Source organism: Pseudomonas sp. PSPC2-3 (genome assembly GCF_049898265.1).
GTDB classification, from domain to species: Bacteria; Pseudomonadota; Gammaproteobacteria; order Pseudomonadales; family Pseudomonadaceae; genus Aquipseudomonas; species Aquipseudomonas veronii.
The window spans coordinates 394,718-449,920 of the sequence record NZ_JAFCXJ010000003.1; the positions used below are offsets into that span (position 1 = coordinate 394,718).

At 61.7% G+C, this 55,203-nt stretch carries 56 protein-coding genes and 1 pseudogene (2 of these 57 only partly in view); 34 read left to right on the forward strand and 23 right to left on the reverse strand.

Translation table 11 applies throughout. From position 1 onward, the window contains the following. From ACP7E3_RS09240 to ACP7E3_RS09265, 6 genes are all read right to left on the reverse strand, one after another. A protein-coding gene (locus ACP7E3_RS09240) for a fimbria/pilus outer membrane usher protein (RefSeq protein WP_046384614.1) crosses the window boundary here: on the reverse strand, window positions 1-2,436 show its 5' portion. Its footprint begins 3 nt before the window's first position; 2,436 of the gene's 2,439 nt are visible here — the first part of the coding sequence; the start codon lies at window positions 2,434-2,436; the stop codon falls past the left edge of the window. Window positions 2,437-2,560: 124 nt separating this feature from the next. Then, window positions 2,561-3,283, reverse strand: a complete 723-nt coding sequence (locus ACP7E3_RS09245; RefSeq protein ID WP_177029877.1) for a fimbria/pilus chaperone family protein — start codon at window positions 3,281-3,283, stop codon at window positions 2,561-2,563. Window positions 3,284-3,362: 79 nt separating this feature from the next. Next, on the reverse strand, window positions 3,363-3,989 hold the full coding sequence (locus tag ACP7E3_RS09250; protein ID WP_017848661.1) for a DUF1120 domain-containing protein: 627 nt from the start codon (window positions 3,987-3,989) through the stop codon (window positions 3,363-3,365). 56 nt (window positions 3,990-4,045) lie between these two features. After that, on the reverse strand, window positions 4,046-4,672 hold the full coding sequence (locus tag ACP7E3_RS09255) for a DUF1120 domain-containing protein (RefSeq protein WP_046384612.1): 627 nt from the start codon (window positions 4,670-4,672) through the stop codon (window positions 4,046-4,048). Between the two features lie 64 nt (window positions 4,673-4,736). Then, on the reverse strand, window positions 4,737-5,357 hold the full coding sequence (locus ACP7E3_RS09260) for a DUF1120 domain-containing protein (protein WP_046384611.1): 621 nt from the start codon (window positions 5,355-5,357) through the stop codon (window positions 4,737-4,739). 44 nt (window positions 5,358-5,401) lie between these two features. Further along, window positions 5,402-6,031, reverse strand: coding sequence for a DUF1120 domain-containing protein (locus ACP7E3_RS09265; protein ID WP_017848664.1), 630 nt, complete (start codon window positions 6,029-6,031; stop codon window positions 5,402-5,404). A gap of 414 nt (window positions 6,032-6,445) precedes the next feature. On the opposite strand from ACP7E3_RS09265, the gene ACP7E3_RS09270 reads away from it, so the two are divergent. From ACP7E3_RS09270 to dacB, 8 genes are all read left to right on the forward strand, one after another. After that, a complete protein-coding gene (locus tag ACP7E3_RS09270) occupies window positions 6,446-7,273 on the forward strand; it encodes a response regulator (protein ID WP_186351966.1) in 828 nt (275 codons plus the stop codon). A gap of 181 nt (window positions 7,274-7,454) precedes the next feature. Further along, on the forward strand, window positions 7,455-8,090 hold the full coding sequence (locus ACP7E3_RS09275; RefSeq protein ID WP_026140231.1) for a response regulator transcription factor: 636 nt from the start codon (window positions 7,455-7,457) through the stop codon (window positions 8,088-8,090). Window positions 8,091-8,317: 227 nt separating this feature from the next. Next, window positions 8,318-8,956 (forward strand): DUF1120 domain-containing protein, encoded by a 639-nt coding sequence (locus ACP7E3_RS09280; protein ID WP_046384610.1) that lies wholly within the window; start codon window positions 8,318-8,320, stop codon window positions 8,954-8,956. Between the two features lie 100 nt (window positions 8,957-9,056). After that, window positions 9,057-9,527 carry a nuclear transport factor 2 family protein gene (locus ACP7E3_RS09285; protein WP_079444987.1) on the forward strand — a complete coding sequence of 157 codons (471 nt, stop codon included), beginning with the start codon at window positions 9,057-9,059 and terminating at the stop codon, window positions 9,525-9,527. A gap of 36 nt (window positions 9,528-9,563) precedes the next feature. Next, window positions 9,564-9,839, forward strand: a complete 276-nt coding sequence (locus tag ACP7E3_RS09290; RefSeq protein WP_026140234.1) for a GIY-YIG nuclease family protein — start codon at window positions 9,564-9,566, stop codon at window positions 9,837-9,839. A gap of 76 nt (window positions 9,840-9,915) precedes the next feature. Continuing rightward, a complete protein-coding gene (locus ACP7E3_RS09295) occupies window positions 9,916-10,851 on the forward strand; it encodes a glutathione S-transferase family protein (RefSeq protein WP_017848670.1) in 936 nt (311 codons plus the stop codon). A gap of 111 nt (window positions 10,852-10,962) precedes the next feature. Then, entirely contained in the window at window positions 10,963-13,377 is a 2,415-nt protein-coding gene (locus tag ACP7E3_RS09300; protein WP_426122921.1) for a TonB-dependent siderophore receptor, read from the forward strand. 131 nt (window positions 13,378-13,508) lie between these two features. Continuing rightward, entirely contained in the window at window positions 13,509-14,966 is a 1,458-nt protein-coding gene (dacB, locus tag ACP7E3_RS09305; RefSeq protein ID WP_108525934.1) for a D-alanyl-D-alanine carboxypeptidase/D-alanyl-D-alanine endopeptidase, read from the forward strand. A 1-nt stretch (window position 14,967) separates the two neighbouring features. Here dacB and ACP7E3_RS09310 read toward each other — a convergent pair whose 3' ends face one another. Further along, window positions 14,968-15,747, reverse strand: a complete 780-nt coding sequence (locus ACP7E3_RS09310; RefSeq protein ID WP_046384607.1) for an IclR family transcriptional regulator — start codon at window positions 15,745-15,747, stop codon at window positions 14,968-14,970. Between the two features lie 119 nt (window positions 15,748-15,866). On the opposite strand from ACP7E3_RS09310, the gene hmgA reads away from it, so the two are divergent. From hmgA to maiA, 3 genes are read left to right on the forward strand one after another with little or no spacing between them, the layout of a single operon-like run. Continuing rightward, window positions 15,867-17,150, forward strand: coding sequence for a homogentisate 1,2-dioxygenase (hmgA, locus tag ACP7E3_RS09315; RefSeq protein ID WP_057004293.1), 1,284 nt, complete (start codon window positions 15,867-15,869; stop codon window positions 17,148-17,150). Between the two features lie 3 nt (window positions 17,151-17,153). Continuing rightward, the gene (gene fahA, locus ACP7E3_RS09320) at window positions 17,154-18,440 is read left to right on the forward strand and encodes a fumarylacetoacetase (RefSeq protein WP_126587587.1); all 1,287 of its coding nucleotides are present in this window, start codon (window positions 17,154-17,156) and stop codon (window positions 18,438-18,440) included. Window positions 18,441-18,451: 11 nt separating this feature from the next. Next, window positions 18,452-19,087 carry a maleylacetoacetate isomerase gene (gene maiA, locus ACP7E3_RS09325; RefSeq protein WP_426122924.1) on the forward strand — a complete coding sequence of 212 codons (636 nt, stop codon included), beginning with the start codon at window positions 18,452-18,454 and terminating at the stop codon, window positions 19,085-19,087. Between the two features lie 15 nt (window positions 19,088-19,102). On the opposite strand, the gene ACP7E3_RS09330 is transcribed toward maiA, so the two are convergent. Next, the gene (locus tag ACP7E3_RS09330; RefSeq protein WP_046488617.1) at window positions 19,103-19,906 is read right to left on the reverse strand and encodes a SirB1 family protein; all 804 of its coding nucleotides are present in this window, start codon (window positions 19,904-19,906) and stop codon (window positions 19,103-19,105) included. 185 nt (window positions 19,907-20,091) lie between these two features. On the opposite strand from ACP7E3_RS09330, the gene ACP7E3_RS09335 reads away from it, so the two are divergent. Further along, window positions 20,092-21,111 (forward strand): Leu/Phe/Val dehydrogenase, encoded by a 1,020-nt coding sequence (locus ACP7E3_RS09335; protein ID WP_017848678.1) that lies wholly within the window; start codon window positions 20,092-20,094, stop codon window positions 21,109-21,111. A 55-nt stretch (window positions 21,112-21,166) separates the two neighbouring features. On the opposite strand, the gene ACP7E3_RS09340 is transcribed toward ACP7E3_RS09335, so the two are convergent. Next, window positions 21,167-21,427 carry a YebG family protein gene (locus tag ACP7E3_RS09340; RefSeq protein ID WP_017848679.1) on the reverse strand — a complete coding sequence of 87 codons (261 nt, stop codon included), beginning with the start codon at window positions 21,425-21,427 and terminating at the stop codon, window positions 21,167-21,169. Between the two features lie 248 nt (window positions 21,428-21,675). Between ACP7E3_RS09340 and ACP7E3_RS09345 the strand changes: the two are divergent. Further along, a pseudogene (locus tag ACP7E3_RS09345) lies at window positions 21,676-21,783 on the forward strand (phosphate-starvation-inducible protein PsiE); the annotation flags it as partial. Window positions 21,784-21,972: 189 nt separating this feature from the next. Beyond that, window positions 21,973-22,410 carry a phosphate-starvation-inducible protein PsiE gene (locus tag ACP7E3_RS09350; protein ID WP_057004297.1) on the forward strand — a complete coding sequence of 146 codons (438 nt, stop codon included), beginning with the start codon at window positions 21,973-21,975 and terminating at the stop codon, window positions 22,408-22,410. A 120-nt stretch (window positions 22,411-22,530) separates the two neighbouring features. On the opposite strand, the gene ACP7E3_RS09355 is transcribed toward ACP7E3_RS09350, so the two are convergent. Next, window positions 22,531-23,748, reverse strand: coding sequence for a DNA cytosine methyltransferase (locus tag ACP7E3_RS09355; protein ID WP_082643817.1), 1,218 nt, complete (start codon window positions 23,746-23,748; stop codon window positions 22,531-22,533). A gap of 90 nt (window positions 23,749-23,838) precedes the next feature. Here ACP7E3_RS09355 and ACP7E3_RS09360 point away from each other — a divergent pair, with 90 nt between their 5' ends. Together ACP7E3_RS09360 and ACP7E3_RS09365 are read left to right on the forward strand one after the other, a co-directional pair. Continuing rightward, window positions 23,839-24,090: a helix-turn-helix domain-containing protein gene (locus tag ACP7E3_RS09360; protein ID WP_082643824.1), complete on the forward strand. Its 252-nt coding sequence runs from the start codon at window positions 23,839-23,841 to the stop codon at window positions 24,088-24,090. A 1-nt stretch (window position 24,091) separates the two neighbouring features. Continuing rightward, window positions 24,092-24,850: a hypothetical protein gene (locus tag ACP7E3_RS09365; RefSeq protein WP_079442909.1), complete on the forward strand. Its 759-nt coding sequence runs from the start codon at window positions 24,092-24,094 to the stop codon at window positions 24,848-24,850. Between the two features lie 435 nt (window positions 24,851-25,285). Here ACP7E3_RS09365 and ACP7E3_RS09370 read toward each other — a convergent pair whose 3' ends face one another. Continuing rightward, window positions 25,286-25,603, reverse strand: a complete 318-nt coding sequence (locus ACP7E3_RS09370) for a DUF3509 domain-containing protein (RefSeq protein ID WP_057004300.1) — start codon at window positions 25,601-25,603, stop codon at window positions 25,286-25,288. A gap of 569 nt (window positions 25,604-26,172) precedes the next feature. On the opposite strand from ACP7E3_RS09370, the gene ACP7E3_RS09375 reads away from it, so the two are divergent. After that, window positions 26,173-26,583, forward strand: coding sequence for an HPF/RaiA family ribosome-associated protein (locus ACP7E3_RS09375; protein ID WP_046384600.1), 411 nt, complete (start codon window positions 26,173-26,175; stop codon window positions 26,581-26,583). Window positions 26,584-26,637: 54 nt separating this feature from the next. On the opposite strand, the gene ACP7E3_RS09380 is transcribed toward ACP7E3_RS09375, so the two are convergent. Beyond that, complete coding sequence (locus ACP7E3_RS09380) at window positions 26,638-28,158, reverse strand: MFS transporter (RefSeq protein ID WP_057004301.1); 1,521 nt, start codon at window positions 28,156-28,158, stop codon at window positions 26,638-26,640. Between the two features lie 106 nt (window positions 28,159-28,264). Between ACP7E3_RS09380 and ACP7E3_RS09385 the strand changes: the two genes are divergently transcribed. The 6 genes from ACP7E3_RS09385 (at window position 28,265) to ACP7E3_RS09410 (ending at window position 33,033) form a co-directional block, all read left to right on the forward strand. Continuing rightward, the gene (locus ACP7E3_RS09385; protein ID WP_026139741.1) at window positions 28,265-29,176 is read left to right on the forward strand and encodes a LysR family transcriptional regulator; all 912 of its coding nucleotides are present in this window, start codon (window positions 28,265-28,267) and stop codon (window positions 29,174-29,176) included. A 96-nt stretch (window positions 29,177-29,272) separates the two neighbouring features. Continuing rightward, window positions 29,273-29,575, forward strand: a complete 303-nt coding sequence (locus tag ACP7E3_RS09390) for a DUF3649 domain-containing protein (RefSeq protein ID WP_046384598.1) — start codon at window positions 29,273-29,275, stop codon at window positions 29,573-29,575. Then, window positions 29,572-31,146, forward strand: coding sequence for a PepSY domain-containing protein (locus tag ACP7E3_RS09395; protein ID WP_128191562.1), 1,575 nt, complete (start codon window positions 29,572-29,574; stop codon window positions 31,144-31,146). The genes ACP7E3_RS09390 and ACP7E3_RS09395 overlap by 4 nt, the downstream gene beginning before the upstream one ends. After that, window positions 31,147-31,473 carry a DUF3325 domain-containing protein gene (locus ACP7E3_RS09400; protein ID WP_108525912.1) on the forward strand — a complete coding sequence of 109 codons (327 nt, stop codon included), beginning with the start codon at window positions 31,147-31,149 and terminating at the stop codon, window positions 31,471-31,473. It begins immediately after the preceding gene. Window positions 31,474-31,480: 7 nt separating this feature from the next. Further along, the gene (locus ACP7E3_RS09405; RefSeq protein ID WP_017844530.1) at window positions 31,481-32,059 is read left to right on the forward strand and encodes an RNA polymerase sigma factor; all 579 of its coding nucleotides are present in this window, start codon (window positions 31,481-31,483) and stop codon (window positions 32,057-32,059) included. Further along, the gene (locus tag ACP7E3_RS09410; protein ID WP_426122931.1) at window positions 32,056-33,033 is read left to right on the forward strand and encodes a FecR family protein; all 978 of its coding nucleotides are present in this window, start codon (window positions 32,056-32,058) and stop codon (window positions 33,031-33,033) included. The genes ACP7E3_RS09405 and ACP7E3_RS09410 overlap by 4 nt, the downstream gene beginning before the upstream one ends. Here the strand turns inward: ACP7E3_RS09410 and ACP7E3_RS09415 are convergent, their stop codons facing one another. Both ACP7E3_RS09415 and yejK read right to left on the reverse strand, forming a co-directional pair. Beyond that, window positions 33,034-33,384 carry a glutaredoxin family protein gene (locus ACP7E3_RS09415; RefSeq protein ID WP_017844532.1) on the reverse strand — a complete coding sequence of 117 codons (351 nt, stop codon included), beginning with the start codon at window positions 33,382-33,384 and terminating at the stop codon, window positions 33,034-33,036. After that, window positions 33,384-34,388, reverse strand: a complete 1,005-nt coding sequence (gene yejK, locus ACP7E3_RS09420; protein WP_426122933.1) for a nucleoid-associated protein YejK — start codon at window positions 34,386-34,388, stop codon at window positions 33,384-33,386. Before yejK ends, ACP7E3_RS09415 begins: the two co-directional genes overlap by 1 nt. 397 nt (window positions 34,389-34,785) lie before the next feature. On the opposite strand from yejK, the gene ACP7E3_RS09425 reads away from it, so the two are divergent. Then, entirely contained in the window at window positions 34,786-35,067 is a 282-nt protein-coding gene (locus ACP7E3_RS09425) for an HU family DNA-binding protein (RefSeq protein ID WP_003188840.1), read from the forward strand. Window positions 35,068-35,135: 68 nt separating this feature from the next. On the opposite strand, the gene rlmF is transcribed toward ACP7E3_RS09425, so the two are convergent. From rlmF to ACP7E3_RS09450, 5 genes are all read right to left on the reverse strand, one after another. Beyond that, window positions 35,136-36,158, reverse strand: a complete 1,023-nt coding sequence (gene rlmF, locus ACP7E3_RS09430; RefSeq protein ID WP_079442914.1) for a 23S rRNA (adenine(1618)-N(6))-methyltransferase RlmF — start codon at window positions 36,156-36,158, stop codon at window positions 35,136-35,138. A gap of 156 nt (window positions 36,159-36,314) precedes the next feature. Further along, window positions 36,315-39,161 carry a valine--tRNA ligase gene (locus ACP7E3_RS09435; RefSeq protein WP_079442915.1) on the reverse strand — a complete coding sequence of 949 codons (2,847 nt, stop codon included), beginning with the start codon at window positions 39,159-39,161 and terminating at the stop codon, window positions 36,315-36,317. 175 nt (window positions 39,162-39,336) lie between these two features. Continuing rightward, window positions 39,337-39,741, reverse strand: a complete 405-nt coding sequence (locus ACP7E3_RS09440) for a hypothetical protein (RefSeq protein WP_057004308.1) — start codon at window positions 39,739-39,741, stop codon at window positions 39,337-39,339. A gap of 7 nt (window positions 39,742-39,748) precedes the next feature. Beyond that, window positions 39,749-40,177 (reverse strand): DNA polymerase III subunit chi, encoded by a 429-nt coding sequence (locus tag ACP7E3_RS09445; protein ID WP_057004309.1) that lies wholly within the window; start codon window positions 40,175-40,177, stop codon window positions 39,749-39,751. A gap of 52 nt (window positions 40,178-40,229) precedes the next feature. Further along, a complete protein-coding gene (locus ACP7E3_RS09450) occupies window positions 40,230-41,720 on the reverse strand; it encodes a leucyl aminopeptidase (RefSeq protein WP_017844539.1) in 1,491 nt (496 codons plus the stop codon). Between the two features lie 286 nt (window positions 41,721-42,006). On the opposite strand from ACP7E3_RS09450, the gene lptF reads away from it, so the two are divergent. The 10 genes from lptF to tadA all read left to right on the forward strand — a co-directional run bounded on the left by lptF (window position 42,007) and on the right by tadA (window position 52,484). Beyond that, on the forward strand, window positions 42,007-43,125 hold the full coding sequence (gene lptF, locus ACP7E3_RS09455; RefSeq protein ID WP_046384588.1) for an LPS export ABC transporter permease LptF: 1,119 nt from the start codon (window positions 42,007-42,009) through the stop codon (window positions 43,123-43,125). Continuing rightward, a complete protein-coding gene (lptG, locus tag ACP7E3_RS09460; protein ID WP_057004311.1) occupies window positions 43,118-44,197 on the forward strand; it encodes an LPS export ABC transporter permease LptG in 1,080 nt (359 codons plus the stop codon). The genes lptF and lptG overlap by 8 nt, the downstream gene beginning before the upstream one ends. 151 nt (window positions 44,198-44,348) lie before the next feature. Then, complete coding sequence (lepA, locus tag ACP7E3_RS09465) at window positions 44,349-46,148, forward strand: translation elongation factor 4 (RefSeq protein ID WP_017844542.1); 1,800 nt, start codon at window positions 44,349-44,351, stop codon at window positions 46,146-46,148. A 5-nt stretch (window positions 46,149-46,153) separates the two neighbouring features. After that, entirely contained in the window at window positions 46,154-47,008 is an 855-nt protein-coding gene (lepB, locus tag ACP7E3_RS09470) for a signal peptidase I (RefSeq protein WP_046384586.1), read from the forward strand. 147 nt (window positions 47,009-47,155) lie between these two features. Next, a complete protein-coding gene (rnc, locus tag ACP7E3_RS09475; protein ID WP_046384585.1) occupies window positions 47,156-47,845 on the forward strand; it encodes a ribonuclease III in 690 nt (229 codons plus the stop codon). Further along, on the forward strand, window positions 47,838-48,740 hold the full coding sequence (gene era / locus ACP7E3_RS09480) for a GTPase Era (RefSeq protein WP_426122939.1): 903 nt from the start codon (window positions 47,838-47,840) through the stop codon (window positions 48,738-48,740). The genes rnc and era overlap by 8 nt, the downstream gene beginning before the upstream one ends. 156 nt (window positions 48,741-48,896) lie before the next feature. Next, window positions 48,897-49,586 carry a DNA repair protein RecO gene (gene recO, locus ACP7E3_RS09485; RefSeq protein ID WP_017844545.1) on the forward strand — a complete coding sequence of 230 codons (690 nt, stop codon included), beginning with the start codon at window positions 48,897-48,899 and terminating at the stop codon, window positions 49,584-49,586. 52 nt (window positions 49,587-49,638) lie between these two features. Continuing rightward, the gene (pdxJ, locus tag ACP7E3_RS09490) at window positions 49,639-50,382 is read left to right on the forward strand and encodes a pyridoxine 5'-phosphate synthase (RefSeq protein ID WP_017844546.1); all 744 of its coding nucleotides are present in this window, start codon (window positions 49,639-49,641) and stop codon (window positions 50,380-50,382) included. A 222-nt stretch (window positions 50,383-50,604) separates the two neighbouring features. After that, a complete protein-coding gene (locus tag ACP7E3_RS09495; RefSeq protein WP_108525932.1) occupies window positions 50,605-51,987 on the forward strand; it encodes a multicopper oxidase family protein in 1,383 nt (460 codons plus the stop codon). Beyond that, the gene (gene tadA, locus ACP7E3_RS09500) at window positions 51,987-52,484 is read left to right on the forward strand and encodes a tRNA adenosine(34) deaminase TadA (RefSeq protein ID WP_046488595.1); all 498 of its coding nucleotides are present in this window, start codon (window positions 51,987-51,989) and stop codon (window positions 52,482-52,484) included. The genes ACP7E3_RS09495 and tadA overlap by 1 nt, the downstream gene beginning before the upstream one ends. 140 nt (window positions 52,485-52,624) lie before the next feature. Here the strand turns inward: tadA and cmoB are convergent, their stop codons facing one another. The 4 genes in view from cmoB to ACP7E3_RS09520 are tightly spaced (at most 36 nt apart) and all read right to left on the reverse strand, a layout consistent with a single transcriptional unit that may run on beyond the window. Next, window positions 52,625-53,581 (reverse strand): tRNA 5-methoxyuridine(34)/uridine 5-oxyacetic acid(34) synthase CmoB, encoded by a 957-nt coding sequence (cmoB, locus tag ACP7E3_RS09505; RefSeq protein WP_046384583.1) that lies wholly within the window; start codon window positions 53,579-53,581, stop codon window positions 52,625-52,627. Continuing rightward, window positions 53,578-54,321 carry a carboxy-S-adenosyl-L-methionine synthase CmoA gene (cmoA, locus tag ACP7E3_RS09510; protein ID WP_017844550.1) on the reverse strand — a complete coding sequence of 248 codons (744 nt, stop codon included), beginning with the start codon at window positions 54,319-54,321 and terminating at the stop codon, window positions 53,578-53,580. Before cmoA ends, cmoB begins: the two co-directional genes overlap by 4 nt. Before the next feature lie 36 nt (window positions 54,322-54,357). Next, on the reverse strand, window positions 54,358-55,014 hold the full coding sequence (locus tag ACP7E3_RS09515) for a lysoplasmalogenase (RefSeq protein ID WP_046384582.1): 657 nt from the start codon (window positions 55,012-55,014) through the stop codon (window positions 54,358-54,360). Window position 55,015: 1 nt separating this feature from the next. After that, window positions 55,016-55,203 carry the 3' end of a protease inhibitor I42 family protein gene (locus tag ACP7E3_RS09520; RefSeq protein ID WP_017844552.1) on the reverse strand. It continues 202 nt past the right edge of the window, so 188 of the gene's 390 nt are visible here — the last part of the coding sequence; its start codon lies beyond the right edge, outside the window; its stop codon occupies window positions 55,016-55,018.

Genomic DNA, 55,203 nt, shown 5'->3' on the forward strand with positions numbered 1-55,203 from the left:
AGGTCGCTGGCAGCGGGCCGGTGCGGTTTCGAAATACACGTGGGGGTCGGCCTTGGCCGGCAGTTCAAAGCGCAAGTGGCAGCGCGGCTGGTCAGGGGCCTTGATCCATAGCGGGCGGGTGTCGAGCACGTCGGGCAAGAACACTTGGTTGCCTTCCTGGACCAGGGTGATGAACTCGCCGTCCTCCGTGGTCACGGTCGAGCCGCGTGGCATCGGGGTGTCCAGGGTCAACAGCGCACGCCGGGTGAGCGACACGCCGAACTCGATGCGGTCCACCGCGCCGCGGCCTGCCGATACCACCGCAAGCCCGTTGTGGATGTCGGCATTGCGCGGCAGCGAACGGGTGTGGACTTCCAGCGGGCTGCGCCCATAAGCGCTGAGCTGAGGCGCCACGGCCTGGCCTTGCCAGTCGGTCCACACCGGGCCGCTGGGGGTGTTGACCTTGATCCCGGGCATGTCGCCCACCGCCAGCACGGCAAAGGTGTCGCGCACCGGGTAGGGCGAGAACGTCAACCCGTCGGCGTGCAGCACCATCCCGCCGCGTGCGCCGCCCTGGTAGCTGGAGCGTTCGGCGTCAGCGCGCGTGTAGTTGAAGTCCAACTGGCTGTAGAACGGCAGGGCCGACACGCCCAGGGACGATTCGACTTCGCGGTCGCGGGTGTCATGTTCGACGCCGACGCGATACGCCAAGTGGTCGTTGATCTGCTCGTTGAGCCCCATCCCGGTGCGGTGCTCGCCGCCGGAATTGCGCACCCAGGCGCGGCCACGGCGGCTTTCGCCGAGGGGCAGGCTGACCGTCAGGTACAGGCTGTCGTCGTTGTAACGACGCCCGCCCATGTGCCATTCGGCGGTGGTGGAAATCGACATACCGGCGACCTGCGTACCCCAGGAGGCGAGGGCGCGGCTGCTGCTGTCGCCCTGGAACGAGGACGAACGGGAAACCCCCGCGCTGAAGGCGCCCAGCCATGGGTGCGACCACGAGCTGGTGGCGCTCTGCTGGTCGCGGTAACGCGCGCGTTGCTGCTCGCGGGTGTCGGCGATGTAGGTTGATTCGGTGAGGTCGCGGTAGCCCTGGGTGCGCCAGGAATTGGCTGCCGTGAAGGCCCAGCGCTCACTGAGTTTGTGCGACCACGACAGGTCGGTCTGCACCCCGCGTTCCTGGGTGCGCCGCGAGGCTTCGGAGGCGACCACGGCCACTTGCACCTGACTGTCCGGCAGCGGCAACAGGCCCAGGCTCAGGCCCGCCGAGCGATAATCCGCGGCCGCCAACAGCCCGCTGCCGAAGCTGAGCTGCGGATGCGGCGCGGCGCTCCAGCCGGCGCTCAGCACCCAGGGTTCGGCGCCCGGGCCGTCGCCGATATTGCGCACCCGCCCGGCCGCCACCGAGTAGCCGGGCGCGGGCAGCCCCAGGCCGAGCATGGCGGCGGGCACGGTAAAGCGCCGTTCCTCGCCGGTGCTTTCCTTGACGGTGACTTCGACGTCGGAGCGCCCGTTGAGGCGCGGCACATTGCTCAAGCTGAACGGGCCGGCGGGCACCACTGTGGAGTGAATCAACGCGCCGTTCTGGCGCACTTCCACCTGCGCCGGGCCGTTGGCGATGCCGTTGATGGTCGCGCCCTGGTTCTGATCCTGCAGGGCCTGTTCGGTGAGCACCTGCACGCCGGTGATTGGCGCACCCGCGAGCACCGGGTTGTAGAGGTTGATCTGCCCGGCCTGCAACACCGCCTGGTGGCTGGCGAAGGTGCGCTGGGCGTAGGCGTCCAGGTGGGTGGTGCTTGAGCGGCTGTCCTGCCAGGTCTGTACCTGGCGGCTGCGCACGATCCAGTCGCCGGCATTGAAGCCGACCTCGGTATTGGCCGAGCCAAAGCGGCTGGAATCGTTGCGGTAATGGTTGTACAGGCCGGTCACGTCGTAGTTGAGCAGCGCCGCGAAACCGCCGGTCTGATAGCCGGAAATGTCCTGGGTGAGCGGGCGCAGCGCCTGGGTGGGCACCACCAGGTTCAGGCTCAGGTTGGCCGGGTCGTGCTCGACCACGGTCTGTGGGTATTGCTCGAGAAAGGCATAACAACTGCTTTCTTCTGCCGGGCCCGAAGACGGCGTCACCAACTGCGCGGCGTCCAGCAGCGGCGGGTCGAAGCATGTGGCGCCGTGCTGATCCACGCTGACATCGACGCGCCCGCGCCGCTGACCGTTGACCGTCAGGTTGAGCGCATGGCGCCCCTGGGTAAAACGCGGGGTCTGCATCAGCAGGCTGGCGAGTTCGGGATCGATGCCGCGCTGGAGCAGGGTCTGTGGATCAAACGAACCTGTCGACGACTGCTCTGCCCATGCCAGGTTCGTCAGCAACCCCTGACTGAGCGTCAGCACCAGTAATGCCAGGCGCGGTGAAACGCCGGGCACGGCTTTGCCGTCACGGTAATGGATGACTGTGTTCACACAAATGCACTCGGATGATGGAAGTACCCGGCGTGATTCCCTATCGCGTCAGGTCTTCCCGGTGGCCTTCAGTGGGTGGCCACTTCGTGATAGTGGCGCCGTCGTGTCCCTGGGCGCCGTTGCATCACAGGCTTATGGGCGCGTCGTGGGGCGCGACCGCAAAGCCATACACCGTGGCCGGTTGCAGGCGCACGCTGGTGGCACCGGTACCGGCGCCGCTGGCGGTGACGGTCAGCGTTTCACCGGGCAGCACATAGGTGCGCGGCAGCATCGCCGAAACGTTGCCGGGCAGCAGTTGCAGCTCCTGGGCCAGGCGCACCACATACGGGGACGGGTTGTGGACGCTGAGCTGGTCGGCTTTCAAGGTCCATTGCAGGCCCAGCCACGGCGTGCGATTCGGCGCCAGCCCCTTGGGATGAATGATCACCGGCAGGTTCTGCCGCACGGTCACGCCCACTTGCGCGCGCCCGAGCTGGGCCGGGTCGCGCTGGGCGGGCATGCCCTCGAAAATCACCCGTTTGAGGCGCTGGGTTTGCAGCGGCGCCTGGGTTTGCAGGATGAAGCGCACCAACTGGCTCTTGGACGCCTCGACGCGGGTCAGGGGTGGAGTCACGAACAGCAGCGTGTCGCTGTCCTCGGGGATGTTTTCGAGGGTGACGTGCAGCAAGGCCATTTTGGTGTCGGTGTTGGTGACCGAGACCGTGGCCTCGCCATCGGCCTCGTTGACGATCACCACCGAGGTGTCCGGGACCATGCCGTCGGCACGCGCGACGGTTGCACCGAGGACGGCCAGTGCCACGCAGCAGAGACGCGGCAGCCAGCGCCAAACGGAAAAAAACGAGTTCATAACAGGGCTCTTCTATACAGGGCGCTTCAAATGGGCCGACATGCGCGCGGTGGGTGACCGGGGCGCCGACGGCACGGTGTCAGAGGTAACGCAGGTCCAGCGTGATCGAGCCATCGAGGGGCACCTCTTCGTGGAGCGTCAAGGTGTTGGCCGGGCTGATCGAGGTGTCGACCCGCAGGGACGCCACCAATTGCCGGATCGGCGCGGGCAGCGTATCGCCGGCCCGGGCAAAGCCCATCAACAGACGCGGGTACATGTTAGGTTCGGGTTTCCAGCTAGCCCCCTGGTCGGATGAGGTCAGGGTTTGCATCGGCTGCGAATCGCCTACCGGGCCGCGCAACGACAGGCTGACCGACCCGAGGCGTTCGTCGGGGGCATGGGGGTTCATGCCCAGCCCATAAAAATAATCCGGCGCCAGCGATGACTCGCGCTTGTTGTCGATGCCCACCAGGGCGAACAACACCAGGCCTTCGCAACTGATGCTCAAGCCCATCTGCTGGTTCGGCAGCACGGTGAACTCACTCGGATGCAACGTCGTCGCCAGGATCTTGTCGTGGTCGACAAGGCCGTTGTCCGACAGCGATACGCTGCACGCGCTGGGGGTGATTCGCCCGTTGACGTCCAACTCCACGCTCGAGAGCGCGAAGGCCAAGGGCGCCGCCGCCAACAGAAGGGTGAGGGCCGGCAAGCGAGTAAGCAGGTTCATGGCTTGAGTTACCTGGTGTTGAACGGGTGGTACGGGCATCGGGCAAGGCGGTGGCGTTACAGGTAGAGGACTTCGACCGTGACCGAACCGTCGATCACCGTGTCTTCGGTAATCGTCAGGCCCTGGGCCGGCAGGATGAATGGCTTGACCGAGAGCGCCACCTGCGTGTTCTGGGCCGGCACAGGCACCCGCGCCGCGCCGATCTCTTGGATCGAGATCAATTGATTGGTTTGCCAGCCCATGTCTGGCCGCATAGAGTTCCAGGTGGTGCCGTTGTCCGACGACCGGATCATCCCGACGGGCGTGTTATCGGCGACGCCCTGGTCGAGGAACATGAGGTAGCCGCCAATACGCTGACCGGCACTGGTCTTACCGATGCCATATTCGATGATGCTGTTTGCCGAGTCGGTGCGGTTGTCGGTGGCCGTCAGGGCAAACAGGGTCGAGGCTTCGCAGTCGATGCCCATTTGCAGGGTGACCGGGGTGAGTTGGGTCCGGGTGTCCAGGTTAAGGTCCTTGACCGAGACTCGGCCGACGTCGATGGTCTCGGCCGACAGGCTCGGCATGCACGCCGAGGGCACAATCAGGCCCTTGACGGTCAGGTCAACGGTGGAGGCGGCGAGCACCGGGAAAGCGCAGCCGATCAGTACGCCGGTAACGCTGGTACGCAGTAGCTTTTTCATGACGGGTGAAGCTCCAGGGATGGATAGGAATACAGGGGGTCCAGGGGGACAGGGGGTTACGCTGTTACAGGTACTTCATCTCAAGGGTCGCGTGCCCGTCGACGAGGACTTCGTCGGTGAGGGTCAGGCCATCGGCACGGGCAATTCGGGTGTAGAGCACAATGTCTGCTTCGAAGATCGTCACGGCCATTGGCTGAGTAGGGTTGTCCATTGCGGCAATCGCGAGCAGGTTGAGGTGGCCCAACTGCGTACCGGGGGTCCACGTGGTGCCGCCATCCAGCGACACGATGGTTCGCACGGCCATGGTGTCCGCCATGGGGTTGCTCAAACTCAGCGAAACGCTGCCCAGTTTCTCGTCGTTGGGGGTCGTGCCCAGGCCGTGGTGGTTGGGGATCACCGATGTGCCGTGGCGGTTGTCGATGGTGGTCATGGCGAAGAGCGTCGAGCCTTCGCACCGCACGTTCAGGTGCAGGGTGTTGCGCGGCAGCAACGTGTCTCGGTCTTGGTTGAGGTCGCGCACGGTCACCTTTCCGTGGTCGATGGTGCCGCCTTCAGCCAAGCCCGGCGTGCAGGCTTTGGGCGTAATTACGCCGCTCACGCTCAGCTCGGCCTGGCTGCTGGCTAAAGCGCTGGGCACGTTCGCCAGCAGCAGACTCGCCAACAATGCGGGGAAATATTTATCCATGAAATGAACAACCTCTCTGGGCAATGCCCTGCGTGGATGATGAGTTACAGGTACTTGACCTCGATCGTGGCGGAGCCGTCGATCAGCACTTCGTTGCTCAAGTCCAGGCTGTTGGCGGCGGCGATCTGGGTGTCGATCACCAGCTCGCTGATCACGTTCTTGATCGGGATCGGCTTGGGATCCTGACCGTTCGACCTGTCGCCAAACGCCGCCATGTACGGGTTTTGCCAAACCACATCGTCAATGGCTTGCCAGCTCACGCCATCCAATGACTCGATGGGCTCGACGGCGACGTTGTCGGCCACCGGATTTCTCAGGGAGAGCCAGAACGTGCCGATTTTCTGCAGGTTGTTGATCAGGCCCAGGCCGTAGCCGAAGCCGTAGATTGACGACCCGGCGCGGTTGTCGGTGGTGCGCAACGCAAACAGGGTTGCGGCCTCGCAGTCCACATTGAGTTGCAGCCTGGCGGTGGGCAGGCTGGTCGGGCTGTCGAGGTTGAGGTCTTTTACCGAGACCTTACCGTGATCCACCACACCACTGGCGGACAACGTCGGTGTACAGGCGCTTGGGGTAATCACGCCTTTGACGGTCAATTCCACGGTACTGGCGGCGAAGGTCATACCGCTGCCGACAAGGGCGATGACGGCGGTGAATGCGGCTAAGGGCTTTTTCATGTGATCGAGCTTCCGATGCAAAACTGATTGCCGAGGGGCAAAGGGGGACCCGTCGGTAACTAGGTGGCGACCGCCTGGAGTGGCCGGTCGCGTCCCGCTCTGGGGATGCCGGGCAATCTATCGGGGGGAGGGCGTCGGGCAAATACAACAAATACGACAATGGGCGGATGTCGCACACGCCCAATCGACTTGTCGGAACTCGTTTTTTTGTGTGTAGGAAATATAAGGGTTTCGTAGTTGTTGTATCGCGCAGGCGGCCTAATTCAAATAGCGTTCCGGCCGATACATCTTCACAGCACATTCGAACAGCCAGGCGTGTTGCGTGCCGTACCCGGTACCTATGTCGGCGGATGTTCTGTCGGCCATTGAGGTTGCCGATCCCCGCGCCGTGCGCTTATTGAATTTGAGGTAGTCATGTCATCAGGCCCTATCCCAGGCGACCGAGCAGGGGATGACCTGGCCGCACAGCCGGCGTCAACCCGGCATTGGCGTGAGCTCAAGGTGTTGTTGGTAGACGATCATCCCGCGTATTGCCTGCTGATGGGCGCGATGCTGGAGCGGTTGGGGCTGGCATTTGCAGTGTGCGCGCACGGCCAGGCTGCCCTGGCGATTCTGGACGTCAGCCGCGCCGACCTGATTTTCAGCGACTGCCAAATGCCGGTGATGGATGGCTATGCCATGACCCGCGAGCTGCGCCGCCGCGAACTGCGCGACGGCACGGAGCGCGTGCCGGTCATCGCGTTCACCGGCAAGCTGGGCGCGCGCGAAATCCAGCAGTGCCAGGCTGCGGGCATGGATGCCTGGCTGGCCAAACCGGTGACCTTTCAACAACTGCGCCAAGTCCTCGGCGACTGGCTGCCCGGCCCGCGTATCAGCGAGACCGCGCAGCCGGTCACGGCGGTGGAGGGGCGCTGGCCGAGTCGCGGCCGGTTGGGGCAACTGTTCGGCTGCAGCGAGGCGCTGCCCGGCATCCTGGCAAGCCTGGTGTATGAGGCCGAGCTCGATCTGCATGCGCTGGCCCAGGCCACCGACGGCCTGCAAGCGCAGGCCACGGTCGAGCATTTGCACCGCTTGATCGGCAGCGTGGCGTTCTTCGGCGCCACACCGCTGGAAATGCGCGGTCATCAGTTGATCGAGGCAATCAACCGCGACGGCGTGGCCATGCACCTTCAGCGCTTGCTCGCCTTGCGCAGCGACTTGATGGGGTATCTGAAATATTTGTCGCTATTAGGAAAAGGATGACAGCTAAGACCGATGGCTTCTGTAGGTCTTCAGAGTGGGCAATTTCCTTTTTTTCTGTGGGGTAAAATTCTGCTCCCAGGGATTGCTGGGCTATCTGCCATTATGGCGTTTGGGGGCGGTTGTTGCCGATCCGATCCGGGAGTATTTTGCGCGGATTCAAGTTGCCATCATGGTGGTGCTCATGCTTCGCGTAATTATTGCTGACGATCATCCCATCGTGCGTATCGGGCAGAAAGTGGTGATAGAAGCCAATGGCCGGTGCAAAGTTGTCGCCGAGGCCGACGGCCCGGATCAGTTGCTGGCGCTGGTGGACAGCACCCCGTGCGATATCCTGGTGACGGACTTCGCCATGCCGGGTAACCAGCAAGCCGACGGCTATGGCTTGCTCGGCCTGATGCGGCGCCGGCACCCGGACTTGCCGGTGATTCTGGTGACCATGTTTGCCAACGTCGCCACGTTGCGCGAATCGTTTGCCCAGGGCGCGCGGGCGATCCTGGCCAAAAGCGCGTCGGCCCGCGAACTGCCCCTGGCGATTGCCGCCGTCAGTGAAGGGCGCACCTTCGTCAGCGAGTGTCTGCGCGCACAACTGGCGGAGGCCGGGACGGGCAATCAGCAAGCCGTGCCGCAGTTGTCCGGCAAAGAGCGCGAAGTGGTGCGGATGCTCGCCAGCGGCATGACCGTCAGCCAGATCGCGGCGCGGGTCAACCGCAGCATCTCGACCATCAGCAAGCAGAAAAGCACCGCGATGACCCGGCTGTGCATCTCCACCGATGTGGATTTGTTCGCTTATGCGCGTGCGGCGGGCATGGTGCCGTAGAAAGTTGCAGTTTCATGACGGTGCTAGAGTGAGTCAGGCAGTGTCTGAGTATCGTATTACTTGTATTAAGTTTGAATGAGTTATCCCTTAACTTGCGATGGCTGTCCTGGCATTGTTTGGTCGGGGCATACACTTCATTCTAATAGTTTTGTCTTGCTGGCGAGTTAAAGTAAGCGCGTCTGTGCGCTTGCCTGGCTCATCAAGTAATGACCGAAAGTGAGCCTGTTATGCAACCGTCCCGTGTACTTGTTGCCGCCGCGTTTTTACTGGCCGGTGTTTCTAATGTAATGGCCGCATCCAGTGTGGATATCAGCGTGGTCGGTACTATCATTCCGTCGGCCTGTACGCCAACTTTATCTGATGCCGGTACGGTGGATTATGGGAAGATCTCGATCAACGATTTTCCTAGACTGGGGGAGATGGTACTGCCAGCGGCGACGATAAACTTGGAGGTTACTTGTGACGCGCCGACTTTGATGGCAGTCAGGAGTCTGGACAATCGAGCCGGAACTGCGGCTGTTCAATCACCGTCACATGACCCGCTCACCGTGTATGGTTTGGGCTTGGCAAGTGGTGGGCAAAAGATCGGCAGGTACGAACTTAAGATGAACGATGTGACAGCCGACGAACAACCGAGAGTCGTGATTGAGTCCATCGATAAAGAGACGTGGTTTGCTGCCGATAACGCAACGTGGCAACCACGTTGGCTGCGCACCGTGAGTAACGGTAATATAATTCCCGTGGCAGTGACGACCCTTAAGACAGACCTGATGTTGAGTACAGTCCTCGCGCCCAAAGACTCTCTGCCGGGTGAGGAAGAAATCCAGATAGACGGCAGCGCCACTTTGGACGTTATCTACCTTTAACCCCGCCAGGCATCACTTATTCTCGTGACGAATAACCATGGCTTTCCCGTGTTACGAGGATTATCGTTCAGCACCCCTGACCATCGTGCGAATGTTGCCCATGAGTGATGCCCACAACGTCCTGATCACCGAGTTCTATACGGCCTTCCAACATCTGGATGCCGAAGCCATGGCCGCCTGCTACACCGACGACGTGGTGTTCAGCGACCCGGCGTTCGGCGAGTTGCGCGGGCGCGATGCCGGGGATATGTGGCGCATGCTCACCACGCGGGCCAAGGACTTTTCCCTGACCTTCGACCATGTGCGCAGCGATGACACCACCGGCAGCGCCCATTGGGTGGCGACGTACCTGTTCAGCGCGACCGGCAACACGGTGGTCAACGACATCGGCGCACGCTTCGTGTTTCGCGACGGCAAGATCTGCGAACACCACGACCACTTCGACCTGTGGCGCTGGTCGCGCCAGGCCCTGGGCCTCAAGGGGCTGCTGCTGGGCTGGTCGCCCGCGCTGAAAAACGCCGTGCGCGCCCAGGCGCTCAAAGGCCTGAGGGCATTTCAGGCCAGTCGTTGATAAGATTGGCGCTCCTCTGGTTTGCCGAATCGACCCGTGACTGATCTTCCTGAACCCAAGCCCTGGTTCGTGTACCTGGTGCGTGCCGCCAACGGCTCGCTGTATTGCGGCATCAGCAATGACCCGCTGCGCCGGTTTGCCTCCCATCAAAGCGGCAAGGGCGCGCGGTTTTTCCTCTCCAGCCCCGCCGTCGCGCTGGTGTACACCGAGCAGTGTGCGAGCAAGGGCGAGGCGCTGCGCCAGGAACGCTTGATCAAGAAATTGAAGAAGAGCGCCAAGGAATGCCTGGCGGCGAGTGGCTCATTGACCTGATTGATGGGGGCCTATTTCACCCACGCGTGATTTTGCAGGCTAAGCTGAATGCTCATTTAATTGAGCGGAGCCTGGCATGTCTGAGTTGATCCTGCACCACTACCCGCAATCCCCTTTCGCGGAAAAAGCCCGCCTGCTCCTGGGCTTCAAGGGCTTGTCCTGGCGCTCGGTGCTGATCTCGCCGGTGATGCCCAAGCCTGACCTGATCGCCCTCACTGGTGGCTATCGCAAGACTCCGGTGCTGCAGATCGGCGCCGACATCTACTGTGACACAGCACTGATCGCGCACCGCCTGGAACAGGAAAAAGCCGGGCCGGCGCTGTTTCCCCAAGGCCTCGAACTGGTCGCCCAGGGGTTCGCCGCCTGGGCCGATTCGGTTGTGTTCGCCCATGCCGTGGCCTTGGTATTCCAGCCCGAATCCCTGGCGGCCAAGTTCGCCAAAGTGCCGCCAGAAATGCTCAAAGTGCTGGTGGCCGATCGTGCCAAGCTGTTCAGCGGCGGCACCGCAGCCCGTCTGCATCTGGAGCAGGCCAAGCATCAATGGCCGGCGATCATCAGCCGCATCGACCAGCAATTGCAGCACCAAGAGGGAGATTTTCTGTTCGGTGAGCCTTCGATTGCCGACTTTGCCCTGGCCCATCCGCTGTGGTTCCTCAAAGGCTCGGTGGTGACCGCGCCGTTGGTTGACGCACATCCCGCCGTTGCCACCTGGCTCGACCGGGTGCTGAGCTTTGGCCATGGCACCGCCACCGAGATGAGCACCGAGCAAGCCCTTGACGTAGCGCGTCACGCCACCCCGGCGGCGTTGCCCGCTGAAGTGTTCGAGGACTTGAATGGCTTCACGGCCGGCCAGCAGGTGAGCATTGCGGCCACCGACTACGGCACCGACCCGGTGCTCGGTGAGTTGTTGTTTGCCGGCCGCGAAGAACTGATCCTGCGCCGTACCGACGAACGCGGCGGCACCGTGCATGTTCACTTCCCGCGCCTGGGTTTTTGCATTCAGGCGCAATAAAACCGGATTATTTTCAACCGGAGGTGAGGTAAACCCGACGCCCATCCGTGTAGTGCTTGAAACTGCGATCTATTCGCATTAACAGCGTTTTCTACACGGGTGCTCACAAGCATGAAATCGACGGCGGGCGGTTGGGTTAAACAGTGGCTGGGAGCCTCGGTCTTGACGGTATCGGGGCTGGCACTGCTGCCCCTGAGTGTGGCGCAGGCGCAGGAACAACAAAGTGCCCAGTTCAACTTTGCCCTGACGGCCAAGCCGCTGCCCCAGGCGCTCAGCGATTTCAGCCGGGTCACCGGGCTCAGTGTGATCTACACCGACGAAGCCCCCTACGGCCTCAATGCCCCGGCCGTCAGCGGCCCGATGAGCGCGACCCAGGCCTTGCAACGCCTGTTGGGCGGCTCCGGTTTTACCTTCCGCCAGATCGACGCCCGCACCCTGGCCCTGGAGCCGGTGCCCAGCGACGGCGCGCTGAACCTGGGCGCCACCACCATCAGCGCGGTCGCCGAACCCGCTGACAGCACCAGCTACCAGCCGCCACCCACCAGCTCGGTCATGCGTTCCCGTGGCCTGCTGCTGGAGACCCCGCAAACCGTCAACGTAGTGCCCGCCCAAGTGCTGCGTGATCAACAACCGCGCAACCTGGATGACGCCCTGGCCAATATCAGCGGGATCACCCAGGCCAACACCCTCGGCAGCACCCAGGATGCGGTGATGCTGCGCGGCTTTGGCGACAACCGTAACGGTTCGATCATGCAGGACGGCATGCCCGTGGTGCAGGGCCGGGCGCTGAACGCTACGGCCGAACGGGTTGAAGTGCTCAAGGGCCCGTCGTCGCTGCTGTATGGCATCCAGGACCCGGGCGGCGTGGTCAATATCGTCAGCAAAAAGCCGCAGTTGCTGCAGTCCACCTCCTTGACTGTCCGTGGCTCCACCTTCGGCAACGGCAAGAACGGCAGCGGCGGCAACCTCGACACCACGGGGCCCATCGGCGACAGCGGGCTGGCGTATCGCCTGATCGTCGACCACGAGGACGAAGACTACTGGCGCAACTACGGCACTCACCGCGAGAGCCTGATCGCGCCATCCCTGGCCTGGTATGGCGACACCACCCAGGTGGTGTTCGCTTACGAACACCGCGAGTTTCTCTCGCCGTTCGACCGCGGCACCGCCATCGACCCCAAGACCAATCACCCGTTGGACATCCCCGCCACCCGGCGCCTGGATGAGCCGTTCAACAACATGGAAGGCCGCTCTGACCTGTATCGCTTGGAGGCCGATCACGACCTGAACGACGACTGGAAGGCGCACGTCGGCTACAGCTGGAACCGCGAAACCTATGACGCCAGCCAGGTGCGCGTCGCCTCGGTGAATGCCGACGGCACCTTGACCCGCAGCATGGACGGCACGCGTGGCGCACTGACCACCGACCGCTTCGCCACGGCCAGCCTGGAAGGCAAGGTCAAGCTGGGCGGCATGCAGCATGACCTGGTGTTCGGCCTCGACGATGAGTACCGCAAGATCTATCGCGCCGAACTGATCCGCCAGGCGCAGCGCAGTGCCTTCAGCTACGTCAATCCGGTGTATGGCAACGATGTGCAAGGCACCACGGTGAGCGCCAAGGACAGCGCGCAGACCGACTTGCTGCGCAGTGACTCACTGTTCTTCCAGGATGCGATTCACCTGACCGACCAGTGGATTCTGGTGGGTGGCGCGCGCTATCAGATGTACGACCAATACGCCGGCAAAGGCGTGCCGTTCAAGGCCAATACCGACGGCAATGGCCAGAAATGGGTGCCGCGTGCCGGCCTGGTGTACCGCTACACCGACGAGCTGTCGTTTTACGGCAGCTACACCGAGTCGTTCAAACCCAACTCGACCATTGCCGCGCTGAACGATGGCAGCGTGCTTCAGGGCGACCTGCAGCCGGAGCAATCCAAGGCCTGGGAGCTGGGGACCAAGCTCGACATACCGGGGCGCATCACCGCCAGCGCGGCGCTGTTCGATATCACCAAGCGCAACGTGCTGGTGTCCGTCGGCTCCGGTGTCGACACGGTCTACAGCGTGGCCGGCGAAGTGCGCTCCCGTGGCCTGGAGCTGGACGCCAGCGGCCAGCTCAGCGAGCGCTGGAGCCTGATCGGCAGCTATGCCTATACCGATGCCGAAGTCACCAAAGACCCGGCGCTGCAAGGCAAGCGCCTGCAGAACGTGGCCAAGCACACCGGTTCGTTGTCGGCGGTGTACGACGTCGGCAGCCTGATCGGCGGGGATGATCTGCGCGTCGGTGCTGGCGCGCGTTACGTCGGCCAGCGCGAAGGCGATGCGAATAACAGCTTCAATCTGCCGGGTTATACCGTGGCCGATGTGTTCGCCTCCTACAACACCAAAATCGAAGGGCAGAAGGTCAAGTTCCAGCTCAACGTGAAGAACCTGTTCGATCGCACCTACCACACCTCGGCGGCCAGCCGGGTGTTTGTGTCGATGGGGGATGCGCGGCAGGTGTCGGTGTCCAGCACGCTGGAGTTCTGAGCCGGCGGCGAGGGCAGTGGTCGAGCCTGTCAGGGGCGCTTCGCCCCCCCAGCGCGAGCACGCTCTCTCGCCACAAACGGCATGAGCTGTTAGCGTTGCCGCCACTGACGGCTTTGCGGAAAACGGTACTGATGCGGTTTGCACGAGGGTTACACACCAGCGCGATGCTGGTCGGCTTGAGCGTTTTATTGGGGGGCTGCGCCAGCGTTGCGCCGACCGCCGGCCCTTCAACCCTGGACCGCCTGTTGGCCGACCCGGCCCTCAATGGCGCCACGGTTTCACTCGTGGTGCGCGACGCCCGCAGCGGCAACACGCTTTATCAACACAACCCGCGCACGCGGCTGGTGCCGGCCTCCAACCTCAAGCTGCTGACCACCGCAGCGGCGATGGACGTGCTGGGCCCGCAGTATCGGTTTTCCACCCAACTGCTGAGCAACGGCACGCAGCAAGGCGAACGCCTGAACGGCAACCTGTACCTGCGCGGCCTGGGCGATCCGACCACGCAGTTCGCCGATTACCAGGCACTCGCCGCGCAACTGGCGAGCCAGGGCGTGCGTCAGGTGCAGGGCGACCTGGTGTTCGACGACAGCTGGTTCGATGCACAGCGCCTCGGCGTGGATTGGGCTCAGGACGATGAAAGCACCTACTACGGCGCGCAGATTTCGGCGCTGACCGTGTCACCCAATTCTGATTTTGATGCGGGCACCTTGATGGTCACCGCCACCGCGCCCATGAGCCCCGGCCAGCCGGTCAGTGTGGCGATCAACCCGGCGACCGATTACGTGCAACTGAGCAACCGCGCGGTGAGCGGCCCCGGCAACAGCTATGGGATCACGCGCCAGCACGGCACCAACCTGCTGCAACTCACGGGCGCGCTGGCGCCGGGCAAGCACAGCCGGCAATGGGTGAGTGTGTGGGAACCGACGCAACTGGTGGCCAATCTGTTTGAACAGGCATTGGCGCAGCAGGGCATCCAGGTGCTGGGCCGTCGAGTGATCGGGGGCAGCAGTCCGGCGACGGCGCGGCTGCTGGCGGAGCATCAATCGGCCCCGTTGCAGGAACTGATCACGCCGCTGCTCAAACTTTCGAACAACAACATGTCCGAAGCCTTGCTCAAGGCCATGGGCCGCCAGACCACGAATGCCGGAACCGCGCAGGCGGGCGTGGCGGCGGTGGCGGCCTTCATGCGGCGCCAGGGGTTGGACCCGGCGAGCCTGAATCAGGTGGACGGTTCGGGGTTGTCGCGGCGCAATCTGGTGTCGGCGCAGACGCTCACCGACCTGCTGCTGGCGACGTCCAGGCAACCCTGGTTCGACGCGTGGTACAACGCCTTGCCGATTGCCGGCAACCCCGCGCGCATGAGCGGCGGCAGCCTGCGTTATCGCCTGCGCGGCACGCCGGCGCAAGACAACCTGCATGCCAAGACCGGCTCCATGGGCGGCGTGTCGTCATTGAGCGGTTACCTCACCGACGCCCACGGGCGGCGCCTGGTGTTTTCGATGATCAGCAACAACTACCTGAGCGACGCCGCACCGGTCCGCGCTCTGGAGAACCGCCTGGCGGTCGCCCTGACGCAATGGCGCGACTGACTCAGGGCTGGTAGCCCATCCGCCAACTCACCGCCCGGGTCGCCGCCAGCAGGCGCTGCGCCGCCGGGCCGTCTTCATCGGCATGGAACAGCGAGGTGGGGCCGACCACGGTCATCACCGCCGCCACCTGGCCGACCGCGTTGAACACCGGCGCCGACAACGCATCCACACCCGGCATCAGCAGGCCATGCACAAAGTGCAAGCCACGCGCGCGGATCTGTTCGCAGGCGCTGGCGTAGGCCTGGTCGTCCGCCAGAGCGTGGGCGATGCCCGCCTGGATCTCGCGCTCGCGCAATTCGATGGTTTCCCGCGCTGGCAAAAAGGCGCTGAACACCAGCCCGGTGGATGAACTGAGCAGCGGCAACACCGAACCCAACTGCGTCACCACGGTGACCGCGCGCACCGCCGGTTCGATCTGCACCACGGTCGCACCCTGGTTGCCCCACACCGCCAGGAAGCAGGTTTCATTCAATTCGTCGCGCAGCTCGGCCAGGGGCAGGGCGCCGACTTTGAGCACGTCCATGCTGCCCAGTGCGGCGAGGCCCACGCGCAATGCTTCGCGACCCAGGCCGTAATGGTTGGTGGCGCTGTTCTGCTCGGCGAACCCCGACGCGATCAGGGCCTGGAGATAGCGGTGAACCTTGCTCGCCGGCATCTGCACATGCTCGGCCAGGCGCGACAGCGAGGTGGAGGGCGACAGTTCGGCCAGGGCCTTGAGGATGTCGGTGCCCACTTCGGCCGAGCGGACTTTCTGTTTACCGGTGTCGCGGGGCTTTTCCATGGGGCAACGGGAATCCGAGAGATGAGTGGGCGTCTTTATAGCTTGACGGTCGACAGCGATCAAATTACGTTATGCGTAACTGGATTACGATAAAAACAACTTCCGTCAGAGGATGATCCATGAACCTCGAATACCTCTCGGGCTTCGGCAATGAATTCGCCAGCGAAGCCCTGCCCGGCGCGCTGCCGGTCGGCCAGAACTCCCCGCAAAAAGCGCCTTACGGCCTGTACACCGAACTCTTCTCCGGCACAGCCTTCACCATGGTGCGCAGTGAAGCGCGCCGTACCTGGTTGTATCGCATCCAGCCGTCGGCCCATCATCCGGCGTTCGTCAAACTGGAGCGACAACTGGCTGGAGGGGCGCTGGGCGCGGTGACGCCGAATCGGCTGCGTTGGGACCCGTTGGCGATACCGAGCGAGCCGACCGACTTCATCGATGGCCTGGTCGGCATGGCGGCCAATGCCGGGGCGGAGCAACCGTCGGGCATCAGTATTTACCATTACGGCGCCAACCGTTCGATGCAGCGCGTGTTCTTCAACGCCGATGGCGAGCTGTTGATCGTGCCCGAGCAGGGCCGCTTGCGTATCGCCAGCGAACTCGGGGTGCTGGAGGTCGAGCCGTTGGAAATTGTCGTGCTGCCACGCGGCCTGAAATTCCGCGTCGAACTGCTGGATGCGCAGGCGCGCGGTTATGTCGCCGAAAACCACGGCGCCCCGCTGCGCCTGCCGGACCTCGGCCCGATCGGCAGCAACGGCCTGGCCAACCCGCGTGATTTTCTGACCCCGGTTGCTCACTACGAAGACCGCCAGCAGCCGACGACCCTGGTGCAGAAATTCCTCGGCGAACTGTGGGCCTGCGAACTCGACCATTCGCCCCTCGACGTCGTGGCCTGGCATGGCAACAACGTGCCGTACAAATACGACCTGCGTCGGTTCAATACGATCGGTACGGTGAGTTTCGATCATCCCGACCCGTCGATTTTCACCGTATTGACCTCGCCCACCAGCGTGCATGGCTTGGCCAACCTCGATTTCGTGATCTTCCCGCCGCGCTGGATGGTGGCCGAGAACACCTTCCGGCCGCCGTGGTTCCACCGCAACCTGATGAACGAATACATGGGCCTGATCCAGGGTGCCTACGACGCCAAGGCCGAAGGCTTCCTGCCCGGCGGCGCGTCGCTGCACAGCTGCATGAGCGCCCACGGCCCGGATGGCGAGACCTGCACCAAGGCGATCAATGTCGAGCTGGCCCCGCACAAGATCGATGACACCATGGCGTTCATGTTCGAGACCAGCCAAGTGCTGCGCCCGACGCGCTTCGCCCTGGACTGCCCGCAACTACAATCTGCTTATGATGCGTGCTGGGCCTCGCTGCCCGTCACCTTCGACCCGAACCGGAGATAACCCATGACGCAATCAACGCTCGCCCGCAGTTGGGTCACCAGCGCCAACGGTCATCGTGATTTTCCCCTGCAAAACCTGCCGCTGGGGGTGTTCAGCATCAACGGCGCGGCGCCGCGCAGTGGCGTGGCGATCGGTGACTGCATTCTCGACCTGCTGGCCGCCCGCGATGCGTTTGACGGTGAAGCGCTGCGCGCCGTCGATGCCACTGCCGGCGGGCAGTTGAACGCGTTCTTCGAGCTGGGCCGTGGCCCGCGCGTTGCCTTGCGCGAGCGCCTGTTGGCATTGCTCGGGGAGGGCAGCCCGCTGCAAGCACGCGAGGCCGAAGTGCTGCACCGCGCCGCCGATTGCCAGATGCACCTGCCCGCCAAGATCAATGACTACACCGATTTCTACGTTGGCATCGAACACGCGCAGAACGTCGGCAAACTGTTCCGCCCCGACAACCCGCTGCTGCCCAACTACAAGTACGTGCCGATCGGTTATCACGGCCGTGCATCGACCATTCGCCCGTCCGGCACCGAGGTGCGCCGCCCCAAAGGCCAGACCCTGCCGGCCGGCCAGACCGAGCCGAGCTTCGGCCCCTGCGCGCGGCTGGACTACGAGTTGGAGCTGGGCATCTGGATCGGCCAGGGCAATGCCATGGGCGACTCGATTGCCATTGGCGAGGCGGCCGAGCACATTGCCGGTTTCTGCCTGCTCAACGACTGGTCGGCGCGGGATATCCAGGCCTGGGAGTACCAGCCGTTGGGGCCGTTCCTGTCGAAGAGTTTTATCACCAGTATCTCGCCGTGGGTGCTGACGGCCGAAGCGCTGGCGCCGTTCCGCCAGGCACAACCGGCTCGTCCCGCAGGCGATCCGCAGCCGCTGCCGTACCTGCTGGATCAAGGCGATCAGGCGGCGGGCGCGTTCAATATCGAGCTGGAGGTGCTGCTGACCACGGCGTCGATGCGTGAACAGAACCTGCCGGCCCAGCGCCTGACCCTGAGCAACACCCAGTACATGTACTGGACCGTGGCGCAAATGGTTGCGCATCACAGCGTCAATGGCTGCCAGTTGCAGGCCGGCGATCTGTTCGGTTCGGGCACCTTGTCCGGGCCGCAGCCGGGGCAGTTCGGCAGCCTGCTGGAGATCACCGAGGGCGGCAAGAAGCCGATTGAACTGGCGTCGGGCGAGGTGCGTAAATTCCTCGAAGACGGTGATGAAATCATCCTGCGCGGCCGTTGCAGCCGTGACGGTTTTGCCTCCATCGGCTTCGGCGAATGCCGTGGCACGGTGGTCGCGGCGCGCTGAGGGGCAGGGCGATGGAGCTTTACACTTACTATCGGTCTACCGCGTCGTACCGGGTACGGATCGCGCTGGCGCTCAAGGGCCTGGACTTCACCGCCGTGCCGGTCAACCTTGTGGCGCCGGCGGGCGGCGCCCATCGCCAGCCGGAGTACCTGGCGATCAACCCACAAGGTCGCGTCCCGGCGCTGCGCACCGATGACGGCGAACTGTTGATCCAGTCGTCGGCGATCATCGAATACCTGGAGGAATGTTATCCACAGGTGCCGCTGCTGTCCCAGGACCTGGCAGCCCGCGCCCATGCGCGCGCGGTGGCGTCGATCGTCGCCTGCGACATTCACCCGCTGCACAACTCCAGCACCCAGAACCTGCTGCGCCAGTGGGGCCGCGATGAAACCCAGGTGCTGGCCTGGATCGGTCATTGGATCAGCCAGGGCTTGGACGCGGTCGAGCAGTTGATTGGCGATCACGGGTTTTGCTTTGGCGAGCAGCCGGGGCTGGCGGATGCGTTTCTGATTCCGCAGCTGTATGCCGCCGAGCGCTTCAAGGTGGCGTTGGCGGGGTATCCGCGTATCGGGCGGGTGGCGGCTTTGGCGGCGCAGCATCCGGCGTTTATCCAGGCGCACCCTGCCAACCAGCCTGATACACCCTAAACGCGCTCGTTGTGTTCAGTGAATCACTGAGTTGGGCGGCAAGTGGCCCAGCCGCTGGGTCAGGCGCAGGCGCTGGATCGGGTCTTCGCTGAGCAGCAGCGCGTGCTCCAGGTCGAAACGCTCGGCGCTTGGGCAGTCCAGGCGTTGATACAGGCTGGCCCGCGCCAGGTAATCGGCGGCGCTGGCATGGCCCAGTTCCAGCACGCGCTCGGCGTCGACCAGGGCGGCCAGCGGGTCGTCATTGGAGAGGTACAACTGGCGCAGGTTGCGCGACAGTCGTTGCAGGATCGAGCGTGGGCTGGCGGTGCGCAGGTGGTCGGCTTGCAGCTTGAGGTCGGGGCCGTATTGGCGTTGCAACAGTTCGCGGCAATCGTTGGGGTACAGGCGTCGGCCGCCGCAAGGGTCGAGCAGGTGATCGGCGCCGGGTACCCGCAGCAGGAAGTGGCCGGGGAAGTTGACGCCGACCATCGGGATATTCAGGCGTTGCGCCAGTTCCATCGCGATCAGCCCCATGGCCAGGGGTTGTCCGCGCTTGCGCTGCAACACCTTGTCCAGCAGCGCGGCGGCGGGGCGCAGCGGGGTGAAGTCATCCTGGGCGAACCCCAGGTCATTCAGGCGTCGCAGCAACGGCTGGCCGAGCTCATCCGCCGGCAACAGGGGCATGCCCAGGCTGACCTGCTGTTGCAGCACGTTGAGCTCCTGCAGGATCAACAGCGGTTGCACCGTTGGGTCATGCTCGGCCGCAATCCACAGCGCAGCTTCAAACAGCGCAGGGGGCGAACGTTCCAGGCAGGCGAAAAAGGCGTGACGGGGGTTCATTGCATTCTCCGGCGGATGCTCCCGTTTTAGCCTTGCTGAGAATTTTCGTCCAGTAGCTTGAGAGATATCCTACTTGCTTATGTCGCAGGCCCCGCAAAACCGGGTGGCTTATTCCCGCGCACTTCGGCAGTTTTCTGCCGCAGGCCTATACTTGGCGACACCAGAAGTGATTCGGGAGCTTGACGATGTTTGCTCTCATGCACAGCACCCGCCTTGAATCGCTGCACCTAAGCATCGACCCGACGACCGGGTTGAAGGCGATCATAGCCATCCACAACAGCCGCCTGGGGCCTGCCCTGGGTGGTTGCCGTTACCTCGCATATCCCGACGACGAAAGCGCGGTGGCCGACGCCGCACGCCTGGCCCAAGGCATGAGCTACAAGGCCGCCCTGGCGGGTTTGCCGGTAGGCGGTGGTTGCGCCGTGATCCTGCGCCCCGCCCATGTGGAAAGCCGCGCAGCCCTGTTTGAAGCCTTCGGGCGATGTGTCGAGCAACTTGATGGCCGCTATATCACCGCCATCGACAGCGGCACCTCGGTGGCCGACATGGATTGCATTGCCCAGCAAACCCGCTTCGTCACCAGCACCACCGCCGCCGGCGACCCTGCGCCCCATGCCGCCATGGGCGTATTCGCCGGTATCCGCACCACCGCGATGGCGCGCCTGGGCAGCGACAATCTCGAAGGCTTGCGCGTGGCGATCCAGGGCCTGGGCAACGTCGGTTACGCCCTCGCCGAACAACTGCATGCCGCCGGCGCCGAACTGCTGGTCAGCGACATCGACCAAGGCAAAGTGCAACTGGCCATGGAGCAACTCGGCGCACACCCGATCGCCAATGACGCCTTGCTCAGCACCCCCTGCGACATCCTCGCGCCCTGCGGCCTCGGCGCCGTGTTCAATCGCAACAGCGTCGGCCAACTGCGTTGCGCCGCCGTGGCCGGTTCCGCCAGTGCGCAACTGACCAACCTGCAAGTCGCCGACCAGTTGGAAGGGCGCGGCATCCTCTACGCCCCGGACTATGTGATCAACTCCGGTGGCCTGATCTACGTCGCCCTCAAACACAGCGGCGCCGAACTGCCGACCATCACCGCGCACCTGTCGAACATCGGCACGCGCCTGACCGAAATCTTCGCCCACGCCCAGGCCGAAAAACGCTCCCCCGCACGGGTCGCCGATGAACTGGCCGAGCGCCTGCTTTACCGCTAGCCCACGCATTAAAAAGGCCCTGAATCATCGATTCAGGGCCTGTTCAATTCGGGCTTTATTCCGCCGGCGGGTTCAGCAACTCGGACAGCGCGTCCGGTTGGCTCCTGAACGCCTTGGCAAAGACATCGCGGTTTTTCGCCATGTAGATCCCGGCCTCTTCAACCTGCTGCTCGCTCAACGACGGCACGGCTTTTTGCAACACTTCTGCGAGCAACTCAGCGAGTTCAAGCATCTTGTCATGACGGTCAGCTTCGGCTTTATCCATGAACAAACGCTCCAGATCTCGGCTGCTGCGGTATACCACTTCGACGGCCATTCACCACCTCACATGCCTTCACGATAGTTGTCTTTTGCGACTACTGTATTTATATACAGCTAAAAGGGTAAGCCAAACCGTGGGGTTTGGGTAGCAGTTTTTTAATGTAGCCCGGAAATACAGGTTTGGAGTGTCTCATGTCACCCCGCCATCATCTTACCCCTGCCGCTGGCCTTTTTTCTGCATGCAGAACAACCGTCACGTCCAAGCGGCACTATCCGGTCGAGCCGACCTAAGGAAGTATCATCGTGAAAATCAACCGGGTCGAAAAGCTGCGTCAGAATGTCCGCGGGCTGGCCGAGTCGCTGGGCAATCTCTTTGTCGAGTCGTTCGACTACCTGGCGTTGGCCGCCATGTTCTGGATTTACTTCAAGAGCAAGGTCAAGTTTACTTATATCCTTAACGTTGGCCTGTTTTTAGGAAGAACTCCGCAAGATCAATTTGTTACTGTGTAGCCTCGGATACGGGGGCTGGATGAGCCGTGCGGTAGAGGCAATGTGTGGTCTTTTTTTTTCGGTTTGACGTGCGATGGGGAGTGGGAAGTTATGAAGTGGGCAGATCGGATGCGGGTGCGGCTTCATGCGGGGGCTAATAGCTTAGGGAACCTGAGTGTAGAGTTTTTTCACTATCTAGCATTGTTCGCAATTGGCGCAATCACCGTATGGGCGGGTATTTCGGCGTTTGTTGATATGCTGCATCAAGAGAAAGTCAGTGTCGATGACATCTTGCTGCTTTTCATTTATCTCGAATTACTCGCCATGTCGGGTATCTATTTTAAAACGAATCATATGCCATTGAGGTTCCTCCTTTACATTGGAGTGACGGCATTGATTCGGCTACTGATTAGCGATGTGTCGCACCACAAAGCTCCTGATGAAGGGATTCTGTATATCAGTGGCGGCGTTCTGCTTCTCGCTTTTTCGATTCTGGTTGTAAGATATTCTTCTTCAAAATATCCATCCGTGAAAGAAAGGAGTGATTGAGTGTCAAGGTTGTTTTGGGGTTGAGTATTTTTGTCGCGGGGGTGATTCAATGTGCTGAGACTGTTTATTGTATGACGGTGGTGACTATGAAGGAGGATTTTCCTTCATAGTTACGTTGAATTATTGCGTCAGGTGGCTAAGGCTATCCTTATCTAATAGATCCGCTATCGCCTGTCCAAAAGCCTGAGCCATAAGAGGGGGGACAGCGTTGCCTATCATCTGAGACACAGGGTTTATCAAATCAGGAAATACAAAATCGTCATCGAAGCTTTGCAACCGCGCGGCCTCACGCATGGTAATTGCTCTATCCTCGACTGGATGTGCGAATCTACCCGATCCGACATGATAAACCCATGTGGTGATTGTCAATGCCGGCTCGTTCCAGTCGAGCCTTCTATAAGCACTGCCATAGAAGCTTCGAGTTTGTAAGCTTTCATCGACATGTTTCATTCTGCCTGTACCTACCGCGTTAATACGCTGTAAGCTCTTTTCACTGAGAATTCTCGCAATATGGTTGCGAACTTCACCTGATTTTGAACGCATCAAGGTCGCAAACGCATTCTGACTTTTCCTGTTGTAGGGGAGTCGTGTCCCTTGTACATAAGAGGGTTCAGGAAGGTCACCAATCGCATCGCTGACAGTGTTGTAAGGCTTGTCGGCAATAAGGTCCAGTTGGTTGCTGCTGGGTTTGACATGCGTAGGGGTAGGGAAAGGTAGCTTCGATGTTGGGATATCCATATAGCCGCGATGGATGCCAATAAATATTACCCGGTTGCGGATTTGAGGCACTCCATAATCGGCCGCGCAAACTTTTCTGTAATCGGCGGTGTAACCCAACTCATCTAATCGCTTTAATAAGTCTTCGGCAAATCGCCCTCCACCGAAACTCAGAAACTCTCTAACGTTTTCAATAAGAACAACCTTAGGCCTCAAGGTCTCAATGGTGCTCAAAAATGCACGGTATAAATGGTTTCTCGGGTCGTCATAGAAGCGTTTTACCCCGCACTCCTCGTACTGCCGAACGCCATTTCTACTGAAACCTTGGCAGGGTGGGCCACCCACCAATAGGTCCAGTTCTCCGGGAGTATCCAAGCCTGTAGGGCGTAGCCAATCACTGATGTTCTTTGTTGCGTCTGGTCCCGCTATTTCTCTTATATCGCCTTGGTACGAAAGTGGCGGAGACCCTGCTGAATTGAGATGGTTGGCCACAAATGTCCGTATTGGATGTGCTTCTATCTCGATCCCAGCTTCAATTGAGTAGCGCCCAGTGCGCTCAAGTCCCCTGCTGATTCCACCGCACCCACAAAAAAGGTCAATAACGCGATATTTTTTTTTCATTTCAAAAGGTACTGATAGTCCGTGGATTCATGGTCTTCATGTCCGGACTATACGCATCTCATGAGAGGGGTGCAAATGACAGCTGACGATATGTGGGGGGCCAAGGTAAAACAGGCTTTTGGTGATCGACTCCGGGATCTACGCCATCAGCTATCTATTACCCAAGAAGGCTTGGCGCTCCGGTGTGGACTTGACCGCAGCTATGTCGGTCAAGTCGAGAGAGGGGAGCGGAATATTAGTCTTGAAAATATTTATAGACTTGCGGAGGGGTTGGGCATTCCTCCCAGTGAACTACTAGTGGAATTAGACGGTTTAACCAAGAATACAAGTTCTGGAGTGTAAGGTGAGCTATCTCTCGAAAGATCAGCTGGTGGAGCTGTCACGTCTGCTTAGAACTTTTTTCTGTTTGCCGTACTCGACCGATTTGGATGGCAAGGATGCAGAAACGTTAATCAGAATCGTAAAGAAAGCAGTTGGCCCCAGGTCGAAACGCAAGGAGCTTTTCGATATTATCGATGGGGATGTTGGGTATTCTGTTAAAACTTTATTCAAAAGTCCCAATGCGGTCAGGGTGGATCTTCAAGAGCAGCGATTTTGTGATGTGGATGAAGTTCGGGTTTTGCGTGCGGCGGGTGGTGATAATGCCGCAGCTCAAGGGAAAATACTTTTGAGCTATATGTACTCTCGAATCAAGGAGCAGATGGATGAGCGCGGTATAAAAACTGCTAAATCCTTAATTCTTTTGAAACACTGGAATGTCAGTCGTACCGAGTTTGAGTTTGTTTATTGGGAAGAGGATTTTTTAGGGTTTGTCGAAAACCTGCTTGTTCGTGACGAGGCAGGCGAAATTGAATGGGTGATTCAAGGTGCGGGTCTCCATGCCAGGGACCGGTTGAGGCTCGCGCAGAAACGCGGCAAGAGCGAATCAGATCCTGAGGCCGTCAGGATGCTGCGAATGCATTATAAGCATAACCAGATATTTACAGATCACGATATTCCAGTGGAGGCTGACAGGATTTCGTTTTCCGCTTCTCCCTTGTCGTGGGATGATACGAATAGTTTGATCGATCTACACTTTGCTAATCAGCTTCGTGCTAATTAGTGCATAGATGTCGAGCTGGTTTTCCAGCTCGAATTTCTTTCCTGTTGCATTCTCTCGTTCGCTGGATTATTGGAAGTTATTCCGTTCGCGTATTGGTGCTTTATTGAGGCTTCGGCTGAACAGCTCATTGCATCAAGGGCCGATAATTACGCGGGATACGTCTGGACGGTCAGCGTTTATTTCTTAAATATAGCTGTTCTACCGAACGCTATCGATTATTGAAATATAGAGAAGTCAGTGTGAGTTTAAGGCGCGTTTCGAGTAAGAAACAGCTAGTCGATGGCTTGATGCAGTCGAGAATGAATCGTCCATCCCTCTCGCGCAGTTCTGCCAGTCTCGGTGGTGATCAAAAACGTACCCATGGTTATTCTTCGGCGTTTCCGTCGGTGAAGGTGCAAGGCCCGCGCCGCATGGGTGAGAGCCCTGAAACAGCGTTTAAAACCTGACGCTCAAGGGCTGGGCGCGGGTGGGCGGTCGCTGCAACAGCTTGTGACTGTCCCCGTCCGTCATCACTGCCAGGATTTCCATGGCGCTGTGGCCCTGCTCGATGGCAATGCCGAACTGGATGCTTTGCACCAGGCGCTTGAGCCGTTGCGGGTCGTTGCGTTGTGCGGCGCTGATCATGCGCTTGACCACCACGCCCTGCTCATTCGAGAGGGTCAGCATGATGCTGCCATCCAGGCGCTGGATGCTCAGGTTGACCCGGTATTGTGGGGTGAAGGTGTCGGTGATGATCTGAAAAGGATTGTCCATGGTGCGTTACCGCCTGATAAGAACATGCAGTCATTGACGACCGAGGTCTGGATTAGTTCGCGTTGCCTGACCACCGGCCACTCCGTCGCTGAGGGTTCACAACATCCGTTTGCCTCATCAGCTGTACAGCAAGGGCCGTGCCGTACAGCGACCTGTCTGACGCTGGAACACACCTGTGGGAGAGGGCTGGCCCGCGATTGCGGGGGATCAGCTCATGAATCCTCGGCTGAGAGACGGCTATCGCGGGCGAGCCGGTTCCCACATGGGTTGGCGTCGTGCTTTGTTTCAGGGCAATAGCGAGAATGCGGTGCATGATTGGTCGGCGGCGCAAGCAGGCGCGCGCGGGGCAACGATGAAGATTGCGGGGCATAGGAAGATGTAACTAACTCCCCACCCTACCAGCGTTTTTGCTTGTAGTCAGGGTTAATTTGTAATGTGGGATTTATCTTTGCAAAGGGGTTGAATTGTTTCTCTGACTGCTCAATTGTGTAATCAAGAGGTCATGGTTTCACCACCCCGGTGTTGCAGTTTGTGACCTCTCGCGAGCTAGCTGAAATAAGGGAAGAACTATGCAAATCCAAGTCAATAGCGATAACCATATTGAAAGCAGCATCCGACTGGAGGAGTGGGTACGTAATACCATTGAAAGCACGCTCGAACGTTATGAAGAAGACCTGACCCGCGTTGAGGTCTACCTGCGGGATGAGAACGGCGACAAGCCCGGTCCCCACGATTTAAGCTGCCGCCTGGAAGCACGGCCAAAGGGCCATCAACCGCTTTCGGTGCTGCATAAAGCCGATACGCTGGAACTGGCGATCGACGGTGCCGCGACCAAGCTGGACCATGCGTTGGAACACCTGTTCGGCAAACTGCAAGGCAAGCCACGCGCTGCCGCGAAAAATGTGCCGGCCAACAAAGTGAATGATGACGCGCTTGAAGAGGAATTCCTGGAAAACGAAAACGCTGCAATTAACAGCTGACAGTTTTTTCATTCCCCACTGAGAACGGGCCTGCAGATGCAGGCCCGTTTTTGTTTACCTGCTGCGTCGGAAAAAATACCCGCTCAACCACGCCAACCCACACGCCCCTACGCCCGCAAACAACATCGCCCAACCTGCGCCGTGGCGCAGCGCCGCTTGGGCATCCGCGCGCGCCAGCCCCATCGAGCTCAGCACTTCCAGCTTGCCCGCTGCAATGTGCTGACTGATCGCGGGCCAATCCAGTGCGCTGGTTTCGGGCAGCACTTCGGCCAGTTGATGGCTGATCCCCAGCAAGAGCACCAAACCCATCAGCGCAATATTCAGCGCCAGGGTGATCAGCCGCGCACTGAGGTCGATACCCGAGGCCATGCCGGCGCGATCCGCCGAGACCGAGCCGGTGGTGGTGTTGGTGGTCGGTGAGTTGGTCAGCGCCAAGCCCACGCCGGCCATCGCGCAACTGAACAGCACCAGCACGATGTTTGGATGCGCGGCGCCATTGGCGGCGGCCATGGCCAGAAAGCCGGTGCCCATCACCCCCAGGCCCAGCGGGATGATGCGTGCGGCGCCGTAGCGCAGGGCCAGGCGTTCGGCCAGCGGCGGTACCAGCAAGGTGGGCAGGGTATAGGCGAGCAGGGCGCTGCCGGTGGTCAGGGTGTCGTAGCCCAGGCCCGCCTGGAAGTACAACGGCAGGTAGATCATGAACGGCCAGAAACTGAAGTTCATGCCGATCGACCCCATCAACGCGCCGTTGAAGCGTTGGATGCGAAACACCGAAAAATCGAACATCGGATGGGCGCTGCGCCGCTCAATCAAGCTGAACAGCAGCAGCGCGGCCAGCGACAGGCCGGCCCAGCCCAGCATGGCCGGTGCGCCAAAGCCATTCTCGGTGCCTTGGGTGATGAAATAAACCAACGCAAACACCGACAGCGTCAAGGTGAGCATGCCGGCGATATCGAGGCGATGGCTGGCCGGGTCGCGCGACTCCTGCACGCTGACATGCAGCAGCACCAGAGTCAGCAAGGTCAGCGGCACATGTACGAGAAACACCCAGCGCCAGTCCGCCACCGCCAGGATCAACGCCCCGACCATCGGCCCGAAGCCCAGGCCCAGGCCCGCGATCACGCCCCACACCGCAAAAGCCCGCGCCCGCGCCGCCGGTTCACGGAACTGGTGCGACAAAATCGCGAACTGGCAGATCATCATCGCCCCGGCGCCCACGCCCTGGACGAAACGCGCCGTGATCAGCTGGGACGCGTCTTCAGCCAGCCCGCAGGCCAGTGAGGCCAAGCCAAACAGCCACAGGCACAGCACCAGCATGCGTCGCCGGCCAAAGCGGTCGGCCAGCGTGCCGGCAGCCATCAGTACGCTGGTGCAGGCCAGGGTGTAGGCGTTCATGATCCATTGGGCATCCTGGAAACCCGTGCCCAATTGTTGTTCCAGCGTGGGCAGGATCACCGGCACGCTGGAGATTTCCAGGCCGAACATCAGCGCCACCAGGCACACGGCGGTGAGGGCGAGCGCGTTTCTGGCGGAGCTTGATGGGCTGACAGCCGATACAGCGACGGCGGGAGGCATGGGGTCTTCCTTTCGAGAGGTGGAGCGTGTCATTCTCGCGGGAAGTAGATTCTTTATTCGTGACAAGTTTTCCTTCAATCAGGGAATCAAAGGCGACAATTACAGCATGGCCACCCCACGTTTTGATGGCGTTGAACTCTTTCTGCAGATCGTCGAGAGCGGCAACCTGACCGAAGCCGCCGAACGGCTGAACCTCACCCGTTCGGCCGTGGGCAAAGGCTTGGCGCGCCTCGAGGCGCGCCTGGGCACGTGCCTGTTGCAGCGTTCCACCCGCCGCCAGCGGTTGACTGAGGACGGGCAGGCTTATTACGAGCATTGCCTGCGCGCGCTGGCCGAGCTGGAAGCGGCCGAATCCGTGCTCGAAAGCGGTCGGCAGCAGCCTCGCGGGCGCTTGAGGGCGAGCCTGCCGCTGGCTTTCGGGCATCACTACGCGGCGCCGGCGTTGTGGGGTTTGCTGGACCGTTTTGCGCAGTTGGAGATTGATATTTCGTTTTCTGACCGGCTGATCGACGTGGCCCAGGAAGGCTTCGACCTGGCGGTGCGAATCGGCGCGTTACCCGACACCGACCGCTTGAGCGCGCGGCGCCTGGGCGAACAGGCCATCGGCCTGGCGGCGGCGCCGGCGTATTTGCGCCGCGTCGGTCGAATCGAGTGTCTCGAGGATTTGGCCGGGCACCGCGGCATTGCCTACCGCTGCAATGCGCCACGCCTGGAGTGGGAACTCAATGATGCCCAAGGCCGCCCGCACCGCGCGCGGGTCGCCTCGCCGCTGATGATGGACGACCTCCAGGCCGTGGCCGATGCCGCCATCGCTGGCGTGGGCCTGGCCTGGTTGCCGAGCTGGCTGATCGCGCACTATGTGCTGCGCGGGCAGTTGGAAGCGGTACTGCCGAGCTACCGCGAGCAACCCGCGCCGATCCATGTGATCTGGCCCACCGCGGCGCACATGCCGGCCAAGACGCGCTGCGCCATCGACGCCCTGGTCGCGGGCACCCCGAGTTGCCTGGCGGGCAGCTAGATCTCACGCCTTCGAGCAGGTGATTCATCCGTTCTCTTTTGCTTATGAGAATATTTATCATTAATATTGCGCTCTGATGAACCTGGCGCTCCCCGCATGAAAAGCAAAACCTCGCTTCCCGCCGCTTACCGCCTCGCTGTCACGTCACGCGCATTGGCCGCTGTGGTCGGCGGCTATCTGATGGCGTCTCTGGCCGCCGTCTGCCTGGCGCTGTGGCTGCCCACGTCCCGCGCCGACGCAGTGATCACCGGGATGATGAGTTCGTTTGTGTTCTACCTGTTGGCGGTGCTGTGGTGCTTTGCCTGCCGCACGGCATGGCGTGCCTGGTGTGGCGTGATGCTGCCGAGCGCGTTGTTCGCGACCCTGGCAGGTGTGGGTGTATGGATGGCACGCACATGAAAGAAGGATTCCGCCAGGCCATGGCCTGGTTGCACACTTGGGCCGGACTGATCTTTGGCTGGCTGCTGTTTGCGATTTTCCTGACGGGCACCTTGTCGTATTTCAAGGATGAAATCAGCCATTGGACCCAGCCCGAAGTGCAGGCCAGGCCGTTGGACGATGGGCGCAGCCTCGCGGTGGCCCAAGCCTACCTGCAGCAGCAGGCGCCCACCGCCGCGCGCTGGATTATTACCTTGCCGAACAGCCGCGACCCTGGCCTGTCGGTGATGTGGCAAGACAAGGTCGACCCGGGCAAACGCGGCAACTTCATCCAGAAAGTCCTCGACCCGGTTAGCGGCCAAGCCGTGCAAGCCCGCGAAAGCATGGGCGGCGAGTTCTTCTATCGCTTCCACTTCCAGCTGCAAATGCCGTACCCCTGGGGCCGCTGGTTATCCACCTTCGCCGCGATGGTGATGTTGGTCGCGTTGATCACCGGCATCATCACCCACAAAAAAATCTTCAAGGACTTCTTCACCTTCCGCCCCCGCAAGGGCCAGCGCTCCTGGCTCGACGGGCATAACGCCGTGGGCGTGCTGGTGCTGCCGTTTCATTTGATGATCACCTACAGCAGCCTGGTGATCTTCATGAGCATGGTCATGCCGGCCCCGATCGTGGCCTCTTACGGCAACGACAGCCGGGCCTTCTTCAACGAGGTGTTCCCCGCCACCGACAACGCCCCGGCGCTGGGCCAGCCCGGCACATTGTTGCCGTTGCTGCCGATGTACGAACAGGCGCGGGCGCAGTGGGCGGGCGGGCATGTCGGGCGTTTGGTGGTGAATAACCCGAGTGATGCGAATGCCTCGGTCAATGTGGTCCGCGCCGGCGCCGACCGCGTGGTGCATGATTTCGGCAGCACCGTGTCGTTCAACGGCAGTACCGGCGAGCGGCTGCGGGTCAGCGCCGAGCAATCGCTGCCGGCGGCGATCGGTGGCAGTTTCTATGGCCTGCACATGGGCCGTTTCGCCGGCCCGGTGTTGCGCTGGCTGTATTTTATCTGTGGGCTGGCGGGCACCGCGATGATCGGCACCGGCCTGGTGATCTGGCTCGGCAAGCGCCAGCTCAAGCACGCCAAAACCGGCGGCATGCCGTTTGAGCTGCGCCTGGTCGAAGTGCTCAATATCGCCAGCATGTCCGGGTTGTTGATCGCCATCGCGGCGTTCTTCTGGGCCAACCGTTTGTTGCCGGTGAGCTTCGCCCAGCGCGCCGACTGGGAAGTGCAAATGTTCTTTATCGCGTGGGGCCTGAGCCTGTTGCACGCCATGCTGCGCCGAGGGCGCCAGGCCTGGGTCGAGCAACTGAGCGTTGGCGCGCTGTTGTTTGGCGCGATCCCTGCGCTCAACGCGCTGACCACCTCGCACCACTTGGGCGTGTCACTGGCGACGGGCGACTGGGCCATGGCCGGCTTCGACCTGACGTGCCTGGGCAGCGGGGTATTCCTCGCCTGGGCCGCCTGGAAGATGCACCACCGCACGGCGCCCCAGCCCAAGGCCGAACGGGCGCGCGCGCTCACTCTCAAACCGGAGGCGCATTGAATGCTGCTTGCATGGCTGATGTGCTACGTCGGGTTTACCGCACTGTGCCTGTCCACCGACCGTCACCATGGCGAACTGCTGCGCAGCAAGCCGTCGCCGCGCCGCCGCCTGGGGTTGCGCGCGGTCGGTGGGGGGGGCTTGACGCTATCGATCTGGCCAGCGGTGGCTGCCTCGGGGTGGGCCCAAGGCCTGGTGGAGTGGTGCGCGGTGTTGATGCTCAGCGCGCTGCTGCTGGTGCTGCTGTTGCCGTATTGGCCGAGGTTGGCCTTGAGCCTGGCGGGCGTCGGCCTGCTGGCCGGTCCCGTCGCAGCCTTTGCCACCCTGTGAGCCGCGCATGATGATCAGTACGCCACCGGAACCCCAGGACAGCCCGCACGCGGACGCGGCGGGTGGGCGCGCGCATTTCCTGCAGGTGTTTTTGTCCCAGCGTTCGCAGATGGAAGCGCTGGTCAGCCGGCGCGTGGGCTGTCGTGCCACTGCAGCCGACCTGGTGCAGGACTTGTTCCTGCGCTTCTGGCGCCGGCCGCTGGTGCAGGTCGAAGAACTCAGCACGTACCTGCTGCGCTGCGCCGGCAATATCGCCATCGACCACCTGCGCAGCGAAGGCGCGCGGGTGCGCAGCAACGAAGGCTGGTTGCCCGAGCAGCAGGACAATCAAGGCTCCGAACCCCAGGCTGCACTGGAGGCCGGCAACGACCTGCGCCACGTCGAGGCGGCCTTGCGCAGCTTGCCCGAGCGCACCCGCCAGATCTTCCTGCTCAACCGCATCCATGGCCGCAAATACGCGCAAATCGCCAAGGCCATGGGGCTGTCCCAAAGTGCCGTGGAAAAACATATGATGCGTGCCCTCGAAGCCTGCAAAGCCAGCCTTCGCGAGCCATCGCCTCCACGCACGCCAGGGAAAGCACCGTGAATGTCACTCCCACGCCCGACCAGCAAAAGGCCGCACTGGCCTGGCTGAGCCTGTTGCACGACCAGCCCAGCAGCGGCGACCAGGCCACCTTCAGCCTTTGGCTGCGGGCTGATCCGGCACACGTCGAGGCCTATTCCCAGGCCCAGGTGCTATGGGAGTTGAGCGAAGTGCCGGCGCGTAAACTGGCGGACGAAGACGCGTTGGCCTTACACGGCTACCTGAATGCGATGCACACCTCGCAGCGCTCACGGGCCATGCGCGGGGTGGGCGCCCTGGCCATGGCCGCGTGCCTGGTGTTGATGGTGTGCATGGGCGGCGGCTGGCAACCGTCGCGCTGGGTCGATGACCTGGGGGCGGACTACGTGACGGCGCCGGGCGAGGTGAAAACCGTGACCCTGGCCGATCAATCCCGCGTCACCCTGGATGCCGACAGCGCCATCGCCGTGGATTTCAGCCAAGGTGAGCGGCATGTCCAACTGCGGCGCGGCGCGGGCTTTTTCAGCGTGACTCACACCGGCGCGGTATTTGTGGTGGGCGCGGGCAGTGGTGAAACACGGGTGCTGGGCACGCAGTTCGAAGTGCGTCTGCAACCGGCGGGCGCGCAGGTGACAGTGTTGTCGGGGCGGGTCGGCGTCACGCCGGCCAAGCAGGGTGCGCAGCAAATTCTTACGGCGGGCCAGCAAATGAGCTACGCCGAGAGCGTGGCCGAGCCCCTGCACGCGGTCGACAGCGAATCTCGCCTGGCCTGGCGCGACGGCTGGCTCAACTACTACAAGGCACCGCTGGCCGAGGTGATCGAGGATCTGCAGCGTTACTACCCTGGGCGCATCCTGCTGCTCAACGACGAAGTGGGCTCCCGGCGTGTCAGCGGCAGTTTCCCGAGCAACGATCCGCAAGCCGTGCTGAATGGCTTGCAAGCGGTGCTGGGGTTCGAGCAGCACACGCTGCTGGGGCGGCTGATCGTGGTGCGCTGATTACTTCAGCGCCGCCATGATCTTCTCGGGGCTGTAATCGCGAATCAACGTGCCGTTCACGTCCACGAACGGAATCCCGCCGCCGCCCAACGCTTCATAGGCCTTGCGCGCCTGGGCGTCTTTTTCGATATCGAGCGCCTGGTACGGAATGCCTTTCTGGTCGAGGAAGCGGCGGATCTGTTTGCAGTAGCCACACCACTCGGTGGAGTAGAGCACCACGCGCGCCGAAGCCCGCGTTTGCTCCGGGACCACCTGGGACGGGTTGAACAGCCGTTCGACCTTGCCCCAGTTCTGGATCGCCACCACCACCAGCAACACCAGCAGGACTTTTTTAAGGACCCCGCCGAGCATCAGTTGCGGCGCTTGAGCTGGTCGGTCAGTTGGGTCGGCAGGCCCTTGATGATCAAGGTGCCGGCGGCTTCGTCGTACTCGATCTTGTCGCCCAGCAGGTGCGCTTCAAAGCTGATCGACAGCCCTTCGGCGCGCCCGGTGAAGCGGCGGAACTGGTTGAGGGTGCGTTTGTCGGCCGGGATCTCCGGCGACAGCCCATAGTCCTTGTTGCGGATGTGGTCATAAAACGCCTTAGGCCGATCTTCATCGATCAGACCCGACAGTTCTTCCAGGCCCATCGGCTCGCCGAGCTTGGCCTGGCTGCTGGCGTAGTCCACCAGGGTCTTGGTCTTTTCGCGGGCGGTTTCGTCCGGCAGGTCCTCGCTTTCAACGAAGTCGCTGAACGCCTTGAGCAGGGTGCGCGTTTCGCCCGGGCCGTCGACGCCTTCCTGGCAGCCGATGAAGTCGCGGAAGTACTCCGAGACTTTCTTGCCGTTCTTGCCCTTGATGAACGAGATGTACTGCTTGGACTGCTTGTTGTTCTGCCACTCGGACACGTTGATCCGCGCCGCCAGGTGCAACTGGCCCAGGTCCAGGTGGCGCGATGGCGTCACGTCCAGTTCGTCGGTAACCGCCACGCCTTCGCTGTGGTGCAGCAGGGCGATGGCCAGGTAGTCGGTCATGCCTTGCTGGTAGTGGGCAAACAGCACGTGGCCGCCGGTGGACAGGTTGGACTCTTCCATCAGCTTCTGCAGGTGTTCGACGGCGGTGCGGCTGAACGTGGTGAAATCCTGGCCCCCGTCGAAATACTCCTTCAACCAGCCGCTGAACGGGTGCGCGCCCGACTCGGCATGGAAGAAACCCCAGGCCTTGCCTTGTTTGGCGTTGTAGCTCTCGTTGAGGTCGGCAAGCATGTTCTCGATCGCGGCCGACTCGGCAAGTTCGGAGGCGCGGGCGTGGAGAACTGCGGGTGTGCCGTCGGGTTTTTTGTCGATCAGGTGGACGATGCAATGACGGATCGGCATAGGCTTCTCGGCTGGTTGATAGGGGAGCGGTTGGCCTCCCCGAAAAGTCGCCCAGTGTACCGCACCCATTGGCCAAGACGTGCTTTGAAGGTGTTTTGGAAGGCCTCCGACGGGCCATATGCCTTTTTTTCACGGTTTAGAGCGATAAAGCTGACCAAATGGGTAGGTAGAAGCGGATATTTCCCCGTCTCTGTGCTAGTTTTGCCCGGTCTTACGCCCAAGACTCGGCGTTAAGCGTGCATTCAGTATTTGTCAGGTCGAACCAATCCTCGTTTCAAGCATCTATAACCCCGATCTCCGAGGTTATAGCCGGGGATGCCAGGCCTTGACGGTCGGGCTCGACGGCTGACACTGCACTCTGCAATCCATATGAATTTGATAGGGAAGGAACACCACAATGGCTATTACTAAAGACCAACTGATCGCTGACCTGGCTGAAGCAGTAGACGCACCGAAAACCACCGTGCGCGCTCTGCTGGACCAACTGAGCCAAGTTGTTGCTGATCAGCTGGAAAACGGCGGCGAAATCACTCTGCCAGGCGTTGGCAAACTGAAAGTGACCGAGCGTCCTGCCCGTACTGGCCGTAACCCTTCGACTGGCGCTGCCATCGAAATCGCTGCCAAGAAAGTTATCAAGCTGGTTGTGGCCAAAGGCCTGACCGACGCTGTTAACAAGTAAGACGCAGCAAAAAAAAACCGTGCGCCGGAGCGATCCGGGCACGGTTTTTTGTTGCCCGGGATTTAGGCTCAGTCTTTGCGCGCCCAGCGCTGGCGCCATACCTGCTGCTCGGACGGGGTCTGGAAGGTCCAGGCGACAAAGCGGCTCTGTTTCTGGCCCTGGGACATTTCCACCACCTGGCTTTGCAGCACGCCGGCTTTTCTCAGCGCGGTCTCGATCGCGGGCAGGTTCGAGGCTTTCGACACCAGGGTGCTGAACCACAACACCTTGTGGGCAAAGTGCGCGCTCTCGGCGATCAATTGCGTCACGAAGCGCGCTTCACCGCCTTCACACCACAGTTCGGCCGATTGGCCGCCGAAGTTCAGCACCGGCAACTTGCGTTTTGGGTCAGCCTTGCCCAGGGCGCGCCATTTGCGTTCGCTGCCTTTGGTGGCCTCGTCCATGGACGCATGGAACGGCGGGTTGCACATGGTCAGGTCAAAGCGCTCGCCCGGTTCCAGCAGGCCCAGCAGGATCTGTTTGGGGTTGCTTTGCTGGCGAAGCTGGATCGCCTTGTTCAGGCCGTTGGACTGCACGATGGCCTTGGCGGCGGCGACGGCGGTGGGGTCGACTTCCGAACCGAGGAAGTGCCAGCGGTATTCGCTGTAGCCGATCAGCGGGTAGACGCAGTTGGCGCCCATGCCGATGTCCAGCACCTTGACCGGCGCGCCGCGGGGAATTTCGCCGTCATTGACGCTGGCCAGCAGGTCGGCGAGGAAGTGGACGTAGTCGGCACGCCCCGGCACCGGCGGGCACAGGTAATCCGCCGGGATGTCCCAATGCTGCACGCCATAGAAGGACTTCAACAGCGCCCGGTTGAATACGCGCACGGCGTCCGGGCTGGCGAAGTCGATGCTTTCCTTGCCGTAGGGGTTGATGATCACGAATTGCGCCAGTTCCGGCGTGGTCTTGATCAGCGCCGGGAAGTCGTAACGGCCCTGGTGGCGGTTGCGCGGGTGCAGGCTGGCCTCTTTGCGCGGCACGACGGGTTTGGCCGTGGTGGCGGTCTTGGGCTTCTTGCGCGGAGGTTTCGGTGTGCTGGGGGCGGTCATGATGATTCTGGTGTTGGCTCAAAGTGGTGGGCATTGTCACACATCCTGAGGTCAACTCGATCAAATGTGGGAGGGAGCAAGCCCCCTCCCACATTGATCGGGTTTGCAAAGGAAAAAAAAGAGACCCGCAGGTCTCTTTTTTCACACGGCTAGCCCTTACAGGCTGGAAATCCGCGCATGTTGCTCCGCCAGCTTGCCCAGGGCCTGTTCGGCCTCGGCCAGTTTGGCGCGTTCTTTGTCGATTACTTCAGCCGGTGCCTTGTCGACGAATGCCGCGTTGGACAGCTTGCCGCCGACCCGCTGCACTTCGCCTTGCAGGCGTGCAATTTCCTTGTCGAGACGGGCCAGTTCCGCGCCTTTGTCGATCAGGCCGGCCATCGGCACCAGCACTTCCATGTCGCCGACCAGTGCGGTCGCCGACAGTGGCGCTTCGGCGTCATCCGCCAATACGGTGATCGATTCGAGCTTGGCCAGCTTCTTGAGCAGCGCATCGTTCTCGCTGAGACGACGCTGGTCTTCGGCGCTGGCGTTCTTCACGAACACCGCCAGTGGCTTGCCCGGGCCGATGTTCATCTCGGCGCGGATGTTGCGCGTGCCGAGCATCAGGGTCTTGAGCCATTCGATATCGCTTTCGGCAGCCTCATCGATGCGGGCTTCGTTGGCCACCGGCCAAGGTTGCAGCATGATGGTCTTGCCTTGGATACCGGCCAGCGGCGCGAGGCGCTGCCAGATTTCTTCGGTGATGAACGGCATGAATGGGTGCGCCAGGCGCAGTGCCACTTCGAGGACGCGCACCAGGGTGCGACGGGTGCCGCGCTGGCGTTCGACCGGCGCATTTTCGTCCCACAGCACTGGCTTGGACAGTTCCAGGTACCAGTCGCAATACTGGTTCCAGATGAACTCGTACAAGACCTGCGCGGCCAGGTCGAAACGGAACTGGTCGAGTTGGCGGGTCACTTCGGCTTCGGTACGCTGCAGTTGCGAGATGATCCAGCGGTCTGCCAGGGTCAGTTCGACTTCTTCGCCGTTCTGCCCGCAGTCTTCGCCTTTATCCAGCACGTAGCGCGCCGCGTTCCAGATTTTGTTGCAGAAGTTGCGATAGCCTTCGACGCGGCCCATGTCGAACTTGATGTCGCGACCGGTGGACGCCAGCGAGCAGAAGGTGAAGCGCAGGGCGTCGGTGCCGTAGCTGGCGATGCCGTCGGCGAACTCGTCGCGGGTCTGCTTCTCGATCTTCTTCGCCAGTTTCGGCTGCATCATGCCCGAGGTGCGTTTCTGCACCAGGGTTTCCAGGTCGATACCGTCGATGATGTCCAGGGGGTCCAGAACGTTGCCCTTGGACTTGGACATCTTCTGGCCCTGGCCATCGCGCACCAGGCCGTGGACGTACACGGTCTTGAACGGTACTTGCGGCGTGCCGTCTTCGTTCTTCACCAGGTGCATGGTCAGCATGATCATCCGGGCAACCCAGAAGAAAATGATGTCGAAGCCGGTGACCAGCACGTCGGTGGAGTGGAATTTCTTCAGGAACTCGGTCTGCTGCGGCCAGCCCAGGGTGGAGAAGGTCCACAGGCCCGCGCTGAACCAGGTGTCGAGTACGTCGTTGTCCTGCTGCAGCGCCACGTCCGGGCCGAGGTTGTGCTTGGCGCGCACTTCGGCTTCGTCGCGGCCGACATAGACCTTGCCCGACTCGTCGTACCAGGCCGGAATGCGGTGGCCCCACCACAGCTGACGGCTGATGCACCAGTCCTGGATGTCGCGCATCCACGAGAAGTACATGTTTTCATACTGTTTAGGCACGAACTGGATGCGGCCATCTTCCACGGCTGCAATCGCAGGCTCAGCCAGCGGCTTGGTAGACACGTACCACTGGTCGGTCAGCCACGGTTCGATGATGGTGCCGGAGCGGTCGCCCTTCGGCACTTTCAGGTTGTGGTCGTCGACGCTGACCAGCAGGCCGGCGGCGTCGAAGGCGGCAACGATCTGCTTGCGCGCTTCGAAACGGTCGAGACCGACGTATTCGGCCGGGATCTTGCCGTCGATGCTCGCGTTCAGCGTGCCGTCCAGATTGAAGACCTGGCAGGCCGGCAGTACGGCGGCATTCTTGTCGAAGATGTTCAGCAGCGGCAGGTTGTGGCGCTTGCCGACTTCGTAGTCGTTGAAGTCGTGGGCCGGGGTGATTTTCACGCAGCCGGTGCCGAATTCGGGGTCGCAGTAGTCGTCGGCGATGATCGGGATGCGGCGGCCGACCAGCGGCAGCTCGACGAACTTGCCGATCAGGGCCTGGTAGCGCTCATCGTTCGGGTTCACGGCCACGGCGGCATCGCCGAGCATGGTTTCCGGACGGGTGGTGGCGACGATCAGATAGTCGTGGCCTTCAGCGGTCTTGGCGCCGTCGGCCAGCGGGTACTTGAGGTTCCACAGGAAGCCTTTCTCGTCGTGGTTTTCCACTTCGAGGTCGGAAATCGCCGTGTGCAGCTTGGTGTCCCAGTTGACCAGGCGCTTGCCGCGGTAGATCAGGCCGTCTTCATGCAGGCGCACGAAGGCTTCTTTCACGGCTTCCGACAGGCCGTCGTCCATGGTGAAGCGCTCGCGGCTCCAGTCGACGGACGAACCCAGGCGACGGATCTGACGGCTGATGTTGCCGCCGGACTGGTCCTTCCATTCCCAGACTTTCTCCAGGAATTTCTCGCGGCCCAGGTCGTGACGGCTCTGGCCGGTGGCTTCGAGTTGGCGCTCCACCAGCATCTGCGTGGCGATACCGGCGTGGTCGGTGCCCGGTTGCCACAGGGTGTTGCGGCCCTGCATGCGGCGGAAACGGATCAACGCATCCATGATCGCATTGTTGAAGCCATGGCCCATGTGCAGGCTGCCAGTGACGTTCGGTGGCGGAATCATGATGGTGTAGGAATCGCCCGCACCTTGCGGAGCGAAATAATTCTCGGACTCCCAGGTCTGGTACCAGGAAGTTTCAATAGCGTGCGGCTGGTAGGTCTTATCCATGCGCGGCGGGACCCTAGTTGGCATTAATTCAGGAAAGCCGGCAAGTATAACGGGGGATAGGGGCGAGGGGTAGGAGCGAGCTTGCTTCGCGAAAACCTGAAGGGCCGCGCGTTCATTCAGGATGTCCGCGCCATCATTGACGTTTTTCGCGAGCAAGCTCGCTCCTACAGGGGCGCTAATTCTGGTACTGGCTGAGCAACCGTTCCATCCGCGCATCCATCCGGCGCTTGATCTCGGTTTCGATATGCGGGGCGAAGTCGTCGATCACGTCTTGCATGATCAGTTGCGCGGCGGCGCGCAGTTCGTTGTCCAGGTGCAGCAGCAAGGCATCCGGGGTTTTTTCGGCAGGCGCGGCAGCGGGCGCCGCTTCGACAACCGGTGGGGCCGGCGCAGGTTGCGGTTCGAGCGGCTCAACCGGCTTGGCGCCGACCATGTCGAACAACAAGGGGATCTGCACGTCGCCATTGACGGTTTCTGTCAATAACGGCGGTTGAAGGTTGTCATCACCCAGCAACTGACGGATCGACTCCAGGTCGTCCAACAGGTGGTCGTCTTTTTTTAGCGTGTTCGGGGTGTCCATCATGCACTCAAAGTCGTTGTAGCCGGTGATCCTGCAAAGGATAGCCCTGTTCGCGATAGAAACGGAAACTCTCCCGCGCGGCCTGACGAATAGCCGGATCTTCCACCACCACTTCCGCCACACGGGCGAACGCCTTGGCAAAGGCCGGGACTTTCAGGTCGAGGTTGACCAGCAGGTCATGGTGATCGCCGCAGCTGTCGCCTACGCCCAGGACCACCTGGCCGTCGGGTTCACTTTCCGCAGGGCCGTGGGGCACGAAACTTTCGCCCTTGAAGCGCCACAGGCGTGCGTCGAGCTCGTCGCGTTGGGCGGCATCGCTGCAATGCAGGTAGATGCGGTGGCCCATGCGCCAGGCTTTTTCGGTGAGTTTGCAGGCAAAGTCCAGGCGCGCGAGCGGATCGGCGCTGGGCAGTATATAGAAGTCAACTTGGGTCATTGCGGTTCCTGGAGCCCGAGGCGGCGGTAACGCCGCCCCGGAGTCACGGTTTTCAGGCCTTGGCGCGATCCAGCAGGTACTGGGTCAGCAGAGGCACCGGACGGCCGGTGGCACCCTTGTCCTTGCCGCCGCTGGTCCAGGCGGTGCCGGCGATGTCCAGGTGCGCCCAGTTGAAGTTCTTGGCGAACCGCGACAGGAAGCAGGCTGCAGTGATGGTGCCGGCTTTCGGGCCGCCGATGTTGGCGATGTCGGCGAACGGGCTGTCCAGCTGTTCCTGGTACTCATCGAACAGCGGCAGTTGCCAGGCGCGGTCATCGGCGGCCTTGCCGGCGCTGAGCAGTTGCTCGATCAACTCGTCGTTGTTGCCCAGCAGACCCGAAGTGTGGGAACCGAGAGCAACGATGCAGGCACCGGTCAAGGTGGCGATGTCGATCACCGCCTGTGGCTTGAAGCGTTCGGCGTAGGTCAGCGCATCGCACAGCACCAGGCGGCCTTCGGCGTCGGTGTTGAGGATTTCGACGGTCTGGCCGCTCAGGGTGGTGACGATATCGCCCGGACGGGCCGCGCCGCCGCTCGGCATGTTCTCGGCGCAGGCCAGGATGCACACCAGGTTGATCGGCAACTTGAGCTCCAGCACCGCGCGCAGGGTGCCGAACACGCTGGCGGCGCCGCCCATGTCGTACTTCATCTCATCCATGCCCAGGCCCGGCTTGAGGCTGATGCCGCCGGTGTCGAAGGTGATGCCTTTACCGACCAGGGCGTAAGGCTTCTCGGCCTTCTTGCCGCCGTTGTATTGCATCACGATCAGGCGTGGCGGCTGGTCGCTGCCCTGGCCGACCGCATAGAACGAGCCCATGCCCAGTTCCTTGATCTTCTTCTCATCCAGCACTTCGACTTTCAGGCTTTTGAATTCCTTGCCCAGCGCCTTGGCCTGCTCGCCCAGGTAGGTCGGGTGGCAGATGTTCGGCGGCAGGTTGCCGAGGTCGCGGGTGAACGACATGCCGGCGGCGATGGCCTGGGCGTGGCTCACGGCGCGTTCGACTTCGGCCTGGGCGGCCTTGATGGTCAGCAGGGTGACTTTCTTCAAGGCACGCGGTTCGGCTTTCTGGCTCTTGAACTGGTCGAAGATGTAGCCGCCGTCGAGCAGGCTTTCGGCCAGCAGGCGGGTCTTGCCGTAGCTGTCACGGCCCTTGACCACGATTTCATCGAGTGCCAGCGTCGCGTCGCTGCCGCCCAGGCCCTTGAGGGTGGTGAGAATGCCGCTGATGATCTTGCGGAACGGGCGGTCGCCGAGTTCGGCGTCCTTGCCCACGCCCACCAGCAATACGCGCTCGGCCTTCAGGTTCGGCAGGCTTTGCAGCAGCAGGCTCTGGCCGACCTTGCCGGCCAGGTCGCCGCGCTTGAGGACCGCGCTGATGGCGCCGCCGCTCAGTTCGTCGAGTTGTTTGGCCGCAACGCCGAGCTTGCGGCCTTCGCCGACAGCGACCACGAGGGTGGCGGTTTTCAACGTTTCGGGGCTAACGCTTTTTACAACCAATTCCATGTTCGGGTCCCTTATAAAGGTCTGTGAGCCTGGAGTCTGTGTGCTCCGGCTTTTAAAGCCTGGCAGCCGTGTAAACCGCCAGCGACAAAGGCCGCAGTTTGAACCTCGGCGGCGGAGCCTGACAACCCTTGCCGCAGGCTTTGTGTACGCGCATGAGTAAGCTCCGTGACAGGCGCGGTCAATCACAGGATAATGCGCAATCTTTTTAGCCGGCCTGTTTAAACGGGCCGACTCGTTATGCTTGCTTGTTTGGCCGCCTTAGCCTGACAACCCTGGAGTGTCTGGTTTGATTGTCTTCCGTTATCTGTCCCGCGAAGTCCTGTTGACCCTGAGTGCCGTGAGCGCGGTATTGCTGGTCATCATCATGAGTGGTCGTTTCGTCAAGTTCCTTGCCCAGGCGGCTTCTGGCGCCCTGGATCCGGGCTCGCTGTTCTTGATCATGGGCTTTCGCCTGCCTGGCTTTCTGCAGCTGATTCTGCCGCTCGGCCTGTTCCTCGGCATTCTTCTGGCCTACGGCCGGTTGTACCTTGAAAGTGAAATGACTGTGCTTTCGGCCACCGGCATGAGCCAGCAGCGTCTGCTGGCCATGACCATGGTGCCGGCCGCCGGTGTTGCCCTGCTGGTGGCCTGGTTGAGCATGAGCCTGGCGCCGCAAGGTGCCATGCAGTTCCAGTTGCTGTTGAACAAACAGGACGCGATGACTGAGTTCGACACCCTCGAGCCCGGGCGCTTTCAGGCACTCAACGACGGCACGCGGGTGACCTACACCGAAACCATGACCGATGACCGCGCCAACCTCGGCGGCGTGTTCATTTCCCAGAAAAACCTTGGGCAGAACCAGAAAGACCGTGGCATTTCGATTCTGGTGGCCGACAGCGGCCGGCAGGAAGTTCGCCCCGACGGCAGCCGTTACCTGATCCTGGAAAATGGCTATCGCTATGACGGCAGCCCGGGCCTGGCGGATTATCGGGCAATCAAATACGACACTTATGGCGTAATGCTGGCTCGTCCTGATATCAGCGAAGAAGTCACCGACCGCGATGCACTCCCGACGTCGTCGCTTTTCGGCAGCCCGGAACTGCGCTCCATCGCCGAGCTGCAATGGCGTATTTCCCTGCCGTTGCTGGTGTTCATCGTGACGCTGATGGCCGTGCCGCTGTCCCGCGTCAACCCGCGCCAGGGCCGCTTCCTCAAGCTGCTGCCGGCGATCCTGCTGTACATGGCCTACCTGACCATCCTGATCTCCGCCCGTGGTTCCCTGGAAAAGGGCAAGCTGTCGCCGACCCTGGGCCTGTGGTGGGTACACGGGGTCTTCCTGATGATCGGCCTCGGGCTGCTCTACTGGGAACCTATACGTCTGAAAATGAAGAGCCGTCGTGGCCAGAAGGAGTTGGCTCGTGGCTAAGCTCGATCGCTACATCGGTAGCAGCGTACTGATCGCCATCCTGGCGGTGTTGGGCATCATTCTCGGGCTGGCGTCGTTGTTCGCCTTCATTGATGAAGTGGGCAACGTCACCGACACCTACACCGTGACGGACGTATTGAGCTTCGTGGCGCTGACCGCCCCGCGTCGTCTCTACGAAATGATGCCGATGGCCGGGTTGATCGGCTGCCTGATCGGCCTGGGCGGCCTGGCCAGCAACAGCGAGCTGACGATCATGCGTGCGGCCGGGGTTTCCATCGGCCGTATCGTCTGGGCCGTCATGAAACCGATGCTGTTGCTGATGGCGTGCAGCGTGCTGATCGGCGAGTACGTGGCGCCACCGTCCGAAGCCACTGCCCAGGCCAATCGTGCCCTGGCCCAGGGTTCGGGCGATGCGCAAAGCGCCAGGCACGGCCTGTGGCACCGTCAGGGTGATGAATTCATCCACATCAACGCCGTGCAGCCCGACGGCCTGCTGATTGGTGTGACGCGCTACACGTTCGACAAAGAGCGGCACATGCTGACCTCCAGTTTCGCCAGGCGCGCGCAGTACAGTGCTGAGAAATGGACGCTGAGTGATGTCACCACCACTTACTTCCGCAATGTGGGCCAAGGCATCAAGGCCAGCACCGAAGTGATCAGTGTGCCGACCGAGCAATGGGACATCGCCCTGAAGCCGGAACTGCTCAATACCGTGGTCATGATCCCGGAAGCCCTGCCGATCTCCGGTTTGTGGAGTTATATCCACTACCTCAAGGATCAGGGCCTGAATAACGGCCGTTACTGGCTGGCGTTCTGGGTCAAGGTGCTGCAGCCGGTGGTCACCGCCGCGCTGGTGCTGATGGCGATCTCGTTCATCTTCGGCCCGTTGCGCTCCGTGACCCTCGGTCAGCGGGTCTTTACCGGCGTGCTGGTGGGCTTTGCCTTCCGTATTGCCCAGGATTTGCTTGGCCCGTCGAGCCTGGTGTTCGGCTTCTCGCCGCTGTTTGCGGTGCTGGTGCCGACCGCGATCTGCGCCCTGGCCGGGTTCTGGCTGCTGCGCCGCGCCGGGTGAGCCTGCGCTTATGAGCAAAAAATGCCCCGTTCGAGAGATCGGGGCATTTTTGTTCTGGTCAGCAAAGATGACGTCCTGCCCGAGCATCAGGTACAATTCCCGGCTATTTTTCAGCGGGCAGTCTGCCTGCAGCCTTTTTGAGTGTTGATCCGTGAGTGATTTGAGTCATATCCGCAATTTCTCCATCATCGCCCACATTGACCATGGCAAGTCGACGCTGGCCGATCGATTCATCCAGATGTGCGGCGGCCTTGCCGAGCGTGAAATGGAAGCCCAGGTACTGGACTCCATGGACCTCGAGCGCGAGCGCGGGATCACCATCAAGGCCCACAGCGTGACTCTGTACTACACCGCCAAAGACGGTATCAAGTACCAGCTGAACTTCATCGACACCCCAGGCCACGTCGACTTCACCTATGAAGTCAGCCGTTCCCTGGCGGCCTGCGAAGGCGCGCTGCTGGTGGTGGACGCGGGGCAGGGCGTCGAAGCCCAGTCCGTGGCCAACTGCTACACCGCCATCGAGCAAGGCCTGGAAGTCATGCCGGTGCTGAACAAGATCGACCTGCCGCAGGCCGATCCGGACCGCGTGAAGGAAGAAATCGAAAAAATCATCGGCATTGACGCCACCGACGCCGTCGAGTGCAGCGCCAAGACCGGCCTGGGCGTCGACGAAGTGCTCGAGCGCCTGGTCAAGACCATCCCCGCGCCTACCGGCAACATCGAAGATCCGCTGCAGGCGTTGATCATCGACTCCTGGTTCGACAACTACCTGGGGGTTGTCTCCCTGGTACGCGTGCGCCATGGCCGTGTGAAGAAAGGCGACAAGATCCTGGTCAAATCCACCGGCAAGATCCACCTGGTGGACAGCGTCGGTGTGTTCAACCCGAAGCATACTGCCACCGTTGATCTGAAAGCCGGTGAAGTCGGCTTCATCATCGCCGGCATCAAGGACATCCACGGCGCGCCGGTGGGTGACACCCTGACCTTGAGCAGCACCCCTGACGTCGACGTGCTGCCGGGCTTCAAACGCATCCAGCCGCAGGTCTACGCCGGCCTGTTCCCGGTCAGCTCCGACGACTTCGAAGACTTCCGCGAAGCCCTGCAGAAGCTGACCCTCAACGACTCGTCGTTGCAGTACACCCCGGAAAGCTCCGACGCCCTGGGCTTCGGCTTCCGTTGCGGCTTCCTCGGCATGCTGCACATGGAGATCATCCAGGAGCGCCTTGAGCGCGAATACGACCTGGACCTGATCACCACCGCGCCAACCGTTATTTTTGAGCTGTTGCTGAAAAACGGTGAAACGATTTACGTCGACAACCCGTCCAAGCTCCCGGACCTGTCTTCCATCGAAGACATGCGTGAGCCGATCGTGCGCGCCAATATTCTTGTGCCGCAGGAGCACCTGGGCAACGTCATTACCCTGTGTATCGAGAAGCGCGGCATCCAGCACGACATGCTGTTCCTCGGAACCCAGGTACAAGTGACCTACGATTTGCCGATGAACGAAGTGGTCCTGGACTTCTTCGACCGTCTCAAATCCACCAGTCGCGGCTATGCTTCGCTGGATTACCATTTCGATCGTTACCAATCGGCTAATCTGGTGAAACTGGATGTGTTGATCAACGGCGACAAGGTCGATGCCCTGGCACTGATCGTGCACAAGGACAACGCGCACTACAAAGGTCGACAGTTGACCGAGAAGATGAAAGAACTGATTCCGCGCCAGATGTTCGACGTCGCGATCCAGGCCGCCATTGGCGGGCAGATCATTGCGCGGACTTCCGTCAAGGCACTCAGAAAGAACGTACTGGCCAAATGCTACGGTGGCGACGTCAGCCGTAAGCGCAAGCTGCTTGAGAAGCAAAAGGCCGGTAAAAAACGCATGAAGCAAGTGGGCAACGTGGAAATTCCACAAGAAGCCTTCCTTGCGGTGCTCAGGTTGGATAGTTAGGTCCTATGTCGCTAAATTTCCCGCTGTTGCTGGTCATCGCCGTTGCCGTTTGCGGACTCCTGGCGTTGCTCGATCTGGTGTTCTTCGCCCCGCGTCGGCGGGCGGCTATCGCGTCCTATCAGGGCAGCGTCAGCCAGCCCGATGTCGTGGTGATCGAGAAGCTGAACAAAGAGCCTTTGCTGGTTGAATACGGCAAATCGTTCTTTCCGGTGCTGTTCATCGTGCTGGTACTGCGTTCGTTCCTGGTGGAGCCGTTCCAGATTCCGTCGGGGTCGATGAAACCGACCCTGGACGTGGGCGACTTCATCCTGGTGAACAAGTTTTCCTACGGGATCCGCTTGCCGGTGATCGACAAGAAAGTCATCGAGATCGGTGACCCGCAGCGCGGCGACGTGATGGTGTTCCGCTACCCGAGCGATCCGAACGTCAACTACATCAAGCGTGTGGTCGGCCTGCCGGGTGACGTGATTCGCTATACCAGCGACAAGCGGCTGTTCATCAACGGCGAGTCGGTGGCCGAGAAGCTGCTGGGCGCCGAGCCGAACACCCTGGGCAGCGCCGAGCTGTATCAGGAAAAACTCGGTGCGGTGGAGCACGAAATCCGCAAGGAAATGAGCCGCTACCGCGCGATGCCCGATGGCGAATGGAAAGTGCCGGCCGGGCACTATTTCATGATGGGCGACAACCGCGACAACTCCAACGACAGCCGCTATTGGGATGACCCCACCATTCCCAAGGACCTGCTGGGCATGGTTCCCGACCAGAATATCGTCGGCAAGGCCTTCGCGGTCTGGATGAGCTGGCCGGAACCCAAGCTCAGCCACCTGCCGAACTTCTCGCGGGTCGGGCTGATCAAGTAATACAGACGGCGCTGTGATCACAGCGCCGAATGCTTTTCTGGGGCTGGGACAATTTCCGGCCTCATGCAGCACCAATCAGGATTTGAATTTGAACACTGCGTCAATCGTCGATGGCCGCCGGTGCCACCAAACAGATATGGGTAAACCGTGAGCGTTTCTCTAAGCCGTCTCGAGCACCTGCTCGGCTACACCTTCAAGGACCAGGAACTGATGGTCCTTGCCCTCACACACCGCAGTTTTGCTGGGCGTAACAACGAACGCCTGGAATTCCTCGGTGACGCCATCCTCAATTTCGTTGCCGGTGAAGCGCTCTTCGAACGCTTCCCGCAAGCCCGTGAAGGCCAGTTGTCGCGCTTGCGTGCGCGGCTGGTGAAGGGCGAGACCCTGGCCGTGCTGGCCCGTGGTTTTGGCCTGGGCGAGTACCTGCGCCTGGGCTCCGGTGAGTTGAAAAGCGGCGGTTTCCGTCGCGAGTCGATCCTGGCCGACGCCCTTGAAGCGCTGATCGGCGCCATCTATCTGGATGCGGGCATGGAAGCGGCCAAGGCGCGCGTCACCGCCTGGCTGACGTCCGAGATCGAAAGCCTGACCCTGGTCGACACCAACAAAGATCCCAAGACCCGCCTGCAGGAATTCCTGCAGTCCCGCGGGTGCGAACTGCCACGCTACGAAGTGGTGGATATCCAGGGTGAGCCCCATTGCCGCGTCTTTTTCGTGGAATGTGAAATCACCTTATTGAATGAAAAAAGCCGAGGTCAGGGTGTGAGCCGTCGTATTGCCGAACAGGTAGCGGCCGCTGCAGCACTGATTGCCCTGGGCGTGGAGAATGGCCATGACTGATTCAACCGCAACACGCTGTGGCTATGTCGCCATCGTCGGCCGTCCCAACGTGGGCAAGTCCACGCTGCTCAACCACATCCTCGGCCAGAAGCTTGCGATCACCTCGCGCAAGCCGCAGACCACCCGCCACAACATGCTGGGCATCAAGACCGAAGGCGCCGTACAAGCGGTCTACGTCGACACCCCGGGCATGCACAAAGGCGGCGAGAAAGCCCTGAACCGCTACATGAACAAGACCGCCTCGGCCGCGTTGAAAGACGTCGACGTGGTAATCTTCGTGGTCGACCGCACCAAGTGGACCGACGAAGACCAGATGGTTCTCGAACGTGTGCAATATGTCACCGGCCCGTTGATCGTCGCGCTGAACAAGACCGACCGCATCGAAGACAAAGCCGAGCTGATGCCGCACCTGAGCTGGCTGCAGGAACAACTGCCGAATGCCCAGATCATGCCGATCTCGGCCCAGCACGGGCACAACCTCGACGCCCTGGAGCGCGTGATCGCCGGCTACCTGCCGGAGAACGAGCACTTCTTCCCGGAAGACCAGATCACCGACCGCAGCAGCCGTTTCCTCGCCGCCGAACTGGTACGCGAGAAAATCATGCGCCAGATGGGCGCCGAGCTGCCGTACCAGATCACCGTCGAAATCGAAGAGTTCAAGCAGCAGGGCAAAACCCTGCATATCCATGCGCTGATCCTCGTCGAACGTGACGGCCAGAAGAAAATCATCATTGGCGACAAGGGCGAGCGCATCAAGCGCATCGGCACCGAAGCGCGCAAGGACATGGAATTGCTGTTTGATTCCAAGATCATGCTGAACCTGTGGGTGAAGGTGAAGGGTGGCTGGTCCGATGATGAGCGCGCATTGCGCTCCCTGGGTTACGGCGACCTGTAAGAACACCGCAGGGCAAAAAATGTGGGAGGGGGCTTGCCCCCGATAGCAGAGTGTCAGTCACTAAATATTTTGACTGAGCCACCGCCATCGGGGGCAAGCCCCCTCCCACATTAGGTTTGTGTCGTTTTCACTAGTGCATTCCAGCAACGAGAACCCATGTCCTCAACCCCGCCTCCCAGCCAGCCCGCCTACGTGCTGCACAGCCGCGCCTACCGCGAGACCAGCGCCTTGGTGGACTTCCTCACGCCCCAAGGTCGCCTGCGCGCGGTGTTGCGCAGTGCGCGGGGCAAGGCGGGCACGTTGGCGCGGCCATTCGTGGCGCTGGACGTGGAGTTTCGTGGCAAGGGCGAGCTGAAAAACGTCGGCCGACTGGAAAGCGTCGGCAACTCTGCCTGGCTCAATGGCGAAGCGCTGTTCAGTGGCCTCTATCTCAATGAATTGCTGATCCGCCTGCTGCCGGCCGAAGACCCGCACCCGGCGGTCTTCGATCACTACGCCGCGACGCTGCTGGCCCTGGCCGAAGGCCGTCCGCTGGAGCCGCTGTTGCGCGCGTTCGAATGGCGCCTGCTCGACGACCTCGGCTATGGCTTCGAACTGAGTAACGACCTGCATGGCGAACCCATTGCCGCCGACGGCATGTATCGTCTGCAGGTCGACGCCGGCCTGGAGCGCGTTTACCTGCTGCAACCCGGCCTGTTCCAGGGCACCGAGCTGCTGGCCATGAGCGAAGCCGACTGGAGCGCCCCCGGCGCCTTGTCCGCCGCCAAGCGCCTGATGCGCCAGGCCCTGGCCGTGCATCTGGGCGGGCGGCCGCTGGTCAGTCGCGAGTTGTTTCGAAAGCCCTGACAACCCCGTGTATGCTGTGCAGCGTTTCTTTCCCCTTTTCAGGAGCGCTTCCGTGACCACCAGCAATCGCATTCTTCTCGGCGTCAATATCGACCACGTCGCCACGCTGCGCCAGGCCCGGGGCACCCGTTACCCAGACCCGGTCAAAGCCGCGCTGGACGCCGAAGAAGCGGGCGCCGACGGCATCACCGTACACCTGCGCGAAGACCGCCGTCACATCCAGGAGCGCGACGTGCTGCTGCTCAAGGACGTGCTGCAAACCCGCATGAACTTCGAAATGGGCGTCACCGAAGAAATGATGGCGTTCGCCGAGCGCATCCGCCCGGCGCATATCTGCCTGGTGCCGGAGACCCGTCAGGAACTGACCACCGAAGGCGGCCTCGACGTAGCCGGCCAGGAAGCGCGGATCAAGGCTGCGGTGGAGCGTCTGTCGCAGATCGGCAGCGAAGTCTCGCTGTTCATCGACGCCGACGAGCGCCAGATCGAAGCCGCGCACCGGGTCGGTGCGCCGGCCATCGAATTGCACACCGGGCGTTATGCCGATGCGACCACGCCGAGCGAAGTCGCCGCCGAGTTGCAGCGCATTATCGACGGCGTGGCCCAAGGTCTGCGTGAAGGCCTGATCGTCAACGCCGGCCATGGCCTGCATTACCACAACGTCGAAGCCGTGGCGGCGATCAAGGGCATCAACGAGCTGAACATCGGCCACGCGCTGGTGGCGCATGCGCTGTTCGTCGGTTTCAAAGGTGCGGTCGCCGAGATGAAGGCCCTGATCCTGGCCGCTGCCAAACACTAAAAGCAATGAAGATCCAATGTGGGAGGGGGCTTGCCCCCGATAGCGATGTGTCAGTCAACTCATCTATAGCTGACCCACCGCAATCGGGAGCAAGCCCCCTCCCACATTAGCCTTCGGTGTTTTTGGCATGCGGCAATGCGAAGTCTTACTGTTTAGCCGTCGCAGGTGTATCGTATCTGCCCTTTGCAGGCCCCCGGCCCGCAGCAGATACGTGAGGTTGTTGTGTCCCGATCCTTTTCCCGTCGACAAATCCTGGGTGGTCTTGCCGGCCTGGCCGTAGTGGGCGTCGGTGCCGGTGGCGGCTACCGCTACTGGCTGGGGAAAGTCGCCGAGGCCGAGGCGGGACACGACTACGAACTGATCGCCGCGCCCCTCGATGTGGAACTGGTACCGGGGCACAAGACCCAAGCCTGGGCGTTCGGCCCATCGGCCCCCGGCACCGAGCTGCGCGTGCGCCAGGGCGAATGGCTGCGGGTGCGTTTCATCAACCACCTGCCGGTCGCCACCACCATCCATTGGCATGGCATCCGCCTGCCGCTGGAAATGGACGGCGTGCCCTACGTCTCGCAATTGCCGGTGTTGCCCGGCGAATACTTCGACTACAAGTTCCGCGTGCCCGACGCCGGCAGCTACTGGTATCACCCCCATGTGAACAGCAGCGAAGAACTCGGCCGTGGCCTGGTCGGCCCGCTGATCGTGGAAGAGCGCGAACCCACCGGTTTCAAGCACGAACGCACCCTCAGCCTGAAAAGCTGGCACGTCGACGAAGAGGGCGCCTTTGTCGCCTTCAGCGTGCCCCGTGAAGCGGCGCGTGGCGGTACGGCCGGGCGCCTGTCGACCATCAATGGCGTGGCCCAGGCGGTGATCGATTTGCCGGCCGGGCAGATCACCCGCGTGCGCTTGCTCAACCTCGACAACACGCTGACCTATCGCCTCAATATTCCCGACGCCGACGCGCAGATCTATGCGCTGGACGGCAACCCCATCGAGCCGCGCCCCTTGGGCAAGGAATACTGGCTCGGCCCGGGCATGCGCCTCTGCCTGGCGATCAAGGCCCCGCCGGCGGGCGAAGAATTGTCGATCCGCAACGGCCCGGTGCGCCTGGGCACGTTCCGTTCGGTGGCCAACGCCGACGCGCCGAGCGCATGGCCGCCGGCGCTGCCCGCCAATCCGATCAGCGAGCCGGACCTGGCCAACGCCGAGAAACTCAACTTCAATTTCGAATGGGTCGGTTCGGTGTCGGTCAACGTCGACAACGGCAAACCGCCGAGCCTGTGGCAGATCAACGGCCAGGCCTGGGACATCACCGACAAGGCCTGCGCCGACCGCCCGATTGCCAAGCTGGAGAAGGGCAAAAGCTACATTTTCGAACTGAAAAACATGACCCAATACCAGCACCCGATCCACCTGCACGGCATGAGCTTCAAGGTGATCGCTTCGAACCGCCACACGGTGATTCCGTACTTCACCGACACCTACCTGCTGGGCAAGAACGAACGTGCCCGCGTCGCGCTGGTGGCGGATAACCCGGGCGTGTGGATGTTCCACTGCCATGTGATCGACCACATGGAAACCGGCCTGATGGCCGCCATCGAGGTAGCGTGATGCGCCAGTTTCGCCCCACGGCGATCATCGACCGCAGCCGCGACCAGGACTTCATGCGCGAAGCCCTGGCCCTGGCGGCACAGGGCGCGGCGTTGGGCGAAGTGCCGGTGGGCGCGGTGCTGGTGCAGGACGGTGTGATCATCGGCCGTGGCTTCAATTGCCCGATCAGCGGCAACGACCCCAGCGCCCATGCCGAAATGGTCGCCATCCGCGCCGCCGCCCAGGCGCTGAGCAACTATCGCCTGCCCGGCAGCACGCTGTATGTGACGCTGGAACCGTGCAGCATGTGCGCGGGCCTGATCGTGCATTCGCGCATTGCGCGGGTGGTCTACGGCGCACTGGAGCCGAAGGCGGGGATTGTGCAAAGCCAAGGGCAGTTTTTTACCCAGGGCTTTCTCAACCATCGAGTGCTGTTTGAAGGCGGGGTACTGGCCGAGGAATGCGGGGCGGTGTTGAGCGAGTTCTTCAAGGCCCGCAGAGCCAAACCAGCCCTCTAAAGAACACTGATGACCAAATGTGGGAGGGGGCTTGCCCCCGATGGCGGTGGGTCAGCTATAGATAAGCTGACTGACACACTGCTATCGGGGGCAAGCCCCCTCCCACATTTTTGATCTTCATTTTTTCAGGGAGATTGGGGTCACTTCCTGGCGATGATCACCGCCCGCATCGGCGCCGGCAGCCCTTCGATGGTCTTGCTGTGATCGTCCGGGTCGAGGAAGTCACTCAGCGACTGATACTTCATCCACTCCGTCCCGCGCTGTTCTTCAACCGTGGTCACACTCACATCCACACAGCGCACCTCACTGAACCCGGCCCGGCGCAGCCACAGCATCAACGCCGGCACCGATGGCAGGAACCACACGTTGCGCATCTGCGCGTAGCGGTCTTCCGGCACCAGCACCTGTTGCTGATCGCCTTCGATCACCAGCGTTTCCAGCACCAGTTCACCGCCTTTGACCAGGCAGTCTTTCAGCGCCAGCAAATGCTCGATCGGTGAACGACGGTGGTAGAACACGCCCATGGAAAACACAGTGTCGAAGCCTTCCAGGTTCGCCGGCAAGTCCTCGAACGGGAACGGCAGGTGCCAGGCGTTCGGCGCCGACAGGTAACGTTGCACCGCCTGGAACTGGCAGAAGAACAGCCAGTTCGGGTCCACGCCGATCACACTGTCGGCACCGGCGCCGAGCATGCGCCACATGTAATACCCATTGCCGCAGCCTACATCGAGAATGCGCTTGCCCTTCAGGTCCAGGTGCGGCGCGACCCGCGACCACTTCCAGTCCGAACGCCATTCGGTGTCCACATGCACGCCGAACAAGTGGAACGGGCCCTTGCGCCACGGGCACAGGCCCATCAATGCGCTGTGCATCTGCGCGCGCGTGGCGTCGTCGCAATCGCTGTCGAGGGTCAGGCCATTGAGCAAATCGACTTCGCTGGGCTGGATCTTCGGCAATGCATCCAGCGCGCTCTGCCAGCGCTCCAGGTCGCCATGCCCCTTTTCCATCTTGCTATCGAGTTGCGCTTGCAGGCCCTGGGCCCACACGGCCAGGGGAGTGCCGACCAGATGGCGGGCGAGGGGGGACAGATCAATCATGGCAAGGCAATCAACGAGGCAAAGTTAAGACACTGGAACCACGGCACGACTTTCGAGAACCCGGCCGCCAGCAGGCGTTCGCGGTGTTCTTCGAGGCTGTCGGGCTTCATGACGTTTTCGATGGCGCTGCGCTTCTGGGCGATTTCCAGCTCGCTGTAGCCGTTGGCGCGTTTGAACGCGATGTGCAGGTCGGTGAGCAGCGCGTGTTCTTCAAGGTCATTGAAGCGCAGCTTTTCCGAGAGGATCAGCGCACCGCCGGGCAACAACGCCTGGCGGATGCGCCCGAGCAACGCCAGGCGCTGATCGGGGGCGATGAATTGCAGGGTGAAGTTCAGCGCCACCACCGAGGCCGGCTGGAACTGCAGCGCGAGGATATCGCCCTCGATCACCTGGACCGGCAGCAACTCCTGGAACATCGAGTCCTGGCCATTGAGGTACTCGCGGCAGCGCTCGACCATCGCCGTCGAATTATCCACCGCGATGACGTGGCAGCCGTCGGTACGCACGTGGCGGCGCAACGCCTGGGTGACCGCGCCGAGGGAGGACCCCAGGTCGTACAGCACACTGTTGGGCTGGGCGAACTGCGCGGCGAGCACGCCGAGGTTTTCGACGATGGTCGGATAACCGGGCACCGAGCGCTTGATCATGTCCGGGAACACCCGCACCACGTCTTCGTTAAAGGCGAAGTCCGGCACCTGGGGCAGGGGCTGGGCGAATAGGCGATCGGGTTCTTTGCTCACGGTTGTTCCGGCGACGAGGGGGGAAAGGCGGGCATTTTAGCCAAGTTGCTCCTTGGATGCGCGGGTTGTCTGATGGAACGCCGAGGCGGTGATGCCCCATTGGCCGAGCCAGTAAGTGGCGATCAGCAGATACGGCGCCGCGTCGAAGCTCAGCACAAAGCGATTGATACCGATCAGCGTGTCGGAAACCACAAACGATACGGCCCCCGCCGCCGCCAGTAGCGCCGAACGCTTGGGCACCGCGCTGCCCAGTCGCGCCAGCGCCCGCCAGAGCATCGCGCTGATCACCAAGGCGTAGACCACCACTGGAATCAGCAAGTCGCCAAGGCCATGGGCGATCAGGATGCTCAGCAGCATCGCGCCGACGCCCAGCGCCAGCACCAACGGCAGCCATGCCAAGCGTCGGCAGTCGCTGAAATAGGCTTTGAGGTACGCCAGGTGCGCGCACAGAAACGCGCCCAGGCCAAAGATAAACAAGTCGCCCGGCCACGCCAGCAACACATCGCCGACCAGGGAGAAAATCAGCCCCAGGCTGATCCAGCGTCGATAGTCGCTCGGCGGCGCATCATGCAGCCAGCCCAGCAGCGCCAGCACCGGCAACGGTTTGACCAGCAGGCACAGTAACGCCGCGTGGACGGTCAGGCCGTAGATAAAGGTGCCGGCGCCCATCAACGCAAGAATCAGCCATGGCATATCAGTTCACCGTGATGGCGCAGTCGAACGTCTCGGCCGGTTCGGCTTCCGGTTCCCAGGGTTGCTGGGAGGTCAGGCGCAAACGGCCCTGGCCGGCCGCAAAGGCCTGGAAGCGCCAGGTGGACTGGCCGCCGCCGCCGATCACGCCGGATTCCGTGCTGCTGTAGACCTCGGGCCCCAGGGCGCGCA

What these genes read in the sequence shown, in the direction of transcription:
- ACP7E3_RS09440 (WP_057004308.1), bottom strand. Translation starts at nt 39,741, where the DNA reads ATGGACACCCCGAACACGCTAAAAAAAGACGACCACCTGTTGGACGAC.
- ACP7E3_RS09355 (WP_082643817.1), bottom strand. Translation starts at nt 23,748, where the DNA reads ATGAAAAAAAAATATCGCGTTATTGACCTTTTTTGTGGGTGCGGTGGA.
- ACP7E3_RS09405 (WP_017844530.1), top strand. Translation starts at nt 31,481, where the DNA reads ATGATGATCAGTACGCCACCGGAACCCCAGGACAGCCCGCACGCGGAC.
- yejK (WP_426122933.1), bottom strand. Translation starts at nt 34,388, where the DNA reads ATGCCGATCCGTCATTGCATCGTCCACCTGATCGACAAAAAACCCGAC.
- ACP7E3_RS09255 (WP_046384612.1), bottom strand. Translation starts at nt 4,672, where the DNA reads ATGAAAAAGCTACTGCGTACCAGCGTTACCGGCGTACTGATCGGCTGC.
- ACP7E3_RS09265 (WP_017848664.1), bottom strand. Translation starts at nt 6,031, where the DNA reads ATGAAAAAGCCCTTAGCCGCATTCACCGCCGTCATCGCCCTTGTCGGC.
- ACP7E3_RS09275 (WP_026140231.1), top strand. Translation starts at nt 7,455, where the DNA reads ATGCTTCGCGTAATTATTGCTGACGATCATCCCATCGTGCGTATCGGG.
- ACP7E3_RS09450 (WP_017844539.1), bottom strand. Translation starts at nt 41,720, where the DNA reads ATGGAATTGGTTGTAAAAAGCGTTAGCCCCGAAACGTTGAAAACCGCC.
- ACP7E3_RS09380 (WP_057004301.1), bottom strand. Translation starts at nt 28,158, where the DNA reads ATGCCTCCCGCCGTCGCTGTATCGGCTGTCAGCCCATCAAGCTCCGCC.
- hmgA (WP_057004293.1), top strand. Translation starts at nt 15,867, where the DNA reads ATGAACCTCGAATACCTCTCGGGCTTCGGCAATGAATTCGCCAGCGAA.
- lepB (WP_046384586.1), top strand. Translation starts at nt 46,154, where the DNA reads ATGTCGCTAAATTTCCCGCTGTTGCTGGTCATCGCCGTTGCCGTTTGC.
- ACP7E3_RS09435 (WP_079442915.1), bottom strand. Translation starts at nt 39,161, where the DNA reads ATGGATAAGACCTACCAGCCGCACGCTATTGAAACTTCCTGGTACCAG.
- ACP7E3_RS09390 (WP_046384598.1), top strand. Translation starts at nt 29,273, where the DNA reads ATGAAAAGCAAAACCTCGCTTCCCGCCGCTTACCGCCTCGCTGTCACG.
- ACP7E3_RS09445 (WP_057004309.1), bottom strand. Translation starts at nt 40,177, where the DNA reads ATGACCCAAGTTGACTTCTATATACTGCCCAGCGCCGATCCGCTCGCG.
- ACP7E3_RS09340 (WP_017848679.1), bottom strand. Translation starts at nt 21,427, where the DNA reads ATGGCCGTCGAAGTGGTATACCGCAGCAGCCGAGATCTGGAGCGTTTG.
- recO (WP_017844545.1), top strand. Translation starts at nt 48,897, where the DNA reads ATGTCCTCAACCCCGCCTCCCAGCCAGCCCGCCTACGTGCTGCACAGC.
- ACP7E3_RS09400 (WP_108525912.1), top strand. Translation starts at nt 31,147, where the DNA reads ATGCTGCTTGCATGGCTGATGTGCTACGTCGGGTTTACCGCACTGTGC.
- ACP7E3_RS09280 (WP_046384610.1), top strand. Translation starts at nt 8,318, where the DNA reads ATGCAACCGTCCCGTGTACTTGTTGCCGCCGCGTTTTTACTGGCCGGT.
- rlmF (WP_079442914.1), bottom strand. Translation starts at nt 36,158, where the DNA reads ATGACCGCCCCCAGCACACCGAAACCTCCGCGCAAGAAGCCCAAGACC.
- dacB (WP_108525934.1), top strand. Translation starts at nt 13,509, where the DNA reads ATGCGGTTTGCACGAGGGTTACACACCAGCGCGATGCTGGTCGGCTTG.
- tadA (WP_046488595.1), top strand. Translation starts at nt 51,987, where the DNA reads ATGCGCCAGTTTCGCCCCACGGCGATCATCGACCGCAGCCGCGACCAG.
- ACP7E3_RS09300 (WP_426122921.1), top strand. Translation starts at nt 10,963, where the DNA reads ATGAAATCGACGGCGGGCGGTTGGGTTAAACAGTGGCTGGGAGCCTCG.
- cmoB (WP_046384583.1), bottom strand. Translation starts at nt 53,581, where the DNA reads ATGATTGATCTGTCCCCCCTCGCCCGCCATCTGGTCGGCACTCCCCTG.
- ACP7E3_RS09385 (WP_026139741.1), top strand. Translation starts at nt 28,265, where the DNA reads ATGGCCACCCCACGTTTTGATGGCGTTGAACTCTTTCTGCAGATCGTC.
- ACP7E3_RS09395 (WP_128191562.1), top strand. Translation starts at nt 29,572, where the DNA reads ATGAAAGAAGGATTCCGCCAGGCCATGGCCTGGTTGCACACTTGGGCC.
- ACP7E3_RS09310 (WP_046384607.1), bottom strand. Translation starts at nt 15,747, where the DNA reads ATGGAAAAGCCCCGCGACACCGGTAAACAGAAAGTCCGCTCGGCCGAA.
- ACP7E3_RS09335 (WP_017848678.1), top strand. Translation starts at nt 20,092, where the DNA reads ATGTTTGCTCTCATGCACAGCACCCGCCTTGAATCGCTGCACCTAAGC.
- fahA (WP_126587587.1), top strand. Translation starts at nt 17,154, where the DNA reads ATGACGCAATCAACGCTCGCCCGCAGTTGGGTCACCAGCGCCAACGGT.
- ACP7E3_RS09515 (WP_046384582.1), bottom strand. Translation starts at nt 55,014, where the DNA reads ATGCCATGGCTGATTCTTGCGTTGATGGGCGCCGGCACCTTTATCTAC.
- ACP7E3_RS09260 (WP_046384611.1), bottom strand. Translation starts at nt 5,357, where the DNA reads ATGGATAAATATTTCCCCGCATTGTTGGCGAGTCTGCTGCTGGCGAAC.
- ACP7E3_RS09270 (WP_186351966.1), top strand. Translation starts at nt 6,446, where the DNA reads ATGTCATCAGGCCCTATCCCAGGCGACCGAGCAGGGGATGACCTGGCC.
- era (WP_426122939.1), top strand. Translation starts at nt 47,838, where the DNA reads ATGACTGATTCAACCGCAACACGCTGTGGCTATGTCGCCATCGTCGGC.
- ACP7E3_RS09330 (WP_046488617.1), bottom strand. Translation starts at nt 19,906, where the DNA reads ATGAACCCCCGTCACGCCTTTTTCGCCTGCCTGGAACGTTCGCCCCCT.
- ACP7E3_RS09370 (WP_057004300.1), bottom strand. Translation starts at nt 25,603, where the DNA reads ATGGACAATCCTTTTCAGATCATCACCGACACCTTCACCCCACAATAC.
- ACP7E3_RS09415 (WP_017844532.1), bottom strand. Translation starts at nt 33,384, where the DNA reads ATGCTCGGCGGGGTCCTTAAAAAAGTCCTGCTGGTGTTGCTGGTGGTG.
- ACP7E3_RS09295 (WP_017848670.1), top strand. Translation starts at nt 9,916, where the DNA reads ATGTCTGAGTTGATCCTGCACCACTACCCGCAATCCCCTTTCGCGGAA.
- ACP7E3_RS09285 (WP_079444987.1), top strand. Translation starts at nt 9,057, where the DNA reads ATGAGTGATGCCCACAACGTCCTGATCACCGAGTTCTATACGGCCTTC.
- ACP7E3_RS09250 (WP_017848661.1), bottom strand. Translation starts at nt 3,989, where the DNA reads ATGAACCTGCTTACTCGCTTGCCGGCCCTCACCCTTCTGTTGGCGGCG.
- maiA (WP_426122924.1), top strand. Translation starts at nt 18,452, where the DNA reads ATGGAGCTTTACACTTACTATCGGTCTACCGCGTCGTACCGGGTACGG.
- ACP7E3_RS09375 (WP_046384600.1), top strand. Translation starts at nt 26,173, where the DNA reads ATGCAAATCCAAGTCAATAGCGATAACCATATTGAAAGCAGCATCCGA.
- ACP7E3_RS09360 (WP_082643824.1), top strand. Translation starts at nt 23,839, where the DNA reads ATGTGGGGGGCCAAGGTAAAACAGGCTTTTGGTGATCGACTCCGGGAT.
- ACP7E3_RS09425 (WP_003188840.1), top strand. Translation starts at nt 34,786, where the DNA reads ATGGCTATTACTAAAGACCAACTGATCGCTGACCTGGCTGAAGCAGTA.
- ACP7E3_RS09350 (WP_057004297.1), top strand. Translation starts at nt 21,973, where the DNA reads ATGAAGTGGGCAGATCGGATGCGGGTGCGGCTTCATGCGGGGGCTAAT.
- ACP7E3_RS09245 (WP_177029877.1), bottom strand. Translation starts at nt 3,283, where the DNA reads ATGAACTCGTTTTTTTCCGTTTGGCGCTGGCTGCCGCGTCTCTGCTGC.